Here is a 57671-nt window from a genome sequence, read left to right as displayed (position 1 = left end):
TAGATTCCTTCAGGCCCTGCCAGAACATCAACAGCAACGCACGCGGAGACCAGTCGTTGGCACCCCAGGTGTCCTTCAAAGTCGGCCAGAAAGCGACCTGAGTAAAATCTGCACTGTTTGGGTTTTCGGGCAGTGTTCCGCGATCGACCAGTCGGTCAAAAATCCAGCCACTCACCCAGGCAATCACCATGGATGCTGCGATAAAGAGCAAGGTCCATTGCAAGCCGATCAGGCCCACCAGAATGAGTGTCAGTGTCAGTGAATTCCAGGGGCTTGCGATCAGAAATGCCATCACCTGACCGATACTTGCGCCCCGTTCGTACAGTTTCATGCCAACCATCAGAATGCCGTGATTACACAGGTCCAGCATCAGGCCAGCGACGGTTGCCCGGAAGACCCCCCGCTTACTTCCGCCCTTACCCAGCACAGACATGACCAGCTCGCGGGGAATCCTGCCAAGAATACCGACGAAAAACGCAGCCGAGAGAATGCCCCACCACATGGCGTTGACCATCTCGTAACTGGTGTGAAACATGGTGCCCAACCAATCCGGAACCGTACCGTCATGACCGACCAGCAGATAGCCGGCGTAACCAAGAATCACGGCTGGCAGACAGCTCCACATGATCCAGTCGCGTGATTGCTTACCCTCTGGGGCGCAGCAGCCTCCAGCATCTTCCTGCGTTGCAGCAGAGCCACAACAACTGCCTGCTGCCGAGGGTTGAGTGGTCGCACAGTGAGAGGATTCAACCGGCTCAGTGCTGCAGCAACTGCTCTTCGTCACTGGCTTCTCTGCACAACAGCCTGTGGTTTCCTGCGTTGTACTGCTTTTATCCTTTGTACCGCTTTCGCTCCCACCGCCGCAGCAGGAGGGTTTCTGATCATGACTCATGTTGTGCTCCTTCAATCAGGTGGCAGATATGTTCGCCGCAGGGCTCACAGTCCGGCATGCCCTCCCAGGCACGGGTGGCGTCTTCCATGCGCCGCACCAGAGATTCAAGCGACGCAAGCTTCTGCCGGGCCTGTGACAGCCGCAGTTCAATTAACTCACGGGCGTGTGGGCACGGAGATTCTCCCCGTCCGGCGTCATCGAGAAGCTGTCGGATGTCATCAAGCGTGAAACCCAACTCCCGGGCGTTCAGAATAAATCCCAGTACTTTCAGATCTTCGTCATTAAATCTGTGATACCCCGAATCATCTTTACCTGGCTGAACCAGGCCGATCCGCACATAGTGACGGACAGTATCGGCATTGACCGAAAAGCGGGTCGCAACCTGCTGTACACGCAAACTTGCAGACATAATACTTACCCTATCCCGTTGATCTGTGAGCCAGAATAAACCTTTGAGTTACTCGCAGGTCAAGAGGCCTGTTAAATATAAGTGTTTCAGCCATCAGGTCTGCTCACCCCGTCTACACTGAAAGAGAACGTTTTACAGGCATTTTCATGAAAGGATTTCTACTTTTCCTGCTGGTTCTGGCCATGCCCGCACTTTCCAGCGTCATTGAAGTCCCTGCTCAGGTGCATTCGTTGCGCCTGGCAGAAGGGCTCCAGTACCTGCATGTCAGGCGCGACAGCCATACTCTGCCTGACGCCAGCGAGTCATGGGAAGTGTCCGGAGGCACGCTCGCCTTTGGTTTCGATAAGACACCTCTCTGGGTTCGTTTCGAACTGAAAAACACCGCACCGCAGGCCCGTCACCTGGTACTCGAAATTGCCAATCCTCTGCTGGATCAGGTGGACGTCTGGACGGGCACCGCAGAACACAGCAGCCTGCTGGCATCTGCAGGTGATCAACGCCCACTGAACGGCCAGACGCTGCTGGCACCCAACATTGCGATTCCCCTGGATCTGGCCGCAGGAGAAACGCTTCCTGTTCTGCTTCGGGTAGAAACCTCCGGTAGCCTCAATGTGCCTCTGGCAATCATGGATGTCTCCCACTACACCGGCCAGACCACGGCACTGATTGCCTTTCAGGTGCTGCTGTTGGGCGCGTTACTCGGCATAGGTATTTATCAGTTCATGGTGTTTCTGCAGCTGCGGGAACGGGGCTTCCTGCTTTATTCGCTGTTTATTCTGTTCTCGACACTGACGCTCGCGGGACTACAGGGACTGCCCCATACCTACTTCGGGTCGACCTACCGCCTGTACGCCGACACTATGATTCTGGTCAGCTACGCACTGGCACTGATGTCTGCGTTGTCGTTTATCCTGACCGCCCTGAGCGTCAGAGCATCGCGTCCGGGATATGCCATGGCAGCTCAGGGTCTCACGTTCGCCTGTGCCACCGCACTCTGCCTGATCTCAGTACTTGATTACGGCTTTATGATTCGTCTGATGACCGTACTGTCCTCATCGACGGTAATCGTGGTGATCACCATCCAGGTACGCCGGATGCTCGATCATTATGAACCCGCCTATTACAGCGGGGGCGCTACCATCTTTGCAGGTATTGGCGTCATTCTGTATATCGCAGGCAAAAGCGGCTGGATAGAGCCCAGCCTGCTGACTCACCATGCTGCAGACATTGGTATCCTGCTCATGGCAGTCTTCTATGCGCTGGCACTGTCTCAGCGCATTGATCGGGAACAGAAGCTGCGCATTCAGGCTCAGCGGGCGACGATGAATGCGCAGAAGCAGTTACTGACCACCGAGAAGACCCTCAACAAAGAGCTGGACAATCTCGTTCAGGAGCGCACCCGGGATCTGGAAGAAGCGAACGATAAACTGCGGCACATGAGCCTGACCGACCCACTGACAGGCCTGAGTAACCGCAGACACCTTGATCAGCGACTGGAAAACAGCCTGATTCAGTCACGGAACACAGCCACGCCACTATCGTTGATGATTGCCGATATCGACCACTTCAAACAGATCAACGATACCTATGGACACCCGTTCGGAGATGCGTGTCTGGTCGAAGTAGCCAGAAGAATACAGGCAGAGATCCCGGAGACCTCCAGCACCGCAGCTCGCCTTGGCGGCGAAGAGTTTGTGATTCTGCTGGAAGACACACCACATGAAAAAGCACTGCTTACGGCGGAGGCGATTGCAACAGCTCTGAGGAATACCCCCGTCACCAGTGATGGCCACGAAACCAGACTCACCGCCAGTTTTGGTTTGATAACGACGATTCCTGAATCAGGTACGTCAGGGCTAGACCTCATCAATCGCGCGGACGCGTTGCTCTACCGCGCGAAACAGAATGGCAGAGACCGGATAGAAACCGAGCCGTCCCAGTTGGAGAACTCTCATTCTGTGAACTAATCTGAAAGCTGTAGCGATATGGCTGACTGGTGAGATTGTTCCGATGATTTTCTCTTCTCATGACCGAGATGTGTTTAACGCCCTGTGGCAGGGCAGCGCGATGGCTGAATTGACCCCTGAAGGCAGGATTATCAAGGCCAGCCCCATGTTTTCGGGCAAGTTCGGCGATACAGATCTCAACAACAAAACAGTGAATGATCTGTTTACCGCAGAATCAGACGAACCGCTTAACAAACTGATACGTCGCCAGGAAGCCTTCAGACACACAGGCCTTATCGCCATTGGCAATGACCGCGTCGAACTCGTGGCTACGCCCGTACACAAGCCAGGCCAGGGCCTCAGGCAATGGATAATACAACTACACGCCCGCAAACCCGATGCGGGTGAAACGGCTACCGGGGCGTTGAAAGCGATCAACCAAACGGCGGCAATGATCGAATTTTCACCTGACGGCACAATTATTTCAGCCAACGAGCTCTTTCAGAAAGCCATGGGCTACAGTCTTGCCGAAGTCGCTGGCAAACATCACCGGATGTTCGTCGACGAAACAGAAGCGCAACAACCCGGCTACAAAGAATTCTGGGAACAGCTGGCCAAAGGTAAAGCCAGCGATGGTGAGTTCCGCCGCTTCCGTCGCGACGGCAGCGAGATCTGGCTCAGGGCGACCTACACGCCAATCAAAGATGACCGCGGAAACGTGGTCAAAGTGATCAAGATCGCGCTCGACATCACCGCTAGCATAAAGACTCAGAAAAAAGTACAGATGATCTCTATGGTCAGTGATTGCAGCAGCAACTCCATCGTCATCACCGACTCCGAAGGGAAGATCGTCTATGCAAACAACGCCTTCCTGAATAAAACAGGCTATAGCCGCGAAGAAATCACAGGTAAATCTCCCGGCAGTTTTCTTCAGGGAAAACACACCAACCCGGAAACCGTTGCTTTTATCCGCGAAAAACTTCGCAACGAGGAAGGCTTCTACACAGAAATCCTCAACTACCACAGAGATGGCACGCCCTACTGGACCGCTCTCTCTGTCGACCCTGTCTTCGACAGCTCAGGATGGATAAAAAACTTTGTGTCCGTGCAGGTAGACATCACTGACACAAAAAGTCGTTCGCTCGAATTCACCAAACGGGTTGAGGGCATTGAGGCAACAACGGCTGTCAGTGAGTGGAGCCCCAACGGCCACCTTCAGACGCTTAACCCTCTGATGACCCAGATTCTGGGCTACGGTAAACCAGAAGAAGCCGCGGAGCGATTAGGTAAACTCAGTGCCATTATAGGTGAGCGTGAATTTGGTCGCGTGCTGCGAGGCGAACAGGTAAACGGTGAGTATTCTCTGAATGCCGCCGGTGATAAAAAATGCTGGATGAATCTGTCTGTCTGCCCAATTAAAAACAGCGTGAACGAAGTCAAACAGATCGTGATTTATGGCCTGGATGTTACCTCGAAAGTTGAAGCATCCCGGGTAACCGATCAGGAAATGAGCCAGGTACTGGCGTCCAGCGAGAAAATTTCTGAAATCATTAAAGTGATTAATGACATTTCTGCCCAGACCAACCTGCTGGCACTCAACGCTGCGATCGAAGCTGCCCGGGCAGGAGAAGCAGGTCGCGGATTCGCTGTAGTTGCAGATGAAGTACGCAACCTTGCGACCCGGACGGGAGAATCCGCAACACAGATCCAGACGCTGGTGCAGGAAACCGGAGAACGGGTCAGTGTGCTGGCCCGCTCTCTGAAAAAACTCAGTACCAGCTGACTCAGCGAATCGCCTGACGCCGGACCGCCGTTGGTGAGAAATCGCGCTCTTTCAGATTTTTACTGAAATCCAGAGTGCGATTCCGTTCATTATCCAGACCTTCTGCATAGTAGCGACCGTCCTTCAGGTCATACGTTACCTCAAGGGTCGAATACATCAGCGGAACATCATAATAATTAATCATATGCGCTTCTGAGACCTGCCAGAGCTGCCCATCTTCATCGTATTCTTCCGCGTAAATAATGGCCCAGGTATCTTCGTCGAAATAATACCGGCGCTTGTTATAGCGGTGAGAGAACCCGACCCGGAGTGTTGCTTCAACCACCCAGACACGATGAGCTTCATAACGCAGCAAAGACGGACTGATATGCTGCGCACCCAGGATACTGTCTAAAGACAGACTGCCCTGATGCAGGCGATAAGCATTGTATGGGATATACATTTCACGCTTACCGATCAACGCCCAGTCATAATAATCTGGTGCGCCATTAAACATGTCGACCTGGTCGATGGTCCGTATACCGTTGGTGTTCACATCGGTTGTGTCGTAACCCAGATCTGGTGTCCGGCGCAGGCGTCTCTGCCCTGGCAGATACACCCATGATTTACGTGGCGAGCGGATCTGGTCCAGCGTTTCATGCACCAGAGAAATAGCACCGGCTACCTGTGCAGGCGCCAGGGTTTTAAACATCAGCAGAAAAATGGTGTTATCGATATCTTTCGCGGTTGCACCGGGTTCGCTGTACTTGAAGTAATAGTTATAGTCGCGGAGGGTCTCCATCCGCTGACCATCACGATTGACCGCTGCCGCAACGGCCGAGTACTGGCTGGAATGCCCCCGGAACCTCAGTGTGTGGTTCCAAAGAACCTCAAGGCCATTCTGAGGCACAGGAAAAGGTGAAGACATAGTTGCGTTACGCACGCCCGAGCCGTACTTGATCAGCTCCGCGTTGTTGGCGTTATCTGCAATCGCCCGGTAGACATAATCAGGATACGACGCAGATCTGCGCGTCTGATACACCTCAAGGTAATAATCGGGAAAGGTTTTTAACAGCGCAACCTGGCCTTCCGTCAGACGGTCGCGATGCTGATCAATATTCGCGCCGGTTATGCGAAACAGAGGCTGATCCGCGATAAAAGGATCGGCATGGAAAGCACCGGGCTCGTGACTGTCTGATTTTGGCAGTCCACCCGTCCAGGCGGGAATATCACGACCATTGCCACCCAGCTGCGCTCCTGTGGGCGTCAGATCAGCAGAAGGAAACTGACGCCCCGTCGTATCAGCCATCACAGGCAGAGTGGTCGCCAGGAGAATTGGAAGGATCAGTCGTGTCAGCATTCTCTCGCCCCATTGCGGATTAATGGGCCGGCAGAGTACTTAGTCGTATCAGGCCAAACAAGAAGGCGTTACAAAAATGCTACAAACCGGAGCCCCGTGCAGACTCCGGTCGGCCTTCGTGCGATCAGAGCGTCACTGAGATATCAGAGATAACGGCATTGGCGATTTCACGCGCGCTTTCGATATCCGTGCTTCTGGACAGAGCAACGCCAAGACGGCGTTTGCCTTTCACTTCCGGCTTACCGAACAGGCGAAGTTGGGTATCCGGGCGTCTGAGTGCCTGAAGCAGATTGCCGTACTGCATACTACTGGAATCACCTGCCACCAGCAGAACCGACGAAGCAGACGGGCCGGTCTGAACGATGTTAGGTATGGGCAATCCGAGAATCGCGCGGGCGTGCAGAGCGAACTCAGAGAGATCCTGAGAAATCAGGGTGACCAGGCCGGTATCGTGTGGGCGGGGAGAAACCTCACTGAAGATAACCTCATCGCCTTTAACAAACAGTTCAACACCAAACAGGCCGCGACCACCCAGCTCATCAGTGACTTTGCGGGCGATGTCCTGAGCTGCGGCCAACGCATCGGCTGTCATTGCCTGAGGCTGCCACGACTCCTGGTAATCCCCATCTTCCTGGCGATGTCCTATCGGGTCGCAGAAGCTGGTCACTATGTTGCCATCGCAATCGTTGTGGCGGATCGTCAGGAGGGTAATTTCGAAATCAAAATCCACAAAGCCTTCAACAATGACCTTGCCTTTCCCTGCCCTGCCGCCTTCCTGCGCATACGACCACGCAGCCGCCACCTGATCCTGGTTACGAACAAAACTCTGGCCCTTGCCTGAAGAACTCATGATCGGTTTCACCAGGCACGGCAGGCCGATCTCTCTGACCGCCGCCAGATATTCGTCTTCGGTGGCCGCAAAGCGATAGGTCGAGGTCGGCACTTTCAGGGTTTCTGCCGCCAGACGACGGATGCCTTCCCGGTTCATCGTTAACTGGGTAGCACGCGCAGTCGGAACAACATTGAATCCCTCAGACTCAAGCGCCGCCAGCGTATCCGTCGCAATCGCTTCGATTTCAGGCACGATCAGATGCGGCTGCTCCTGTTCGATCACAGCACGCAGAGCGTCGCCATCCAGCATTGAAATCACATGACTGCGATCGGCCACCTGCATCGCGGGAGCGTTATCGTAGCGATCAACGGCAATAACTTCGCAACCCAGTCGCTGCAGTTCAATCACAACTTCTTTGCCGAGTTCACCGGATCCACACAGCAGAACGCGAGTCGCCACAGGCGAAAAAGGGGTACCAATCGTGGTCATAAAAAAATCCGTGAGAGGCCGTCAGGAACTGACGGGTATAAAATTCATGGCGGCCTGCTCGCGCTCGGCAACCTTCTTCATCACTGTCTGACGTTCGTCTTCTGACATACCGCCCCAGCGGGAAATTTCTTCGCCTGTGCGGTAACAGCCAATACAGACGTCATCACCATCAAGGGCACAGATACTGACACAGGGAGAGCGAACTGCTTGCTGGCTCATACCGACCTCAGAGCTCCACTGCTTCAAGCTGATCAAGGTAGCGCGATGCGTTGTGAACATAGTGCGCAGCGCTACCTTCCAGCATTTTTTTCTGCATATCGTTCAACTGACGTTTAATCACCGCCGGGGCACCAACAACCAGAGAACCATCGGGTATTTCCATCCCTTCGGGCACCAGTGCATTTGCTCCGATGATGCAGTGCTTGCCGATTTTCGCACCATTCAGAATCACCGCATGAATGCCAACCAGAGAGTAGTCTCCAACCTCACAGCCGTGCAGCATCGCCTGATGCCCCACCGTCACCCCCTGCCCCAGGGTCAGTTTAATGCCCGGGTCTGTGTGCAGAACCGCGCCGTCCTGGACATTCGACTGTCGGCCAATCGTGATCGTATCGTTATCGCCACGGAGGATGGCGCCAAACCAGATACTGCACTGATCTTCCAGTACAACATCGCCAATCACACGTGCATTGTCCGCCACGAAGACCGCGTCGCCTTTTTTTGGAACTCGTTGTCCGAGTCGGTAAAACATAGAATTCTCCAATTGCATCAGAACCGGTAGCTGATGTCGCAATCCCAGAAATTGTTCATCATTTCTGCAATCATCATGGCTGTCAGTCCCCAGATATGAAAATTCTCATAGTCGTAGCTGGGAATGCGGATGTTACCACGTTCGAAATAGCGACTGGGCGTCTGACGGAAATGCGACAACGGCACTTCAAACACCGCCTCAAGCTCTCCCGGGTTAGCCACATGATTAAGGCCCGGCGGAATGATTCCCAGCACAGGCGTCACCAGATAACCGAATCGTGAAACGACCTGATCGAGCTCCCCCAGAACGGTGACCTGATCAGGACGCAGACCCACCTCTTCTTCCGCCTCGCGGAGTGCCGTCATCACGATATTATGATCAGTCGCGTCGCGCTTACCGCCCGGAAACGCGACCTCTCCCTGATGAGAAGACAGATTAGATCCGCGCAGCGTCAACAGGACCCGTGGCTCTGCCTCTGCAGTGATCGCTACCAATACTCCCGCCTCCGCGAGATCGGGCTGTGGAACCCTGCGGGGAGAGTGCGTAGCCAGGCGGCTGCTCAGATACTGGTGAAGTTCATGTTCTGTCATGGGCCTATTGTAAGGTCTGTCGATAAAGTGAGCCAGCGTCAGAAAAAACGACACCGCACACCTCAAAATTGGCGATATATGACCATCAATAAGAACTTGTTATTATTAAACCTGTCATTCTGATCGCTAAATGATCTCAACTTTCCGTGAAACCTTTCTCTGAACACTTGATTAACTATCTGTTTTTAAAGGACTTTTTCAGTTAACACAAAGTTACAGTCACATTTTTTTGTTTATATTTCAGTTAGTTAGACAGGTTAAACAATCGCCAGGATGGATGTTTGGGCCAATTTATCTGGGGTAGACTAAATTCCGAACTTTGCAAATTACGCGACATTCCACTGACGTGGTCACAGAACGAGGTATTTAACGTGGAAATGCCATCTTTTGACGAAATGGTCCGCCTGGCGAAAACAGATCCGGAAGCACTTGAGCGCATCCGTCTGCAACTGATCGAAGATACCATTGCAGAAGCACCTGAAGCCTGTCACCGCCGCCTGCGGGGCCTGCAGTTTCAGATAGATATGGAGCGCCGCCGCGCAGGCAATCCAATGGGGGCCTGTGTACGCATCTCTAAGATGATGCACGACTCACTCTACACCCTGCGCCAGACCCTGAACTCAGCCATCGGTGAACCCGTGGATGCTGCGCTTGAAACCTTCGAGCCAGCAAAACCGGCGACCATCGTTGCCTTCCCTATGCAGGCGAACAGCTGATTCTTTATACTCTCCCGGGTCATTCACCCGGGGGAGCCCGATGAAATACTGCAGTTTCTGCCGCGCCGATATTGAATGGCGCATTCCTGATGGCGACAACCGCCCGCGCTACGTCTGCTCCAGCTGTGACAGTATCTTTTATGATAATCCGCGGATTGTTGCAGGCACCCTGCCCGTGTATGAGGGACGCATACTCCTCTGCAAACGCGCTATTTCTCCCCGCAAAGGCTACTGGACTCTGCCGGCCGGCTTTATGGAGAACGGTGAATCTACCGAAGAAGCCGCCATCCGGGAAACTCTGGAAGAAGCCAGCGCCCCGGTCGAACTGGGTGCCCTGTTCAGCATGATCACAGTTCCACATATCAGCCAGGTGCACATATTCTTTCTTGCGCAGATGCCACGGGAAGAGTTCAGTGCCGGAGAAGAAAGTCTGGAGGTCAGGTTATTTTCCCCGGAAGACATTCCCTGGGATGAGCTGGCTTTCCCGACGGTGGGGGAAACCCTGAAACTGTTTCTTAATCAGGCCGCAGGGCCTCACGTTTTCGACATCCGCCCCGATCAGGCAATTCATGCCGGAGACGACTGACTGCCGCTGCGGATCTTCGAGCAGTCAGATGTCCTCAAGGCGCCAGACGTCATACGCTGGCTCTTCATAAGGATGAGCCAGCTTCATCGCACTCACCGCCGAACGGATCAGCGAATCTTCGCAGACCAGCTCAATCCGGTACTCATGTACGGTTTCTAATGATCCCACTTCACCCAGATGAGGCTGAGCCCCAGCTAAAGGGCGGAACTGGCCGGTACCCAATACCTGCCAGCAACAGGAGTCGTAATCACCTATGCGCCCTGCACCCGTTGCAAACACAGCTTGCTTAACAGTCTCGGCATGGCTCTCAGGCACAAAAAATACGAACTTATACATTGGAGATCACTGCGTCAGGTTTTCGAGAAAGATCAGATTCTGCAGAGCGTCATCATCGGAATCACCGCACACTTCTGAGTCAGCCTGAAAACGCAGACAGACCTGAGGGCGCTCCGGTTGACCAAAAATCATGCAGAGATTATCGGCGCCCAACTGCACACAGCGGACACCGGCAGGCTTGCCCTGGGGCATACCGGGGATAGGTGATGTGATAGAGGGTGCGATGCAGCAGGCGCCACACCCGACTCGGCATTCCATCAGAATTCAGCACAGGTCAGTATCGGTACTTCATTCTATCCTGATACTCCTGACGCTTCAGCAACTGCAACATTTTCAGGTTGTAACGCAGCGCGTAACCCCTTGTCCGGAACAGCAGTGATGGATGCTGTTGTATGTCCACCTGCCGATGCCAGTCTCTGTTCAGCATCCGCACGGGCATATCGCGTGAACCTGCCTGATCACGGGCAGGCACTTCTTCCCCATCAGCAACAATGAATCCCACTAAGCCGATGCGACCTTCCTGATAGTCTGCCATCGCCTGATGCTGCGCTGATTTCAGGTGAGTGTCGGCCCATTTCTCAGCATCAAATGCCGCAGAAACCGGTACCAGTGCGACAGAAATCAGTGTAAAGATGGCTCTTAACATAGTTTTCACTCCCTTCAGGCCGGATTCGATGCCCAGTGAAACAGTGTAGCTCTGTTACCCCGGCTTGCCTGTCTGCCCGCACTGGGATAGCCTTGCGCGACGATTTATCCTGGAAACATCCAATGCGTGTTTTACTGTCCCTTGCGCTCTCTGCCCTGATCACATTGCCCGCCGTTGCAGAACCCACTAACTTCAGGGTCGGCCTGGGTATGCTCCGCTATGATGTTCACCCTGCTCCTGACTATATGCCGGACGGAAAACATACAGGGGTGACTCTGATGGCGGAGTTCCCTCAGGATAACTACCACGGTTCACGATTTATTCTCTACAGCCAGGACGACGGCGACGTCTCCCTCTGGGGCTATGAAACCCAGATGATGCTGGGTTACGGACTGGCGCAGCCGGGTTTCCGTATCTACACCGGCCCGGCCTGGCATCGCGAAGTCATCCGTATCGAACGCGATGGCCGCAAGAACCCCGAGATATTCAATGGTTGGGGATGGCAGTTGGGTACGGGCTGGCAGGTTGGCCCTGTAACGCTGGATATCGCCGCCACCTACCGGGATACCCGCGACTACCGTATGGAAAACAAGTTTGCCACGGGCGAGAACACTCCCCCGGCACCTGTGTTAGGCAACCTGTTTTTTAGCTACCGTTTCTGAAGACAAGGATAAAAGCATGACCAATCCGGTGACTGTGAAATATATGTCACGCTCCGAAATCGAGAGTCTGATGTACAGCATGACGGCAGAATCCGGCAACCGCCAGGCTGAACTCTTTGAAGCCCTGGTTCGCCGCCTGCTTGAACTGATGGAACAGGAAGGCCGTTGAGCCGTCAGTTCCGGGTCATCGCCCGGGGTGATGGCTGGCTCGCTGCCGAAAAACCTGCCGGGATCAGCTTTCACAGCGAAGATGGCAGTGCCGGTTTTGTCGCTCAGCTGGAAGCTCAGCTGCAGCACCCTCTCTGGCCTGTCCACCGGTTGGATAAAGTAACTTCCGGTATTCTGCTGTTTGCTACCCGGGCAGACACCGCCGCCTTTCTTTCAGAAGAATTCGCTCAGCGCCGCGCAGAAAAGTTCTATCTCGCCGTGGGCTCAGGCAAACCATCCAAAAAACAGGGTTGGATCAAAGGCGATATGGCGAAAAGCCGCAACGGCAGTTACAAGCTGCTGCGCCAGACCGACAATCCAGCCATCACCCGGTTTCTCAGTCACTTTGACGAAAGCTCAGGCAAACGCCTCTTTCTTCTCAGCCCCAAGACCGGACGCACCCATCAACTGAGAGTCGCGATGAAAAGTCTGGGCACGCCCATCCTCGGCGATCAGAGATATGGCGGCGAAAAAGCCGAACGTACGTATCTGCACGCCTGGATGCTCAGAATTACTGCACCTGATGGCCCTGTTACGCTGACATCTGCCCCCGCGGAATGCTGGCCGGAGCTACCGGCTGACTGGCAGACCCCTTTTAACCTGAACCTCTGACATCTCTGCGGGTTTGACTTGCGTATCGGATCGTCTTTAATTAGCATATTACCAAATAGTAATATTGTTATATTGACAGTCTACTCAACCCGACACGGAGGAACAGAGAATGCAGGCACGTGGTTTACTGATAGGTGCAGCCCTGGGCGTATTTTTCACACCGCAGGCAATGGCAGCCGACCTGCTGTTGGCAGACGTCGCCATTCCCTCCGTGTACGCGCTTGAAGCCAGAGTCGAGCCAGTAAACTCTGGAACGATTTCAGCGCAGACGTCCGGCGTCATCCGTGCGGTGCATGGCGATGTTAACGATCGGGTCAATCAAGGGGATCTGTTGATCGAGATTGATGATACTCAGGCCCGTGCAGAGGTTGCTCAGGCCGACGCCGCGTTGGCCCAGGCCCGGGCCCTGAACGATGATGCCCAGGCGCTGCTGAAGCGCAATACCCGACTGCAGAAACAAGGCACGCTGTCTGAGGGTGAATACGACCGGAGTGTCGCGCAGGCAGGCAGTACGGCCGCCAGTGTTGCCGCAGCCAGAGCCGCTCTGACGCAGGCGCAGGCCCAGCTTTCGTACACCCGGGTGAGTGCTCCCTACGCTGGCATCATCACCGCCCGCCACGTCGAAGTGGGCGAACTGATTAATCCCGGCCAGCCACTGATGAGCGGCTATTCCCCCACAAAACTCCGCGTCGTGACTGATCTGCCGCAACGGCTCGCGAGCCAGTTTAACGACGTTTCACAACTCAGCATCTCTGGCCCCAGCGATATCGCACCCGAGTCCGCTACACTCTTTCCCTATGCAGATCCGCAGCAGCACAGTGTGCGTCTGCGGGCGACCATTCCGGCAGACGCATCAGATCAACTGATGCCCGGACAATGGCTGAAGCTTACATTCCGCACCGGAGAACGCCAGGGTGTCGCCATCCCCGAGTCTGCGCTCCTGACCCGTGGCGAGATGACTGCGGTCTACGTGCATGATCAGGGGAAATACAGCCTGCGTCAGGTGCGCGCAGGCCAGCGCTTCCAGCAGGAGGGCGCCTCCTACATTGAGATTCTCGCGGGTCTGAGGTCCGGTGAGACTATTTCAGATGACGCACTCATGACTCTGCAAGACATCGCCACTGCCGGAGAATAAGTGATGACACAACCATTGGGCATTTCGGGCAGAACCGCAAAAGCATTCCAGAACTCCGCGATTACTCCCTTGCTGGCACTGGTTGGCCTTCTGCTCGGCTTCTTTGCCATCATGGTCACGCCCAAGGAGGAAGAGCCGCAGATTGATGTGACCTTTGCGAATGTCTTCATCGGGTTTGCGGGCGCCAGTGCACGCGAGGTCGAGCAACTCGTATCTGTGCCTGCAGAACAGGTGCTGTCTGAGATCAAAGGCGTCGATGAAATTTTTTCCATCAGTCAGCCGGGTCAGGCCATTATCACAGTGGCGTTCGAAGTCGGCATTCCGCGTGAAGAGGCCATACTGAATCTCTATAACCAGGTGCACAGCAATAACGACTGGTTTCCAGCCAATCTTGGGGTGTCAGAGCCCCTGATCAAACCCATGGGCATCGACGATGTGCCCATCATGAGCCTGACGCTGCGCAGCGTCGACACCGACGTCAGCGCCGCGGATCTGACGGCACTCGCGCATACACTTGAATCGGACCTCAAGCAGATTCCCGGAACGCGGGATATCTATACTCTGGGTGCCCGCAATGCGGTGGTTGAAGTCCGTCTCGACCCCGCCAGAATGAACGGCCACGCACTGGCGTTCAATGATGTCCGCCATGCCCTGCTCAGTGCCAATGCCGGAGGTTATCGCCAGAACCTGATTCAGAATAACGAGGTGATTCAGATCCAGGCGGGGGCATTTCTGCAGAACACCGATGAGATCGGCCAGTTGATTGTTGGCCGCTCTCAGAATGGTGTTGTCTATCTGGCTGACGTGGCTGACATCCGCCTTGGCACTGACACGCCAGAAAACTTCGTCAGATATCTTGCCCCCGGTATGGAGCAGAGCCAGCCAGCGGTCACCCTTGCCATTGCCAAACAACCCGGCATGAACGCCGTCGATATCACACGCGCGATCGAGGCACGTATCAGTGCGCAGAAAAATCGCCTGATTCCTGACAATATCCAGATCGAAATTACCCGCGATTACGGCACGACTGCGAAAGATAAGTCCGATAAGCTGATTGCTAAGCTCCTGTTTGCAACCGCCGCGGTAGTCATTCTGGTATTAGTCACCATGAGCTGGCGAGAAGCCCTGATTGTCGGCGGCGCTATTTTTATTACCCTCGCCATCACACTGTTTGCAAGCTGGGTATGGGGCTTCACGCTGAATCGTGTCTCGTTGTTCGCACTTATTTTCTCCATCGGTATTCTCGTCGATGATGCCATTGTTGTGGTCGAAAACATCCACCGCCACCTTCAGAAAGGCGCGAAGAACCTGCTGGAGGTCATTCCTGCTGCAGTCGACGAAGTGGGCGGCCCCACCATACTCGCGACCTTCACGGTGATTGCTGCACTGATGCCAATGGCGTTTGTATCAGGACTGATGGGGCCGTACATGAGCCCGATCCCGATCAATGCGTCCACCGGCATGCTTATTTCTCTGGTGGTTGCGTTTGTTGTCACGCCCTGGCTGTCGTACCGGCTTCTGCAGCGCTCAGGCCATCATCAGTCTGATATCCACAAAGAAGAAGGTGACTCGCGCCTGCAGGCTGTCTTTGAGAAGACAATGCGTCCGTTTCTGGAGGGAAAAAACGCAGGCAAAAAACGCGGCATGCTGTTCGGGGGGATCACACTTATGATTGCCCTGGCCGTCTCCTTACCTGTGTTCACTGCGGTGGTAATGAAGATGCTGCCGTTCGATAACAAATCCGAGTTCCAGATCATCGTCGATATGCCCGAAGGCACCCCCGCCGAGCAGACACTTGTCGTGCTGGAAGCATTATCCGAAGAGCTGCTCGCGGTTCCTGAAGTCAAAGACCTTCAGCTCTACGCTGCGTCAGCGGCACCTATTAATTTTAACGGCCTGGTTCGCCAGTACTACCTGCGCAGCCTGCCTCATCAGGGCGATATTCAGGTCAACCTGGTTGATAAGCATCTGCGTGGCCGGCAGTCACACGCGATCGCCCTGTCAGTACGGGAGCCACTTCAGGCGATCGGTGAGCGACTGAACGCGAACGTGAAAATCGTTGAAGTTCCTCCCGGACCACCGGTGATGGCTCCGATTGTGGCGGAAGTCTATGGCCCGGATTACGAAGGTCAGATCAGTGCAGCCCAGACACTCAGACAACTCTTTGAGAGCACCCCGGACATTGTCGATAGCGACGATATGGTAGAGCAGGATCAGAAAAAATGGCTGATCCGGATCGACCGTCAGCGGGCCTCTCAGGCGGGCGTTGCACAGGCTGAGATTGTTCAGGCAATCAATACGGCACTTGGAGGGGAAGATGTCAGTTACCTGCACACCGGGCAACACAAATACCCTACCCCGGTGCGCCTGGAAATGCACGAGGCCGGAAAAACCGACCTCAATAATCTGCTGACTCTGAAAGTGCGGGCAGCGGACGGGCAATTTGTCGCGCTGGCCGATCTCATCAATATCGAAGAAAGCCTGGTTGAAAAAACAATTTACCGGAAAAACCTGAAACCCGTGGTGTTCGTAACTGCCGACATGGCCGGCGAACTCGACAGCCCACTGTACGGTCTCTTCAGCATGGCGATGGATATGCCAGACCATGGGATGGACTGGCCCCAATGGTTTATTCAGCAACCTCCGATGGCTGACCGTACCGAAATCAAATGGGATGGCGAATGGCAGATTACCTACGAAACCTTCCGGGACATGGGAATCGCCTACGCCATCGGTATGATCCTGATATACCTGCTGGTCGTCGCTCAGTTCCGCTCCTATCTGGTGCCGCTGGTCATCATGGCCCCGATTCCACTGACAGTGATTGGCGTGATGCCGGGGCACGCACTCTTCGGTGCTCAGTTCACCGCGACCTCAATGATCGGCATGATCGCCCTCGCCGGCATTATTGTGCGTAACTCGATTCTTCTGGTGGACTTCATCAACCAGAAACTCGACGAAGGTATGCGCTTTGAAGACGCAGTCGTCACCTCGGCGGCGGTACGTTCCAAACCGATCGTACTGACCGGCGTCGCGGCAATGACCGGTGCTTTCTTTATTCTTGACGACCCGATCTTTAACGGTCTGGCGATATCTCTGATCTTCGGCATTCTGGTATCGACCGTGCTGACGCTCATTGTCATACCTCTGCTCTACTTCACAGCCTTGAAATCCCGCCTGACGGACAAGTAAAAACAGATAAGCGACAGTGTCAGGCACTGTCGCCTCCTTCCATTGCGCTGACAGAACGATCAGGTAAGATGCCTTCTGCCCCATTGGGATAACAGGGGAGCCAGTGCGCTCGTACATCAGACACAGGATAGCCCGCCTCAACAGCTGTCTAATCCGCCGGACGTTCATTTATTTCACGCTGACATCACTTATTATCGGTGGTATCGCGGCTGCTCTGCTGATCGTCTGGACTTACCAGGTCCAGAGTCACTATTTCGAACAGCGCAGCGACGAAATTCGCGAGGGTTTTACCGAGTCAGTCGCGCATGCGCTCTGGCAGTATGACCGCGAACAGCTGGAGTTTCTGCTTCAGGGCATCCTCTCACAGTCAGACATTGGCTATGCGCGCGCCAGCGACACCATATCGCTGAACGTTGAACACGGTACCCGCCCCTACCACAGCAACATTGCACGCATTCCGCTGAATTACCGCGACCAGAACATCGGAGAGCTGGAGCTGGGCTTCAATGAGCGCCAGATTCTGATTGATACCCTGACCAGCCTGATTCCATATGCAATCACCACCCTGATTCTGCTTCTGGCGCTGGCTGCGACCCTGGTGCTTGTGATGCACAGAGTCGTCGCGCGGCGAATATCGCGGATGGCCGACGAAGCCGAAGCCCGACTGAATCATGGTCTGCATGACCCTCTTGCAGTCGAAACCGGCCCATACGGCGATGAAATCGACCGGCTGATTTCGTCATTTAATGCTCTTAATGACCGGCTGCTCAGCGAGCTGATGCGCAATACCCGCTCGCAACAACAGCTGACGGTCATTAACGCTGAACTGGAAGGACGCGTCGAAGAGCGGACACAGCATCTGAGCGACACCATCTCTCGCCTGAATCAGACATTGGATGACCTGCATACGACTCAGGGCAAGCTCATCGAAGCCGAGAAACTGTCGGCACTGGGTGGGATGATTGCCGCCATTGGCCACGAAGTCGAAACGCCACTCGGGCTCTGCCTTACCATGGAATCCTGCCTGCGCAACGATGTGCGAATGCTGGAAGATACCCTCGGTGACAAGGCCGACGACCGTACGCGTCAGGATCTCGGAGCCGTCACCGAAAGCCTGGATATGCTGCGCGAAAATCTACGTCGGGCCAGTGAGCTGATGGCGAGCTTTAAGGCGGTCAGCGCCGGACAGATCGCAGATGACAGCGACTGGATAAAAATGCGCGACACCATCGAAGAGCTGTTACAGGCCCTCGCCCCGAACCTGCGCGACACTCACCATAAAATTACCGTCGACTGCCCTGCGCATCTGACGATGCAGGTATCTCCGGTTGCGATTCAGCAGATTCTTACCAATCTTATTATGAACTCGCTGACTCACGGGCTTCAGAACCGTGCTGATGGTGAAATTCATATCCGCGTGGGGGAAGACAAGGATAACGTCGTCATTCTCTACACAGATAACGGCACGGGGCTGAGTGAAGAAGCGAAGACCAAGATTTTTGAGCCGCTGTTTACCACACGTCGCGGTAAAGGCGGCACCGGTCTGGGGATGCATCTGGTATACAACATCATCCGCCAGCGCATGAAGGGGGATATCGTCCTCGAGCCTACCGAGAGAGGCGTCGCTTTCCGGATCTCAATGCCAAAACAGAAAGCGCGCCGCCGCAGTATAGCCCGGGACGCTGTTTACTGACCCGCAGCAGCCTGCTGCTGTTGTTCTTCCTCATTCTCAAATAAGCCAAGGAAGTTACTCAGCAGCAGATACAGTGCCGGGAGAACCAGCAGACAAACAAAGGTCGTGAAGAGGATTCCGAAGCCCAGTGATACCGCCATGGGGGTAATAAACTGTGCCTGACGTGAGGTCTCGAACACCATCGGCGCCAGCCCCCCGAAGGTGGTCAGAGTCGTCAGCAGAATCGGCCGGAAACGTCGCACACCCGCCCTGACGATTGCTTCGTATGGCGCCAGCTTATCTCTCCGGTTCAGGCGGTTGGCGTAATCGACCAGAATCAGGCTGTCATTCACCACTACCCCGGCCAACGCGACTACACCCATGATGCTCATAATACTCAGGCCATAGCCAAGCATTATGTGCCCCAACATCGCACCACCGGCGCCGAAGGGAATCACGGCCATGATCAGCAACGGCTGGAAATAGCTGCGGAACGGAATCGCCAGCAACACATAGATCAGCATCAGAGAGAACGCGCCGTATAACATCAGTGACGACATGCTCTCCTGCGTATCGGCCTGACGCCCCCGGAAACCAAAATCAACCGACGGATAGCGGGCTTCCAGATCCGGAAACACTTCAGTACGCAGCAGATTCATGACGGCCGGGATCTGCTCTCTCGGCTCAACTTCTGCGGTTACGTTAACGATCTGTCGTCCGTCTCGGCGCGAGATACTGGCGGGGGAATTTCCCTTCACCAACTCTGCAACTTCAGAAAGTGGTACATAGGCACCGGAAGGCGTCAGTATTTTTAACTGCTCAATATCAGCACTGCGGCTGCGCTCACTTTCCGGCAGGCGCACCAGCACTGTCACTTCACTGGTATTACGCTGCTGACGCAAGGCCCGTGATCCGTACAGTGCCGCACGCACCTGACCGGCAACGTCATCGGCCTCCAGACCCAGGCTGCGGCCTTTTTCTGTCAGTTCGATATCCCACTGAGGCTTACCACTGGTGAACCCGTTGGCAACGTCTTTGACTCCACCAAATCCAGCCAGCTGAACGGCCATATCGGCGCTCGCCTGCTCAAGAATTTCGGTGCGACTGCCGCGCAGTTCGACGGTCAGGCCGGCCCCCCCAGACGGACCACCGCCGCGCTCTGAGTCAAAGGTCAGACTGCGGATCCCCGATATCTCGCCAATTTCGGCGCGCCACAGATTGACCAGCGCTGACGCACTGACCGGACGCTCGCCCGAGTCGACTAGCTTGCCCTGCACTTCGACGGTTGTGCCGTCGATGTCCCCTTCAATACTGACCACCAGCGGGCGACCACGACTCTCAATCTCGTCGTTCACTGCCGTCAGTCGGTCTTCCAGCAACGTTCGGACGGCCAGAGCCTGCGCCATCGGCGCGTTCGAAGGCAGCTCTGCCGTGGCCACCACGAATTCACCTTCAATACGCGGAAACATACTGAAGCCCATCCGCCCGCTCATCGGCCACGCCATCACGATCAGAAGACAGAAAACGGCGACTGCCACCGTCAGTGACGGATATTTCAGGCAACGCTCAAGGACAGGCTGATAGGTGCCGGTAATAAATTGCGTCAGACGTTTATCTGCACGTCGCTGAATCCGCTCGAGCAGGTTAAGAGGAGCATCCGGGCTTTTCTTTTTCAGATGCGCCAGGTGCGTCGGTAGTATAAACAGCGCTTCGATCCAGGAAATCAGGAAGCAGCTGATCACCACAATCGGAATGGCAATAAACAGCTTGCCCATCATGCCCGGTAGCGCCAGCAGAGGTAAGAAGGCGGCAACGTTGGTGAGAATCGCAAAGGCCAGCGGCATGGCCACTTCGCGTGCGCCCTGCACGGCTGCGTCCTGAAAATTCATCCCCTGCTGCATATGTTCGAATATATTTTCACCGGCGATAATGGCGTCATCCACCACGATGCCCAGCGCAATAATAAAGGCGAACATAGAAATCATATTGATGGATACATCCATCGAAGGCAGTAACAGCAATGCGCCCAGAAAAGCCGTCGGAATTCCCATGGTGACCCAGAATGCCAGGCGGTATTCGAGGAAAATACTGAGTAGCACCAACACCAGAATCAGACCGATCGACGCATTTTTCAGCAGCAGGCCAACCCGTTCGTTGTAGGTTTTTCCATCATCGTCAGTCACAATAATTTCGACGCCCGGTGGCAGTGTCGGGATAATTTCTTCGAGCTGTCGGTACGCTGCCTGAGTCACGGTTAACGGTGTCTGATTTTCTGTACGATAGATATCCAGACCAATCGACGTTTTACCGTTATATGTCACCAGACGGTTACTGTCGCTGAAGCCCTCAGTCACAGTCGCAATGTCGCCAAGACGCAGGTGCACCCCGCTTTCGCCGCTGACGACAGGCAGGTCCCGGAATTCTTCCGCCCAGTACAGACGATTATCAAGAGTCACCAGAATATCGCCGCCGTCGGTACGCACGGTACCTGCACTCTGCTCAATCGCATTATTGCCAACGACAGAGGCAACGCTCTGCAGTGTCAGACCATAACTTTCGAGCACTGACTGAGATATTTCGATATGAACTTCTTCGTCTGGCGTGCCTTTCAGCTCAACCTTAGAAATTTCCGGCGCATCCAGAAATTTCTCACGGATCTGCTCTGCCAGTTTTTTCAGTTCGAACTTATCGAGCGGCCCAAAGAGAGCCAATTCCATCACTTCACGACTGTGACTGGCAATCCGGACCACCGGCCGCTCAATCCCGGCAGGAAAGGTAGTGATATTATTTACCGCCTGCTGGATATCCTGATAAGCCTGCTGACGGTCAGTATCGTTGTTCAGTTCGACCGTCACGACAGCCGAACTCTGGGTAGCCGTGGACGTCACTTCGGCAAAGCCATCCAGCCCGCTGAGTTCATTCTCAATCGGCAGCACCACCCCCTGTTCCATTTCTGACGGGGTCGCGCCCGGGTAGGCCACAGACACAATGACCATGTCGGCATCAGTGCTCGGGATAAACTCTTTACGGATCATAAGCGACATCACGAGGCCGCCAATGATCAGAAATGCCATCAGCAGATTAGGCGCAACACCGTGCCGGGTCATCCACGAGACAGGACCTCCACGACGACTCATTCAGACTCTCCTGCAATACGAACCGGCATACCAGGCACCGCGCCGTCCACCTGACTGAGCAGCAGCTGGTCTCCCGCTTCAAAACCTTCTTTAATCCAGACGCTGTCGCGGCCGATGTACTCAGGTGTGACTTCGCGCTTCGCCAGTCGCCCATCACTGACCACCCACACGGTATTGCCGTTATTCAGAGTACGGCGCGGGATCACGAACGTCTCTTTCAGTTGTTTTCCAACCAGGGTGACATTAACGAAATCATTCACCAGCACCAGCGGGCCGGCGCTTTCATCCAGAGGCTTGCTGAGACGCAGAACGACTTTCGCCTGGCGATCTGTGCTGTCAACATCAGGCAATACATTCAACAGATCGGCAGAGCGGACCCGAGTCCCCCAGCCTGATTGAGAAACCTGTGACGGCTGAGAGTGATCGAGCAGCAGCAGGAAGGCGCGCGGAATTTTGACTTCAATCCAGAACTCCGCCGACGCCACAACGCTGAACAGCTCGGTCGAGGCTGATGCCTGACTTCCCGGGCTCACACTCCGGGAAACAATCTGACCATCAAACGGCATGCGGATTTCTGTACGTTTCAGATCGGCTTCTGCCTGCTCGACAGCAGCCTGTGCCGTTGCAACGCTGGCTTCTGCCGCTAATAACTGAGGTTCGCGCAGCACCAGTGCACGATCATCGTCACCTAACTGAGCACCCGAAAGACGGTATTCCTCTTCTGCCAGAGCAACCTGACCTTTCTCAACCGCGAGGTCAGCTTTGGCCTGAGCCAGCGTTGCCCGCGCCTGCTTCAGCGCCAGCCGGTAATCCACATCATCAATGGCCGCCAGCAGAGTCCCCGCTTTCAGGGTCGCCCCGGGTACCGCTTCCGGAGTCACACTGTGAACACGGCCACTGACCTGCGGCATCAGAGACACCATATCCGCTGCAACAACGGTACCGCCAGCCTGCCACTGCGGCCGCACGGAACCTCGCTCCAGAGGCTGTACATCAACCAGCCGGGCAACTTCTTCCGGCGCTTTACGCTGAGGGACGGGCGCAGAATTTTTAATGGCCTGAAAACCGACAATGCCCAACATGATAATCAGGATAGCGATCGCGGCGATCAGCAGAGTCTTTTTAGACGACGGTGTCATTCGGTGTCTCCGAACTGTCCATGACTGACAGATTTATAAACTTGTATGCGTGCCTGCACGTGATTCCAGCGCGCAGCAAGGTACTGGGATTCGAGGTTCAGCAGTTCCTGCTGGGCGTTTAGTAGCTCAAGAAAGTCGAGCTGCCCCCGCGCGTAGTAGTAGTCCTGCAGTTCGAGGGTACGGCGGGCCAGATCGAGCTGCCCATAAAGGCTGGCTGCGGTGCGCGCATAACGGGATTCCTGCACCAGGGCCTCCTGAACTTCCTGCGCAGCCTCCAGCAGAGTACGGGAATACTCTGCAACGGCTTCTGTCTCCAGAGCGCGCTGTCGCTGAACTTCCGCCCGACGCTGTCCACCGTCAATCAATGGCAGTACGAGTGATCCCGCCAGATTGGCAACCCAGTTATCAAAGATCTGACTGAACTCCGGATCTTCCCCACTATATGAAGCGCTGAGCGTCAGGCGCGGGTAGCGGTTGGACTCCGCAATAGCGACGCCAGCAGAGGCAGCCTGTAACGCAAACCACGCCTGCTCAACATCCGGGCGTGCCTGAATAACAGCGACAGGCAGAGCGGTAATCTCACCCGAGATTTCGGGCAGTTTACCGAGCGCTGCGACTTTCTCCGGGGTCAGGTCTGAACGCCCCTGTCCGGTCCAGACGGCCAGTTGCTGAATATAGATATCGCGTTGAGCCTCAGCACTGAGAATATCGACCTGCAGCGACTCAAGCAGTTTCTGTTGTTGCCAGACATCACTCAGTTTGGCCTGACCGCGTTTCTTGCGGCCTTCAATCACTTCCAGTGCGGTCTGCAGACGCTGACGCTGGTCATTCAGTAACGCCAGATTTTCCGCCTGCATCCGCAGCCCCAGCCAGGCGGTGGTGACGTCGCCTGCGATGGTATTGGCTACCGTACGGTACGCAGCAGAGCTGGCCTGAAGATTCATAAACGACTGATTTGATGCCGCGCGGATGCTTCCCCAGATATCAATCTCGTAGCTGGTTGAGAGACCACCAGACCAGGCGGTTGCGGTCGTATCGTCAGCATTCCAGCTGCGTTTTTTACCCAGGGAGGCTTCCAGTGAGGGATAGTAATCACTGCGACTGCCCCGCAGGCCGGCCCGGGCCTGATCCAGTCGCGCCTGCGCTGCCTGCAGACTGAAATTACGCTCAAGCGCGAGCACCATCCACGCGTTCAGCTCGGCATCAGAAAACTGAGTCCACCAATCCACAGGCATTGCTTCGCTGGCGCTTTCCGCCTGGAACACATCATTAAATTCAAACTGGGAGGGCTGTGAAGGAATCACCGTTGTGCAGGCACTGAGCATGCCGACACACATAGCCAAAGGTAATAGAATTGCCGGCTTAGTTGCCGGCTTTTCTGACAGAAATTTCAAAGGACAGACTCCGGATGTCTTAAGTCGTCATATTAGTAACTGAGACTCAGTCGCGAAATCCGGTTTACCCTTCTTTACCGCCTACGATGCACACAGGCGACAAATCAGAAATAGAAGTTCAGAGCTGCTTCAATGCTGTCATCCTGACGGAATGCCAGCAAAGGGGCTTCTTCGTCTGACGCCGTTACGACAATGGCTGTGACATCAATCGTCGTCGAAGGATTCAGACGGGTGCTGGCCTCCAACAGAAAAAAGCGACTGTCAGCGCGCTCCAGATCCTGAGTAAACCCCGCAAGAATTTCACTCGATGACATGTCGTTAAAGGCATAACGCACGCCGGTAAAAAGATCATTCTGCGCGATAGCGACGTCTTTGCCGCGGCTATCACTCTGGTATTCCATCAACACACCAAGATCAGCGGCCGAATCAAATGGCCCGACAAAAGTGTACTCAAACCCGGTGACAGCTGCCGTCTGATCCTTCAGCGCTTCGCCGTTCAGGGTGTCTTTCAGAATGTCCCGGTACAGCACCTCGGCTTTCAGCAGCCAACCTTCCAGTGCATATTGCAGTGTTGCACCAACCTGATTCTGCAGCGGATAGTAAGGCGTCAGCCCTGATACGACAGGACCGGCCTCCGTGACTGTCACTTGTGGCTCGAACAATGGCTCGCGGCTGGTGCCGTGGAACAGCGACGCAGAAACATCCAGTGGATACCCATTAAGTTCCAGCGAGTTGCTCCAGCGCAGAGCCAGGTCGGTGTGCCACTCTTCTTCCTCTGCCTGATATCTGGCCTCGTCAGATACCTCCAGAGGGAAACGGAAACGTCCGGACTCACCGGCAAAGGTCCGCTCACGGAACCCCGGCAGAATAAAGGCCTCCCAGGTGCCTGCTTCCGACAACCAGATGCCCTGAACCATTGGCTGGCCCAGCTTTTCTTCACCATCGAGAGCCTCGACGAGATCTGTCTGGTTAATCACATCCACCAGATGCAGTGACTCAGTGACACCCCAGAACACCTTCCCGATACCTGCCCGCAACTCCCAACTGCCACCCCAGGTCATGTACATGGCTTCGCGCAGGTCCGCGTGGGTGCGCTCATCGTCGGCAAAGTCATGACGGTAAAACGGTGTCAGCGTGAAGCGTCCGTTAGAATCTTCACTGTCCCACACCAGTTCGGGTTGCAGGCGAACAGACCACTGGTCATCCACCTGCCCGGGATACGCTCCCTCGTTAAAGAAGCGCCGCCCTTCGACACCGGCCTCCAGAGACCAGTCCATTGCCCACGCCGGCGCACTGATCAGCGCTGGAATAAGTAAGAACTTTTTCATAGCCCCTCCGGATTAACGTGCGCGCTTCAACGCTGCCTGGCTGAAATCAGCATCCGTCAGCTCTGTATCGAACGTAATATTGTGAGACAACAGAGTGGTGCTTTTACCGTTCTGGTGATTTTTCATTTCCAGACGGTCTGCGCGCCAGTATTGCTCTTTGTATACTTTCCACTCACTCATCGTCAGAGTTTTCAGCAGCGTATTCTTACGGTCGTAGTATTCGGTTTTCACCGGACGCAGGTGCTCAGTATCAAGCCAGGTAATCTGGCGGGTGTAGCCTGAGAACTTGTCTGTCGGATCACTTTCAATCACGTGGCAGGTCATGCTTTCTGCACAGGGCTCATCACGCAGATAGGTGAACTCGTATTTTTCTGGTTCGAATGAGCCCATATCTTCGTAGGCAAACTCACTGCCCATAAATGGGCCGGATTTATTACGCGAAGAAATACGTTTCACACGTTTCAGTGCAGGCAGATAAAGCCACTGATCGTCGGGCTTATCAATGTGCGAAAAGCTGAGGAATGCCGTACCACTGACATCTTTTGGTTCGTCAAATATCGTCAGGCCTTTATCACCATCATCCAGCACTTCCAGATTTTTCAGGCGCATTTTCCGCTGTGATTCCTCGCCCTGGGAGTTGCGAAGAATCATGGTCATTTCTGCTTCCGAGGTTCCCCAGCCAGTATCGCGCGCTTTCCGGTCTTTCGCGATTTCCAGCCCACGGCCGCCATCGTCCGCCATCGCGACCGGTGCAACAAATATCAGAGCGCTGAACAGGGTTGTTATCAGTTTCATGCGTGTTCTCCTTTCAGGGATGAGCCTTCGGCGGTATCTGCCGCGGGTTTATCTTTATCCAGCCACAACAGCATGGGTGGCAGGATAAGAAAATCAATAATCAGGGCGATCAGGATGATCATGGACGTTGCAATCCCCATGTCTGAGTTCAGACGGAACGCTGAGAACGACAACATAGAGAAGCCCAGTACCAGAACAAGTGTCGTGATCAGAAGCGCGCGGCCCACATTCACAAATGAGTAGCGTACGGCGGCTTCTGTCGTCATGCCTTCAGAGCGGGCGCGCTGATACTTGCTCAGGAAGTGCACCGTATCATCGACAATAATCCCGAGTGTCATAGAGCTGACGATCGACAGCCCCAGGTTGATTTCACCAGAAATAAAGGTCCAGAATCCAAAGCCCACCAGCGCCGGAGTAATATTCGGAAACAGGCTGATCACCCCCAGGCGCAATGAGCGCAGAGCAAAGATCAGAATGCCCGAGATAATAAACAGTGCCATGATCATGCTCAGAATCATGCTCTTCATATTGGTCTCACCAATATGCGAGAACATCACTGCAGGGCTGGCCGCAGTCAGGCGGATGTCCGGAGCATTTTCTTCAAACCATGCTTTGGCACGATTTTCGAGTGATACGATTTCAACACTGCCCAGATTTTTCAGGACCGAGGTCATACGGGCTGCGGACTTATCAACATTAATCTGGTTATTCAGATCGAGACCGTAAGGCAACGACATTTCGTAGAGCAACAGATACTGCGCTGCCAGCTCACGATCATCCGGGATGCGGTACCAGGTTGCATCATCACCATGCATATTCTTATTCAGACGCATAAAAGTGTCAGACAGGCCACTGATATGATCAATCTCCGGCTGCTGCTCGAGCCATTCAGTAAACTCATGCATGACGGCAATAAACTCGGGATTACTGATACCGCCCTCTTCGCTTGAGTACATCGCCCAGTCGATCGACTGCGACCCGGACAGGGTCTCGGCCTGCTTATCAACCGACTGACGATACGCCGTCGACTCTGCAAAATATTCGGTGGCGACATCATTAATTTCGTTACGCATCGCCAGCGCACTCAGCACAGCGACGACCAGTACCCCACCCCAGAGCAGGCCCGTCTGATGACGGATCACAAAATCACCGAAATGAGCCATGGCCGGTGCCTTGTCATCACTGCGTCCACCCGCACTCACCGGCATCACAGAAAGCAGTGCAGGGAAAAGGGTTACCGACATAGCGTATGCCAGCATCACGCCCATCGCACACAGGAAACCGAAGTCAGCAAATACCGGAGACTCTGACATCATCAGGGTCATAAAACCGACGGCCGTCGTCGCACTGGTAATAAAAATAGGCATCCAGTTCAGTTCAAGACTGTAACGCACGGCCTCACGACGGGTTTTGCCCTGCTTCATGCCGTACTGCATGGTCGCGACGACGTGCACGCAGTCGGCGACCGCAATGGTCAGAACAACAATAGGAACGTTAATCGTGCCCGTCGAAAGGAAGAAGCCCATCCAACCGGCAAGCCCCATCGTCGCCATGATGGTCAGGACGAGGACGATCACCGTTGCCAGCATCGCCGACACGCTACGCAGCAGAACCGCCAGTAGAACAACAATCAGCAGCAGCATGGCAGGTACCAGCGTTGACATGTCTTTCTGACCTTCCGTCGCGAAGCTGTAATTCATTGGGATAATGCCAGTATGGTAGAACGCAATATCCGGATAGCGCTCTGCAAACTGGGCGCTCAGATCACGTACAAAATCCATCACGCTGGCAACGTTCGCGGTGTTGTCAGTGATATCGGGCAACTGCAGTGTGATGTTAATAAGACTTACGCGGCTGTCAGGCGAGATAATCCGACCGTTCAGAGACGGTTCTGCCATGGCAGTCGCGCGGATGCGGTCGAGATCTTCCTGTGTCAGTTCGTCAGGATAGAGCACCATATCTTCAACGATCATGTCGTCGCCTTCTGCCCAGGTATTCTGGTAATTCGTCAACGAATCCACCCGGCTTGAGAAAGGCGTCTGCCAGGCTTCTTCTGTATATTCCTGAATCAGGGTGAGCACTTCCGCATCCACCACATCGCCGGATTCAGGGACGATCAGAACGGCAATACTGTCGCTTTTGTTAAATACCTTCTGCATTTCTTCAAAGTCACTCAGGGGGCCGTACCCCTCTTCGAAAAAGACTTTGTAATCGCCACGGAAATACAGATTTTGGGCACCAGCGGCGGCAACCAGGCTGGCGATAATGATCAGAGCGATCACCAGCCACGGTTTTTCTGTCGCCAATCGTTCAGTTAAACGACGCATGCTTCAGGCTCCTGCGTTTATGGACTATGTGGGGAAAGCTCTGACTCAGAAACTTCCCTGTTGTAATTGTTGTACTTCTTCCGGGAAGATTTCGTTACCGATCCGCTCCCAGGTCGCGCTGTAGTCCCATTCGGTCGACAGCGGTTTCATCCCCAGACCATCCATCAGCACATTGGCACCGATCAGGGCAATATTCTTATCGCCAAGGTGATCACTGATGGAATGCTCAAATCCTGTATCTGCCAGCATATTGATGCCGTACGAGACCGCCCAGTTAAGAAAGGCCATCACCACACGGTCCATATTTTCAGCAAGCTTCAGGTCGCCCTCAGCCACAGCCCGATCAATCACGCTGTAGGCCAGGGTAAACAGTTCAGTATCCATGCGGTGCAATAAGGCCGCCCGCTCCGGCGATGTTTTTTCTGAAAACCCGGCGGTGCGCACTGTAATGAGCGACATTGAGAACGTGGGATTCATGCGGAGGTGGAGGCTGTAGGCATAGTGGATAGCGAGGGCCACTTCCCGCGGGGTACCTTTGAAGGTCAGAGCCCGACGGAACATTCCGGCAGTCTCTTCCATGCACCTGACGCACAGACCCGACAGACAATCTTCTTTGCCCGAGAAATGGTTGTATATCGTGCCCTTCGATACACCACTGGCTTTTACCAGCCGATCCATATTGAAGAAGGCAAAACCATGTTCCTCGATCAGTTCCTGCGTGATATCAAGCAGTTTCTGTTCGCGCGCCTGCCATTTTTCTTCCTGTCGGGGGCTGCGCCCACCTGAAGACGGCGACGTATCTTCCATATACATCAGAGTCGCTTCCGGGCATCCGGCTAACTGCCAGTGACGGGAAGGACACGCCTTGGGAAGCGAGCCCCAGGCGGATTGAATAATTCTGTTTATTGTCCGGATAAATACCATTTTTGACGATCCGTCATTTTTGACGAATCGTCATACTAACTGGTAAGGGGATTTCTGCAAGTAGAAAAAAACCGGGAGTTCCCGGTTTTCACTGTTCCATTTTCAAGCAGTATCTAAGACTGCCTTCCGTAGCTTGTTGCATATCGCAACTTCGATAAAGAAAGGTCCGGCTTTAGTATTAAAAGGAATCACCAACACAGGCCCATTCACTGAGTGCTGTACGTCGGCCTCCCCTTCAACCATCTCTGGCTTGGCCATTTCAAAGTTGTAGCCCTTTTCCCACAAGAGCTTACGCGCGCCACCCGACAGCATGTTGGTCAGCTCACCGGTCAGGTCTTTGCAGGTATCGTCAAGTTCAGCAACATCTTCGCCCAGCATGCTGCTACTGATCTTACAGATCGCTCCTTCCGAGAAACTGATCGCTAAAGATCCGTGAACAGCATCCCCTTCCATAGGAATCAGTCCGGTAACTACACCCAATGGCGCAATACCGTCCTTCAGATAGGGCTTTCCATGCTCGCACGTCATCGACGCCATGGTTGCCAGGATATTATCGATCGTCTCGATGAAGGGATTGATGAAATCAACATTCATAGAATCGGCCACCTCTGATAGAAAAGTGTAGCTGACAGAAGCGGCCCCTGCGGAATAATTGCTCAGACGAAAAAAGGGGGCTGAGCCCCCTTTTTATAACCCACGGTTATTTGAAACACTCCCGCGGAAACCCAGTGCGATCGCACTGTGGCGCCTTAGTCTCTCACAAACCACTGGGTACCAGAAAAACTACGGATACCATTTTCATACCACAGGTTGCCCTCTTCAAAGTGAAGGTCACCGTGAGGGCCTGCGCAGCCGTTGTCTTCATCCCAACCCGACAGTACGGTTCCACTGTTCAGCGAACCAACATAGGTTAATGCTGACGAAGCGTCAGGGATTGGCAGTACGTCCATAAAATCGACGCCTTTGGTTTCCGGGTTATACATAAGTAGCTCGCGACCCGAATATTCGGTGCGCCCCGCCGCGATCATATGATAATCAGAAACGATAAAATCATCGCCGAACGCAGCGTTATCTTCACCAAAGTGATAATCGGTACTGATCAGGTTAAAGGACGAATCAGGGCCATCTGCTACATAGAAATAGCTGACGGCTTCGCCATCGACGTAAGACTGAAGATGGAAAGCGGTTACACCATCCAGTGCCGCAGCGTCATACTGATACATGGCAAAAAACGGGAATCGCTGGGTTTCGGCCAGCTCATTTCCTTCCAGTCGGATCGCGATCATTTCATTCTGATAGGAAGAGCTAGGATATTCGTTGCGATAGAGAATACGGTTGCCGTCATCAAAATACTCCGGTACCCCGACCTCATGCGGCTCTGGCGAGAGGGCCTTAGCCGTACCCATCACAGTGTCGACCAGATAGAGTTCTTCCTGATTCGGATTATCCCTGTTTTGTGTACTGAAGAAATACTGAGACATGTTGTCGCGGCGCTGTTGAAAACGAACATAATCTGGAAAGCTCTCTGCATAGGTCAGAGCAAAATCATTCTCAGCACTGAGATGAGAAAAAGTAATCGACGCATCGCGGTCGGACTGCCGATAGAGAGCCCGCACCAGGTCTACCCCGCTGTCGGTGGGATAGATTTGCCCGTATACCCCCTCTGGGATACTGGTCACTTCCTCAAATTCGCCGCTGGCAAAATTGTAATCCCACAACCAGGTCGCGCCTGTGACTTTCTCTTCCAGCAACAACGCGCGATCACCCCGACGGAAATGACTCAAGAAATCTCCGGCAATAAGATCATCAGGAATCGCAACCTCCGCAGTGACTCCAGACACAAAATCATAGGTCCAGATCTGACTGTCTTCTCCCTCGCTGCTTTTCAGCATCAGGAGGTCACCGAAGCGATTCACGGTGACAAATACGTACGGAAACAAGCGGGTCAATGAAACCTCATCGGAGTCATCATAGATACGCGCAGCAGAGATAAAGCTGTCGCTGGTTTCAGTGTCAGCCTCCTGAGCAATCAGGAGCAGACCACCAGCTATCTTTTCAACGGCATATAACGACCCAACCAGCCCCGGAGCATCCAGTGTCGTCTCGTTACCGGTATAAATATCGCGCCTGACGAGTGTGCCTTCATTGTATATGTACAGGTATTCATCACTCAGTATCTCGCGATACGAAAATCCGGGGTTTTCTGGTTGCTCAGGCACCACAACGCCCGTATCCACCAGCTCACCCTCTGGTGTTAGTACAAAGTACTTTGGCTCCAGTCCCGGCAAGCGATGCCCGGTGCCGTTTTCTAAACAGGAGCCAAGCTTGTACCCATCACTCTCAAGGTACATACGATAAGGGGATTTACTGTACAACTCACCGGTGTCCACACGAAGGCGGTAAGTCGCACCCGCATAGTCTTCAGCGACGTAGAAATCATCTTTGAGGTTGTTCCAGAGGCCCGCGATGTCGCTGTCATCGTCTTTCCGGAAGGTGCCGACAACTAACTGATCATCCGTGCAGTAGGCGTACTGATCAGACGACTTGAGTTCCATCGACTCAACATTGGGATAACTGCGGTTAAAGTCATTCTTAGCGCCATTCGCTGACCAGATAGAATGTCCGAATGAGCGGGAAGCAGGCAGGTTCATAGTCACCACACCGGTTTCGTCATCAGCCGTCCAGGTGCCCTGTGTATGAAAGTAGCCTTCGACATAGAATGGCCCGAGAATCTGCAGGAGCATGATGATGTCGAGTGAAATACCCGGAAGTACTTCCATATCGTAATCGGTATTCTCGATACCGTTGAGATACTCGTAAGTCGAGATATTGTCGACGTGGCTGCGCTGAATAAACGTGCCGTCTTCCAGAAATTCATAGGTCAGCTCTACATTGGCGCCGCTCGCCGGGGCACTGGCTCGTGTCCAGGTATCCTGCAGACAGCCGGTAAATGTAGACATATCGACATCGCCAGGTGGCTCTTCGTCCACGCCTCCGCAAGCGATCAGTGAAGAAATCAGGGGTATCAGGAATATCGAACGAAAGTTCATATCCGCGCCTCATCCATAAGTTGTGGGAAAGGCGCAGACTAGGCGCAGGTGACCATATGCAACAGGACACCCAGTGCCAACCGGATGTTATTCAGCCAGTTGGCTCAGAAAGGTAACTTACAGACCTTTCACTGCGTAGATACCTGGCGCATTACGCCAGAATCCGCGGTAATCCATGCCGTAGCCAAAGACGTAACGGTCTTCGACTTCCAGCCCTGCAAAATCCACCGTCATACCCGGCGCTTTACGGTCATGCTGTTTATCGACCAGAACCGCAGTCAGTACCTCGGTGGCTCCCTGGGCTTTGCAGGCCTCAACCACGGCCTGCAGGGTGTAACCCTCATCGAAGATATCGTCGACAATCAGAACGGTACGCCCTTCCATCGGAACCGTCGGCATCGCCTGCCACTGCAGATCAGCCTGAGCAGTGACCTCGCCCCGGTAACGGGTCGCGTGCATATAGCCCTGCTCCAGCGGAAAATTGAGACGAGTAAGCAGCTGACCGGCAACCACCAGTCCACCATTCATAATGCTGAACACAACCGGCATGCTGTCGGCGAGTTTCTCAGTGATGGCCGCTGCCATGGAGTCCAGAGCTGCTTCAACTTCGTCACGGGATTTCAGCAGGTCTGCTTCCTGCAGGACAACTTTCAGCTGCTCAGGGGTCAGGCTTGGGGTCATAAATAATAATTCCAGTTAAACCAATACGTTATCTGTGATGTCACTTTCTGCATGGTATGACCGCACCGGCCACATCGCAACCCGCCCAGCGTGTTTCAGCCAGTGCCTGTGATATGATTCACGCTCTGTTTCAAACCGTTAATTACAGGATTCACCATGACCCCGACGCTGCAACTGGCCGCCGACCTCATTGCCCGCCCTTCCGTAACGCCTGAAGATGAAGGCTGCCAGGCACTGATGATGGAACGCCTCGCGGCCATTGGCTTTAAAAACGAGCCCTTGCGTTTTGGTGACACCGATAACTTCTGGTCCCGTAAAGGCGACAGTAAGCCTGTGGTCTGCTTTGCCGGTCACACCGACGTCGTTCCAACCGGCCCAGAAGCCAACTGGGATAACCCTCCGTTTGAGCCGAAGATCATCGACGGTATGCTGCACGGCCGTGGCGCCGCCGATATGAAAGGTTCACTGGCTGCATTTCTGGTAGCAACAGAGCGCTTCGTTGAAAAGCACCCGAATCACAAAGGCTCCATTGCGTATCTGATTACCTCCGATGAAGAAGGCCCGGCCCATAACGGTACGGTAAAGGTTATCGAAACGCTGGAAGCCCGGAACGAGAAAATCGACATGTGCGTTGTCGGTGAGCCTTCCTCCACTACACTCGTGGGTGACGTTATCAAGAACGGCCGTCGTGGTTCTCTCGGTTGTGTGCTCACTGTTAAGGGCAAACAAGGTCACGTGGCCTACCCTCATCTTGCCAAAAACCCGGTGCATATCGCAGCCCCGGCACTGGCGGAACTGGCCGCTGAAAAATGGGACGACGGCAATGACTTCTTCCCGGCCACCAGCTTCCAGATTTCCAACATCAACGCCGGCACTGGTGCAACGAACGTGATTCCGGGTACCTGTGAGGTGGTATTTAACTTCCGCTTTTCGACCGAGCTGACAGCCGAGATCCTGAAAGAGCGCACCGAGGCCATCCTGAAGAAGCATGGCCTTGAGTACGACATTGACTGGAAACTCAGTGGGCAGCCATTCCTGACCGACAAGGGTGCTCTGGTCGAGGCGGCGGTCAAAGCCATTAAAGATGTGACGGGCCGGGACACCGAGTTGTCGACCTCCGGCGGTACGTCCGATGGCCGCTTTATCGCACCAACCGGTGCACAGGTTGTGGAGCTGGGTCCGATCAATGCGACCATCCACCAGGTGAACGAACACGTGAGTGCCGACGACCTGAACACCCTGACCGACATCTACGAAGCGATGCTGGTTGAGTTGCTGGCCTGATGATTGAGGCGGTAACCGGGCTGATCTGCCCTAAGTGTGAAGCTCCACTCAGCACCAGTGACAAGCAGTGGCGCTGTCAGGAAAACCACACCTATGATCAGGCAAAGCAGGGCTATCTGAACCTGCTGCTGGTCAACCACAAAAAATCTAAGAATCCGGGCGATGACGCGGACATGGTCCGCGCCCGCACTGAGTTTCTGGATGCCGGGCATTATCAGCCGATATCTGATGCACTGAACAGTATGGTGAGCCCTGGCCGGATTCTCGATATTGGTTGTGGTGAAGGGTATTACACCGAGCGTCTGCGTGAATCCCTGGGTGTCTCCGCAGACATAACGGGCCTTGATATCTCACGCGAGGCCGTCCGTGCCGCATGTCGACGCAGCAGGCTGATTCGCTGGCTGGTAGCGAGTGGCGCACGGCCTCCGGTAGAGAAACACAGCATTAACACTGTGGTATCGCTCTTTACTCCGCTGATGCCCCAGGGTCTTGATCACGCCTTAGTTACAGACGGTGACATTATTACTGCGCATACCGGCCCATATCATCTGTACGAGTTGCGTCAGCAGATTTATGATGACGTTCGTCTGGATGCATTTTCGCCGGTTGAGTCGATGAATCAGGCAGGTTTCAGCTGCGTAGAGGAAGTCCCGGTAGCGTTCCGGTTCCAACTCAACGACAGCACTATGATCAACAACCTGCTGCTGATGACACCGCACCGCTGGAAGGTTACTCCGGACAAAGCCAGTGCGTTGCAACAGTTACATCATCTGGACGTACGTGCCGATGTGATCCTGCAGCGCTTCCGCCGGACGGACAGTATCTGATATGACGCAGGCCGATTTTTACATTCTTGGCGGACAGACCCAGCACGAGCAGTGGTTTTTTGCCTGTCGTCTGGTCGAACAGGTAAGACAGAAAGACCGCAGTGTTCTTCTGCAGGTCGCTAACGAACAGGACGCCCGGGCACTGGATGACATGCTCTGGCAGTTCAGAGAAGATGCCTTTGTACCGCATGCTCTTCTGAACGCAGAAGACGCACCGGCAGATTGCCCGGTGAGTATCGGCTGGCATCCGGAATCAGGACATCATCACGATGTCATTATTAATCTGAGTCCGGAGTTACCGGCTTTTTTCAGCCGTTTTGAACGTCTGGTAGAAGTAGTAGTGCAGAATGATGACGTACTGGATTACACTCGTCAGCACTTCCGCTTCCTCAAAGATCGCGGCTATCCTATTGAACACAAAGATATGAGAATGCGCTGATGAGCAACAGGGACGAACCCAAAGATCTGCTGGCAGAGCTAGAGATGCTGCAACGGGTCCTCGACAACGAATCTTCCGACTCACCGGAGCACGCTGCTATTCCGGTGCTGGATGATCTGTTTGAAGAAAAAGCATCTGCTCCCGCCACGCCGCTGCGTGCTGTGCCTGTTCTGAAGCCAACCGCGCCAGCTCAGGTCGCACCAGTACCCGAGCGGGTATCAAGTGTCAGCTCACTCAGTCAGGTCCTTGACCATATCAGCAAGCGCACCGCTGCAAATGTTGACGAACCGACCCCTCGCCCTTCGGTCAATTCACCACTTAACCCAGCAATGCAGAAGCGTGCCGAAATCGACCAGACCATGAGCGAAACCAGCGCATCACTGGTAAATCTGCTGAAGCGTGAGCGCATGGTAGATGAGCTGGTTGAAGAAATGATGCCCCTGCTGAAAGGCCGCCTGCGCTCGCGTATCCGCGATCTGCTCGAGAAAGGCGAATAAGCCTCACGCATCAGACCACCTCCTCCTGAAGCGCCCGGCAATTGCCGGGCGCTTTGTTTCAGTCTCTGCGACTGCCCACCGGCTCCCGAATCCGGTATACTCCTGCACGTTTTTTTCACGTCCAAAACGAGTAGCAGCCAGCAATGGATAAGACATACCAACCCAGCGCAATCGAACAAACCTGGTACAAAGAGTGGGAAGAGAAAGGCTACTTCAAGCCTTACCAAGACGGACTGACCGGCGAAGGTTATTCCATCATGATCCCGCCGCCGAACGTCACCGGTTCACTGCACATGGGTCATGCCTTCCAGCACACCATCCAGGACGCCCTCACCCGCTATAAGCGTATGCAGGGTAAAAAAGCCCTGTGGCAGGTTGGTACCGACCACGCCGGTATTGCGACCCAGATGGTTGTTGAGCGCAAACTCGCCGCTGAAAACCAGCCAGACCGCCACGAGCTTGGCCGTGAAAAGTTCCTCGAGAAAGTCTGGGAATGGAAAGAACACTCCGGTGGCACCATCACCAAACAGATGCGTCGACTCGGTAACTCTGTGGACTGGGACACCGAACGCTTCACCATGGACGATGGCTTTTATAAAGCCGTTCAGGAAGTCTTTATCCGCCTGTACAAAGACGGCCTGATTTACCGCGGTAAGCGCCTGGTAAACTGGGACCCGAAACTGCACACCGCTATCTCTGACCTCGAAGTCGAAAACAAAGACAAGAAAGGTCACATGTGGCACCTGCGCTACCCGCTGGCCGACGGTCTGAAAACCTCTGAAGGCAAAGACTACATCGTTGTTGCGACCACCCGTCCGGAAACCATGCTGGGCGACACCGGTGTAGCCGTTAACCCGGAAGATCCGCGCTACAAAGATCTGATCGGTAAAGACATCGTGCTGCCGTTAGTCGACCGTCGTATTCCGATTGTGGGCGACGAACACGCCGACATGGACAAAGGCACCGGTGCCGTTAAGGTCACCCCAGCGCACGACTTCAATGACTATGAAGTCGGCAAACGCTGCAGCCTGCCAATGATCAACATCTTCACTTTCAACGCCGACGTGCGTGACGTGCCACAAGTGTTCAACACCGACGGCAGCGTAAACGAAGATGTAAAAGCCAGCATTCCAGAAAAGTACCGTGGCATGGAGCGCTTCGCCGCGCGTAAAGCCATCGTCGCTGATTTTGAAGCCGCTGGCCTGCTCGACGAAATCAAAGACCACGACCTCACTGTGCCATACGGCGACCGTGGCGGCGTTGTCATCGAGCCAATGCTCACCGACCAATGGTACGTTGACGCCAAGACACTGGCGAAGCCTGCGATTGAAGCGGTAGAGAACGGCGACATTCAGTTCGTACCAAAGAACTACGAAAACATGTACTTCAGCTGGATGCGCGACATTCAGGACTGGTGTATCTCCCGTCAGCTGTGGTGGGGTCACCGTATCCCGGCCTGGTACGACGAAGAAGGTAACGTCTACGTTGGCCACGACGAAGCCGAAGTACGCGCAGCCAACAACCTGGCTGACGACGTGAAGCTCTCACAGGACGAAGACGTACTGGATACCTGGTTCTCCTCTGCTCTGTGGACCTTCGGTACGCTGGGCTGGCCAAACCTGGACGATCCGGAAGTCGCCAAGCGTATGCTCGACTTCCACCCGACCGACGTACTGGTTACCGGTTTCGACATCATCTTCTTCTGGGTTGCGCGCATGATCATGATGACCATGCACTTCTGCAAAGATGACGATGGCAAACCACAGGTACCGTTTAAAACCGTGTACGTGACCGGCCTGATCCGTGACGAAGTCGGCCAGAAGATGTCCAAATCGAAAGGTAACGTCCTCGATCCGCTGGATATGATCGACGGTATCTCACTGAACGACCTGCTCGAGAAGCGCACCGGCAACATGATGCAGCCACAACTGGCTGAGAAAATCGGCAAGCGCACTCAGAAAGAATTCCCGGAAGGCATCGCGCCACACGGCACCGACGCCCTGCGCTTCACCCTCGCTGCCATGGCCTCGACCGGCCGTGACATCAACTGGGACATGAAGCGCCTCGAAGGCTACCGTAACTTCTGCAACAAGCTGTGGAACGCCTCACGCTACGTGATGTTGTCTGTGGCCGGCGAAGAGGCCGTTGAGAATGCAGATGGCGGCTTGATCGAAATCACCGACGCCATGAAAGCCGCCTGTGGTGTGAACGGAGAAGACGCTGCCCTGTCACTGGCAGACCGCTGGATCATCTCCCGCCTGCAACGCGCTGAAAGCGAAGTACGCCGCCATATGGATCAGTACCGCTTCGACATGGCCGCACAGACGCTGTACGAATTCATCTGGAACGAATACTGCGACTGGTACCTCGAGCTGTCTAAGCCAGTTCTGTGGGACGAAAACGCCACCGAAGAAGAGAAGCGCGGCACTCGCGGTACGCTGGTACGCGTACTCGAAGCTATTCTGCGACTGGCACACCCGATCATCCCGTTCATCACCGAGTCTATCTGGCATCAGGTGAAAGACCTCGCGGGTAAATCCGGCGATACCATCATGCTCGCCGCTTACCCAGAAGCTCAGGACGCCCTGATCGACGCCGAAGCCGAAGCCGACATCGAATGGCTGCAGAACGTGATTACCGCCGTACGTAACGTCCGCGCCGAGAAGAACATCGCCCCAGGCTTCGAACTGGAACTGCTGTTCAAAAACGGCGGTGACGAAGACTTCCGCCGTGCCGAAGAAAACCAGGCCTTCCTGATGAAACTCGCCAAGCTCAACAAACTGACCTGGCTGAACGAAGGCGACGAAGAACCTATGTCTGTTACCCAACTGGTGGGCGACATGGAAGTACTCGTACCCATGGCTGGCTTCATCGACAAAGACGCAGAAGTAGCGCGTCTGAGCAAGTCGATTGAAAAACTCGGCAAAGAACTGGAGCGAGTACAGAACAAACTGGGTAACCCAGGGTTCGTCGACAAAGCACCAGAAGCCGTGATCGAAAAAGAGAAAGAAAAAGCCGCCGGCTTCGAGCGTGACATCGCCAAACTCAACGACCAGATCGAAAAGATCAAAGCGTTGTAATCAGCGACATTGCTCGGAAAACAAAAACGCCAGCTCTGCAAAGACCTGGCGTTTTTTTATATCTCGCTTATTTCAGGCTGCTGCCATTCCATGTAGGAGCCAAACGCGAAGCTTTGGCGATCCGGGTTGGAACAACCCGCCTACGGCCTACCCTATCTAAAGCCCTATTTTGCGAACACCGGCCTCTCGGTTAAACTGATCAAAACACGCACACCGGCCAAATATATGAACCGCGAACAGGCACTCGACATATTGTCCCGCTGCAAGCCCGTCCTTCAGGAACGGTACGGCCTGACCACGCTCGCGCTTTTTGGCTCAACAGCGCGTGACGACGCCCGCGAAGACAGCGATATCGACATCCTCGTTGGCTTCGATGGCAAAGCCACCTCCAAGCAATTCTTCGGCGTACAGTTCTACCTAGAAGAAGCCCTGGGCAGCCCCGTAGACCTGGTTACAGAGAAAGCAGTCCGCGAAGAGCTAAAGCCATACATCACACAGGACCGTGTTGATGTCGCCTAAGACTAAACGTGAGTGGCGGTTCTACATCAAAGATATGCTGGAGTGCTGTGAGAAAGTCCTTTCCTACACCAATGGCATGACCCAAGAAGCCTTTGAAGCCAGTAATCTGACATACGATGCGACGTTGCGAAATATCGAACTGATTGGGGAAGCTGCAACCCACATCCCGACAGATATCCGTGAAGAGCACTCCGATATTCCATGGCGAATGATCATCGCCACCAGAAATCAGCTGATACACGGATATCTGGGCATTGATAACGACGTTGTCTGGAGCATCATCCAGACTGAAATCCCGGTATTAATAAACCGGCTGCACCGCGTTCAATAATCGCCCGTAGGAGCCGTTCAGCGCATTTTGCTCACGGCGGTATCCCTGAAACCACCCTCACAACAACCGATAATAATCATCCAGCCCCTGCAAAATCAGCGAACGAGCCCGCGGTCTGAACGCCTCACCCGCAAGCTTCACCTTCTGCATCCGATCAATCCGGAACACCCGTGGCGCGTCACGCAAATGATCCCAACCCAGCAGATACCAGACCGGCCAGTTAAAGAACAAATACTGAGGTTCGATCCGGCGCTCAGTCACCGCGCCAGTGCCCGCAACATACTCAATATCCAGCATCTCCAACTCAAAGAACCCCGTCGTTACCTGCCTGGTAATGGCTGCGCTGGGCTGGCTGTAGGTCTGCGTGACCTGCCCTGACGCCGGATCACCCACCAGAATACGCTTACGTAACTGATTAACCACCTGACGCTGATGCTCAGGTAAACCCAACGTCATCTTCTGGCGAACACTGCGTACAGGCTCTGCCAATAAGGGGCTTTGCAGCGTCTCTGTAATCGCCAGCGACACCAGCATACTGATCACCTCTTCGTGGTTGAGCCGCAGCTTATCGACACCCCAGCGACGACTCAGGCTGACACCACCACCAGGACCGCGCTCAGCTTCGATAGGAACGCCCTGCTCACGCAGTTCATTGATATCACGCAGCAGCGTACGGTCACTCACCTCAAGCTGATCCGCGAGGCGCTTCATCGTCCAGACCTCATCCTGCCGTAATAACCCGACAAGACGATCCAGACGATTCTGCTTATTCAATAAGCTACCTTTTGCCACGCGTATCTTTCTCCTGAAACAGCCTGCTTTCGTTAGATTTTCACAGCCTAACAAAATAACCGACATTTAATGTCGGTTATAAGATTACTCTGAATCTGTGCCAAGACAAAGGCGCACACACAACTCGGGAACAACCCCAGACAATTGACTTGAATTGAATAGAACAGACCGGAGAAACGGATATGCAAACTTCAGCTCTTAACCCAGCAATCAACACAACTTCTATCCCACCCCTTCATGCCACTGCTGCCAACCTGAACAACAGCTTCGAAATCATCGCCCTGCAGTTCCGGGGAGACGTAGACTTTGCCGATCAGGAAACCGCCATGGCCAACCTCAACGCCGTAGTACTGACAGCAGAAGGCTTCAAATCACGGGATTACTACTACAGCGAAGAGAACGGTCACTGGATTGAGTTTATCGTCTGGGAAGATGACGCCTCAGCCAAAGCAGCATCGGCGGCCATGATGCAGAATGAAGACGCGCTGGCCGTGTTTGGCCTGGTCGATCAAACCACCATGCTCTTCTCACACTACCAGCACAAAGGCGGCATAGCTGCCTGATTGGCCACCACTGAACTGTAGGAGCCGTTCAGCGTATTTTGCTAACGACGACCGGGTTCTCCCCCGCAGAAACAAAGAAACCGCCAACAGGCGGTTTCTTTGTTGTCATTCCCGCGAAGGCGGGAACCCAGCGCCATGCTCAGAGACTCACTTATAAAACGCCTCAACCTCGCCCTTCAGCTTAATCAGCAGCGGGCGACCAAAGCGATCTTTGGTCGTCGGCGACGAAATCTTCACCCAACCTTCACTGATGTTGTATTCCTCGATGTCCGCACGCTCTTTGCCCTTGAAGCGGATGCCGATGTCGTGCTCAAAGCACTCTTCAACGAAGTGCGGGCTGCGCGGGTTGATGGACAGGTGATTTGGGAGTTCTGGTTTGTTATTGGACATGGTACGAACCTGAGATATGTTAACGGAGTGCTATTGTAGTTAGTGTGATCAAGGCACTCAACTACCCCCAGGCAGGTTCAATATTCACCTCGGGATTCTCGTAAGTACTTCTTCCTTTTTCGTTCCTTGTCTCTTTCGCTTTTCTCTTTTTCCAGCTTCTCCTGTCTCGCCTTTTCTAGTTCTTCCCTTATCGACCACATATCCCTACCTGCAGAGTTACGAGCTCGCCCTGCATCACACCGCTTCATTGCTTGACAAAAACCTGCACTGAAATCCTCATATTCTTTAGAGCCCGGCTCGTACGGACAAGAACGAAGATCGTCACCGGAATTTCTGTAATGCTCCATTCCCTCTTTGTATGCTTCCGAAATAGCCACAGAGTCACCGTCTAAACTCATAAAATTCTTTCACAACAAGGCCGTCTTAATGAATACCCTGTCTGTGTCGTCTAGTATTTCAAGATCTTGATAAAATCGCCGTAGATACCTAGTTACCGCATCTAAAGTAGAATTTTTAAATCGCTCGGACTCCAACTTTTCCAAAGTCTCAATAGGCACTCCAGATTCCTCTAAAGCAGAAAATACCGAGACGAGATGAGAATTTTCAAAAACATGTAGTATATGCCCCAAGTCAACCTTATCCTCAACGCCATATTCAGTTAAACGGTGATTAAGTAATTCTTCGTACAGAATCAGTGCACTTGGAACATTATATCGAAATATATTCCTTACAATTTTCAACTCTCTATCGGTCTCCTCCGATCTACTTTTCTCAGAAGAGTAATAACCGTATATATATTTCAATCTATCTTTCAGATATTCAGAGTGTGAATTTGAAAACAAATACCATGAGAACCTATTTTTAAAATCATTATTGTCATCAAAATGCAGTGACATCCGTTGTAAAGACCTAAACTCCACCTTCTTCATAAAACGAACAAAAAGGTCTATTCTAACTGAATCAAACTTTCCAAAATTAACAAATAATCGTAATTCTTCGATGCTGTATCTTTTAATTATTTCATAACCTTCATCTATATCCGTCACTAAATATCTTGAATTAGTTTGATAAATTCCTAGGGGAAGACCAGCACGTTGAACAAACCTTGATAACTCCTCTTTCCCCTGGGCAGTCAAATGCTCACTCTGGATCGACGCAATCAAGCCTAAACTCTCATCTCCTTCTTGCTGAGTAACGCCTAATTCAACAACATTTGAGGGAGTTTCATTCTTTGTATCCCCCTCCAGACTAAAAACATTACCAATAAGGTGTTGACTCATACGCCCAGCTCTACCTGAAATATTCTTCTGAGTAAATGAATCAATAGATACCGTTGCTTTTCTGTTGTCATATATCACAACATTTTCCGCTGCAGTATTTACACCTTCGATAAGTGTAGAAGTACAGATCAAAAATCGTATTTTCTTATTATTAAAAAGCTCAATAACTTTCTGCTGCAGGGCACGTGGAAGTGAACCATGGTGTATTCCTACACCTTTTTTTAACGCTTTACTGAAAACCCAATCAGAACCATAGTTGCAAATTAACCACTTTCTAAAATCGAAATCAAAATCCTCATTTAAAAATTCTTCAATACCTCCAAAAACCTTAGAGATTTCTGATTGAGACTTACAATATATGATGGTCTGACCTTCGTATTCTTTAATAATATCTAAAAGAACTCGTATTTTCTCTCCAGTATCATTAGGAGAAATATTATATTTAAAATTATTTGTCGCAACCGTTCTGAAATCTGTAGGTATGAATCTATAATCCCGCCCAAAACACTCCATACCGCGTACTAAATCAATATTTGGTCCGATCATGAAAAATTGTTTTGAAACGGACATCAATCTACTAAGGGCGATATTCAAAGCCACTACACGACTTCTATCTTCATTAGAAAAAGCAAGTTTATAGAACTCATCGATAACAAATAGATCTACACTATCAAGATCATCTCTTTCATTAACTCTTTCTTGAGTTAAAATATACACGGCTCTTTTTCGTGTTCTAACTTGGGAGCCGTGATAGATTATTTGATATTCATGCTCAAAGCGTCTAGCAATACGTTTCCTAGTTTCATCTATAAGAGCAATAGTCGGTACTACTATTACAACACAACTGTACATCTTTGAGTTGATCAAGGCATCCACAACTGCGCTCTTACCCATACTAGTAGGAGCACCTAAAATTACATTCTCACCAGAGACTATAGAATTAAAAACTTTTGCTTGCATCGAATGAAATATGAACCCATTCAAACCAGAATCGTATAGTTCTAATACGAATTTTGTTTCATCGCCTTGACCATCCGAAAAATACTTATCGAGATACGGATATAATCCTGACTTCCGAACTAAAATTTTAAACGTCTTACTGTTACTCTCGAATAAATTAATTTTATCTAGAGCCCTTATAATATATTCTCTGCCAACGTTTATCGTCTCTGGCGAAGCAAGATAATCATTCGCAATCTTCAAATAGCTGAATGGTGAAATCTCACCATCCAGAAGTTTTTTCATATCTTTACAGGCCACAGAATCCATTCACACATTCTCAATTTCACGTTTAAGACTACTAAATAGCTTTTCAAGCTCAGGCAAGGGGTAGAAAACGACGACCGCATCAATCTTCTGATAGAAGCCTCGAATAGCGATCAACGACTCTATCATTAACTTGAATTTATGAGTTACATCATCAATGATAATTTTCTTCGCCACTTCAGCTTCAAGCCCCTTGTTAGCCTCTAGAATTGGCGTTTCGTACCCGATAAAGAATACAAATGTAAATCGATCTAAATTATCGTTCAGGGATAGTCCAGACTGAAGAATCTCATTAATATCATGCTTCAACAGGTAACCATCTTCTTTTATTTCAAGCAACTTATCACCAGTATTTTCGAATTCCGGTGATGAAAGAACATTATCAAAGTCACCAATAATTTTAGCAATTTCAGAATTTAAATTATCTGCCTTAATAAAATAGCTAAAGCCCATGTAGATCTTATCTGGCAGATCATCAAAATTAACTATGTGTATATTATCAAAACCTGAACTATCGTAATCATCAAATAATATCTGAGCCGATATAGGTTGAGATGCAAAGTTCGTTCGAATGAAAGAATGCAATAAAATTCTTGAAGCCAAAATATCGAGTTCCTGGAGAGAGCCCAAGCCTTTTTTCCTAAACTCAGAATATTTCTCTATCAGGCCAGACGAGCCAACTTCAGCTAATTCACTAGCGCGAAGAAGTACCTCCGGCATCCATTTAATCATAGATCTTGAAATATTTTCATACTGATACTCATCTAGGTGATATTTACGCTCAACAGCACGGCACTCTTTTTTACCGGAGAATTCGAAATAATTAGTTTCTCTAAGAAACTCCGTAAGAATAGGTTTCATTCTGGTTACATTATTCGAGTAGACCTTAGTAAAGCTACCCGTAGATGAACCACATAAAAGTAGCTCTTCTCTATACCACGCTACAAAATCTTTTCTAAAATATGACTTCCCATCAGCGGATACCATAACCCTTGATGCTGAGCTTTTTTTCTGAATGTGCAGCATAATACCGGATAAAATACGAAGTGGATCGACTTTGGGATCTAAAATACAGCCAAATATTTCTGATGACGACTTTATAATTTCACTGAAAATAATAGCTTCTATACCATCTTCATCAGGTATAACTCGCCAGTGCGTATTATCAAGCCAGTATTCAATATTCTGCCCTCCCGGAGATTTGTATCCCTTTATTTTTCTCGAAAGAGAATTCAACAGCTTAGTTCGGGAGTCAGGATTCTCTCTATCACTGGGTAATATTCGTAAATATGCTAGATTCTCTGAAACTGACCTTGGTGTTACTATTTTAAATTTTGATTTCCCATCCTTATCGTTAGCCAGTGATTTATGTAGAATCGAGTCCGTGTTGTCCTCATATTTAATCCCATTCCTCGGACCAACGACTTTTTTTTTGGATGTTTCAGTTAGCTCTTTGATACTCCAACTCTTATCAGAAGAAGTTGTTTTTACTTGTACATACTCAATATGGTCACCGTAAACAATATCAAAGTCATCAGCGACTTCCATTCTAATACATTTAATACTTTTATCGCGAAGCATTGACAACAAATAAATTGCGGTAACTAGATCCTGATATAAGAATCCTTTTTTTGCCCCTACGCCTCCAGAATCACTCTTCTCCATGTATCTAACCGTTAACCCAATAGCTGAACTTAAAATTGCACTTTTTCTAATCCTTAAGAGAAAAGTATCTTAAGGTCGTTTCTATAGCAAACACTTAAATTCGATCGCCAATCACGCAATGGAAAATAACGACATCCTTTATCGTCAGTTTCTTCCTTTAGATATGAAAGAAGCTGATTTTCTGTGCATTCTCGCCAGCTCACATATAGGCGTAAATAGTCTAATTTATATTCATTACCATCATTCGTTATGGATACAACTAAATTTTTTTCCCAGAAACTGAATTCAATTCTTCATGAGGCATGCTGCCTCCCCCCTCACAACCAAAACAGCCGCCCAACGGCGGCTGTTTCATTACTCTAAAGGCCCTTCTTCCCTTACCGTCACTCCTCCAACCGATCAAAGTAGAAGCGCGCAGTAAAGTCGATGTCGTTATAGGTGCCGTTGTTGTGTGAGCAGGTCGCGGTGTAGTGCGCGCCTTCGACCTTGCCGTAATCCAACGGGATGCTGAGGTAGCAGTAGTTGTTATTGCCGCCGTTGGTTTGGATATAGGCCTCAACAGCCGGGAAGCCTAAGCCCGGCTGCAGGACGTTATTGCTGTCTACGGTGTATTCGCCGTAGTAGCACGGGATTGGTGTACCTGCTGGCAGTGTTGCATCGTATGTGAAGGTACCTACTGATATGCGGAAGTCGCATTCGGTAAGTGTCCGCCCTGCGTTGACATCCAGCCAGGTCGCGGCGTTGACGCGCAGGTCAAAACCGTCCAGCCAGATCTTGTATTTGATATCGCCCTGGCGTGGATTCGTGCCTGAGGTGGTTTTCTCAAAGAAATCTGAATTACCGTCTCCGTCTGAATCGCCCGCGTTCGGGTTGGTGTAGTCGAGATATTCAGTTTGATCGTTCAGGCCGTCGTTATCGGTATCGCTGATGCGCGGATTTGATACAAAGATGCCTATATCACTGCCGTTAATGGTTATCCGGCGTGGCGGCGTCGCGCCCTGTGGCAGGCCAAGTTCTTCACGGTCGTAGAGTGTGTCGGTGTCACTATCAACAGAGCTTGGGTTAGTACCAAACTGGCTTTCGGCCGCGAGTGTCGATTCGATCTGGGCGACGTTACAGGCCGGTGCGAGATTACAGGCGCGTACGAAGGCGGCGTAGTCGTTCTCCGGTACCTGATTAAAGGTAATGCATGGATTGCCGCGGACAACACAGACGTCACCGCCGTTGCGGTATTCATCGCCGTCGTTAATGCCGTCGCCGTCGGTGTCGGTGCTGCGTGGGTCGGTCTTGAGATAGAACTCAAGCAGGTCCGGCAGGCCATCTTCGTCGGTGTCGGTTTTGGTTGGGTCTGATGTCACTGTGCGGCTTGCGCCCCAGAAGGCTTCGGTCACGACCCAGCCATTGGTTTCGGCGGAGTTCACCAGGCCGTCGCCGTCGTCATCGAGGAAGTCTGCTCCGTCGACCCGGTCGTTCGGGTGGAGGCCCAGTGACAGTTCGGCGAGGTCATTAACGAAGTCGCCGTCGGTGTCTGGGTTCAGCGGATCGGTGGCGTAGCCGCCGGTGAGTTTGTCTTCGAGCATCTGCTGGCATTCTGCTGTGACCTGATGCTCTGCCCAGATTGCGCCGGTGGCCCGGTCTGCCGGAATCGGATCAGGCTCTGCGCCTAAATACGGTGTAATGGTCATGGACGGCACGCTGGAGTCATCGACGTCGATGCTAACCATAGGCGTGACGATGTTGCCATCAACGCGCTGACCGGTGACTTCTTCATAGTCGGTCAGGCCGTCGAGGTCAGTATCGCGCTGGCGCGGATCAAGCCCACAGGCCCGTTCGAGGTCGTCGGTTAAACCGTCACGATCTGAGTCGGCCTGCCCCGGATTGGAGAAGACACGGTAGCTCTGATTAGACCCTCGCAGTTGTACTATCCAGCCTTCTTTGATTTCGGTGTAGTCGGAGAGCGTATCGCACACCTCAAGAGCATTTCCCTGATCGCAGCCGTCGGTATTGATGCTCTCATCTGAACTGCCATGGAGATATTCTTCACGCGCCCAGACGCGGTCAAGGTCTTTGTCCTGCACGTAGGTGAAGTTGTATTGCTGGCCAGAGCGCAGACGCAGGTTATCGAAATCGACGTTCTCGATGTTCAGGTTGTTGGTAAACAGTACCCAGAATCGGGCTTCACCGGCGATGGCTTCCACATCGCGGAAGCGCGTCAGTACGTAATGCTCTTGCCCTGCTTCAACCAGTACGTCGTCGCCGGTCGGGATGGAATCAATCATGCCGTCGTCGCCTGCGCGTATGACCACCTGGCCGGGTTCAATCTCGGCGTTCAGGCTGCTGACTAAGTTATCGTCACCGGAGACATCAGTTTCGGCGATGCCGTTACCGCCATCAATAATCACCGCAGAGGTCGCGAACACTTCCATCGCGTAATCAGGCTCTACCAGAATATCGTCACCACCCGGTACGGTAGCGATGCCGTTGTCGTCACCAGCGGTAATAATGATGCTGCGCGGCTCGACGCTGCTACCCGCCGTTTCGAGTTGTTCGTCGTCGGAGGTTGGCGCGGCGACGGTTTCGACCACACCGTTGCCGCCGTCGCGGATAATCTGCGTGCCACGGATACCGGCAATCTCTAACGCACGTTTCATGCTAATGCCGTTGGGCGCACCAGTGGATGGGTGGTGATCGCTGGCGGTGGCAATGCGGTAGCTTTCAACCACACCGTTACCCATATCAAACGTAATCTCGGCGGTACGGTCCTGAATCTGCTGAGACGTAAAGGCGTAGTTGTTGCCGTTTTCGTCAGTGATGTCGTAGTTCGCTAACTGCACAACTAAGCCACGCGGGTTTTTCATCAGGTCTTCAATTTCTTGCGGGAAGACGTTCTCGGTACGGAAAATAAACGGCCCGCGAGCGGTTTCACCAATGGCACCGATATTCACAGAATCGAGATTCTCGTTTTCCGGTACAAGCGAGCCGATAGGAATAATGCGGCGGCGGTTATTCGGGTCTTGTGCTTGTGCAGTCAGCTCAAGGTTGCTGATTGAGAATGGAATATTGCCGGCGTTGGCCACGGTTACGTCGACACGCATCGACGCACCCAAGACTTCACGGGTAATACTCTCGCGGGTATCGCGGGCGTTTTCGGTGGTCAGTGAGTCGTGGTAGGCCTCTTCGGCGCTTTGGTTACTCTCTTCGCCAAATGAGACGGTGCTGCCCCATTCATTGGTATTGGATGAGGACGTTGTCCGGCTCGCGCTGAATTTTGTGCTGCCTTTGCCACCGCCATCGGTCACGCCGTATTTAATTTCTTTCTCTGCGCTGAGTGTGAGTGAAACGGAGTTTTCAACCGTCTCTTTGGTTGAGTTCTCATTTGCCGAGGAGTACGTCTGGTTATTACCCTGCGTCAGCGTGGCTTCACTGGTGTTGGATTCAGTAACGACCTGCCCGCTTTCATCGGTGTAGGTTAAACGGGTATCCAGCTGCAGATTCACCAGGCCCACGTCGATATCCGGGATCGGCATATCGGCCATCAGCGGATTGCGATTGCCTGACGCCACTTCGCTCGGGTCGTCCATCTGGTCGCCATCGGTGTCGGCCAGAATCGGTGAGGTTTTGAAGAAGACGTATTCAAAGCCATCCTGAATGCCGTCACCGTCGGTGTCTTGCTTGGTGCCGTCAGAATAAATGCGGTTCCATTCGGCGTCGTCATCGAGGGTGTCGCCATCGGTGTCGATACTCAGTGGATTTAAACCGCCGTGGCGTTCGTCGTTATCGGGTACGCCGTCATTGTCTGTGTCGGGGTCGAGTGGATCGGAGCTGACGTGGAATGTTTCTGTGGTGCCGTCGGTACGGGTGACGATCACCGGCCAGCCTTCGAGTTCGATGTAATCAGCGAGGCCGTCTTCGTCGCTATCGATCAGGTCATCGCCATCCGGGCGGGTACCGATGAAAGTGGCCGAATTAGGATTTACCTCGACTTCTTCTGCCGGTGGTGCAATGGCATTACCAGCAATGTCATAGGCATTAACCACAATGATGCTGTATTCAGTGTTGATCTGAGAGCCAGTTTCTAACAGCACGGCCTGCTGGCGGCTATCAACAAAGCTTGCAGCCAGTACCGGGAGGATCTGTTGGGTGTCGGTGCGGGTAATATTGAAGTTAACGACGGAGTCGACGAGATCAGCAGACATGGGCTCGTTAAACTGAACGATGACCCGGCCATTGCCGGCAGAGACGGCGCCGGATACCCGGGGCGGCTCTTCGTCTGTTTCATTAGAGGGAGCCTGCTGAGCGTCCGAGAACACCACATTGACCGTGCAGTCTGCCGAGACGTTGGCTATATAAAAAAGATTACTGGCGGCTGCCCCTCCGCAACCCGTGGCGGACACGAGATTGGCCCCTTCACCCGGTTGTAGCACCATCTGGACGCTGCTGCCCTCAACGACATCGACAGAGTCTGGAGTCACGCTTCCTGCACCGGACACCTGAGCATTTACCCGGAAGCTGTCCGGTCCTTTCAGGTTAGTGCCGTCACCACCACACGAGGCGAGCGCGAATGCCGAAAATACGGCAGCGAGTCTGAGTTGAGCCATGGTTTTTTTATCCTGTCTGGCATTCCACATTGTCAGCACATGGTGTCCATGCGTCAGTTCCGGGCCAAAAACTGGGAGTGGCCTGAACGGTGTACCCTACCAAATTCTGAGTATTTTTTGGACAGCGACTGGCAAGTCACGAAAAAGTCAGCCGGAAATGTCCTGCCTCAACAAAAATAAACAAAAACAATAATTACTTTCATTCATGACAAATTCCTTCATAATGCAAACGATTATCAAATGAGAATGAAAGGAGAACACAATGCGGAGTATCTCAGCAGCCACGCTGATCGTACTTGCGGGTACCACCACCGCGGAAGAAGTCGAGCTGGACAGTCTTATCGTCTCTGGCAGCCGAGCGGTAGAGCGTGTCGCCAGCATTCCTGCGTCGGTCAACCTCCTGGAACAGGAAGCAATTGAGGAAGGATTAAAAGTATCACCGGAGATTCAACAGCTTCTGTCTATTCAGGTACCCGGTTTTTCTCCAGCAAAAGCCAGTACGAGTAACTCCGGATTTAAACTTCGCGGTCGGAATGCGCTGATTCTGATTGACGGTGTTCCGCAGTCTACTCCGCTGCGTGACGGCTCTCTGGGCTTGCGGACCATTGATGCTGCTGCGCTGCAGCGCATTGAAGTGATCAAAGGTTCTTCTTCGCTTTATGGTCACGGTGCTTCGGGTGGCCTGGTTAACTACATCACTAAGCAGCCCGACCCGGATTCTGAATTCAGTGGTGATATTGGTGTCAGCACCCGTTTTTCAGCGGTCGAATTTGAAGACAGTCTGAGCAAACGCATCGACTCAACCGTCAGCGGGACTATTGGTCAGTTTTCTTACCTGGTCAGCGGTGCTTATGACAGCTACGGCGAACAGAAAGACTCCGACGGTGACACTATGGGCCTAGTATATGGTCTGTCAGACCTTACAACACAGAACCTGCTGACTAAACTGGGCTGGGCTTTTGACGACCAGCAACGTATACAGCTGACCTATAACTACTTTGATTCTCAACAGGATACCAACCTGATTGATGAGCGAGGCAGTTACAGTGAAGGCCAGAAAACAATTGCTGTCGACAACGACACAGGCGAAGACCGTCCGGGTGAACCTCAAGGCCCTAAAGACAACTACAACCTGATGGTTAAATACAGCCACGATCAGGTATTCCGGAACACTTCGCTTTCGGTTGATGCGTATAAGCAACGTATCGAGAACGTTTTCTTTTTCAGTACTGCCCTGGCGAACCCAGACGAAGGTTATGACGGCGGTCAATCTGTCATTCTGTCTGAGAAACAGGGTCTGCGGACCGACCTTTCAAGCGTGTTCAGCTTTTCTGATTTCGAAAACCGCGTAACTTACGGTATCGACTATCTTCAGGATGTCAGCTCTCAGCCACTGGTTGATGGTCGTATCTGGGTGCCAGAAATGGATATGAACAATACGGCTGCGTACGTTCAGAATAATCTCAACTGGAACGACAACTGGATGTTCAAAGCGGGGATCCGTTACCAGGAAACCGAAATCGATGTTAATGACTACGACACACTGAAGCTGTGCCGCAACGAAACCACCTGCTCGGTTCCCTTCGCTGTAGAAGGCGGAACGCTGAACTATGACCTGACCACCTATAACCTGGGTGTCCGCTACACGGCGATGCCAGAATTCAGCCCGTTCATTAACTACTCAGAAGGCTACGATATTTCAGATCTCGGACGCCTGCTGCGCAGCGCAACGGTAACCAGCCTGTCTCAGGTCCAGACAGAAGCATCAAAAGTTGAGCATCTCGAAATCGGTGCCAGCAGCGATATCAATAATCTGCATGTCGAAGTTGCGATCTATAAGAGTACGTCGACTCTGGGAACTTCAACGGTTGAAGATCCTAACACTGGCGTATATCTGCCGGTTCGTGAACCTCAGGATATTTACGGCGCAGAAATTCTTGCTGACTACCGTTTTTACTCTGGTGTACTGCTCGGTATGACATACAGCCATATTCAGGGTGAAAACCCGGACACTGATGATCCACTGAGTAACCGTTTTATCAGCCCGGATAAACTGACTGCGTACGTCGACTGGCCGGTCAACCACGCTATTAAAGTTAACGCCGACATTACTCATATCGGAGATCGCGATGAATTCGATGCAGATGAAGACGGCAACTACTCGAACTACGAGGGTCCGATCGAGGGTTATCAGCTGGTCAACGCGCGAATCACCTACCAGCCGGGCGACTGGCAGGTATACGCAGGGGTCGAAAACCTGCTGAATGAAGACTACTTCCCAGTAGCATCACAAAGCCTGACGACCAATGCCAGCTACTATACCGAGGGGCCGGGCCGGACCATAGTGCTGGGTAGCCGCGTGCAGTTCTGATATAACAGCACTGCAGATTAACAGGGTCCGCTCGCGGGCCCTTTTTCATTGAAGAGCTTATGTTTTTCCAAGCCAGACACAAACAGACATTCGTCATTCTGCATCGTTACCTGGGTCTTACTACGGCGATGTTTCTTTTTCTGGCGGGGCTTACCGGCAGCTTTCTTGCCTATTACCATGAAATTGATGAGTGGCTGAATCCGCACCTCTTCACTACCCCTGAAACCGGAACAGACTATCTGCCCGAAGCTCAGTTATTCGCGATTGCGTCTGAATACAGCCAGCAGTCTGGTGGCGACATCAACATGATGCCTCTAGAGTTCAGCCCTGGACGAACACTACGTTTCTACGTCAACGGATCAGACCAGTTCAATCGCCTGTTTCTGAACCCTTATACCGGTGACATTGCGGGCACCCGTGTGTGGGGTGACCTGACAGAAGATGTACGTAATTTTGCAGGCTTCATTTATAAGCTCCACTACACCCTGTGGCTGCCCGGTGTGTGGGGAATCTGGATTCTCGGGATAATCGCGCTGATCTGGACGATTGATTGCTTTATCGCACTGGCAACAACTCTGCCCGTGGTTAAAGTATTTAATCTGAAGTTATTTTTTAAACGCTGGAAGCAAAGTTATAAAATGCGCTGGAGGAGCAAAGGCTACACCTTTCATTTCCTGTTACACCGCGCTGCTGGATTATGGGTGTGGGCATTACTCCTGATATTCGCCTGGTCTTCCGTGGCCTTTAATCTTCGGGATGTGTATCAACCCGTGACCTATAGCCTTCTGGGTACTCCACCGACTGCACCTCGTACGGGCCATGAACTTCCGCCGATGGATCCTGACTCGGCTCTGCAGGCTGCGAGAACAGAAGTCCTCAGTGTCGGTCAAACTCACGGGGTCGACATTGGTTGGGAACGCTCACTAAGGTACATTGAGGCTTCAAACACTTACCAATACCGCTTTCATTCTTCACGCGATGTCGATGCGGATATCGCACGGTCTGTGATCTATATTGATGCCCACCACGGTACTCTGCTGGCGACATTCTGGCCGACGGGACAGTATGCCTCCACAACCGTGACTCAGTGGCTGTATGCCCTGCATATGGGCGAGGTGTTCTCGTGGCCCTATCAGCTTCTGGTATGCCTGCTTGGTCTGCTTGTTGCGTACTTCAGTTACAGCGGCGTGCTCATCTGGTGGAAGAAACGCAGCAAAAGAAGGTAACGCCTTCTTGTTTTCTGGCACAGACTACGCAATCCAACGTATTGCCCTGAAAATCTGCCTGAGGTTTACTGAAATCATCAACCTGATGACTGGCAGCACTTCTCATGCACAGAAAGATCGTAGGCGGCGGATTTAAGAAAGTTCTCTATACGCTGAATACTGTCCGCCGTATTGGCGTGAAAGACGCGGCAAAAGCCCTCGCTGCACATAATGCCTGTAAGGCCTGCGGACTGGGTATGGGCGGCCAGCGCGGTGGCATGATCAATGAGCTGGATGAATTTCCGTCGGTATGCAACAAAAGCGTTCAGGCACAGTCGACGGATATCCAGGGGCCAATCCCGCTGCCGGTGTTTGACCACACCATTACTGACTTCAAAGAGCTGTCGTCTTACGAAATGGAGCATCTCGGTCGGCTGGGCACACCACTGCATAAAGCCGCTGATGCGAACACTTTCAAACCGATGGCCTGGGATGACGCCATTGCACTGGTTCAGGAACGTTTTAAGGCGTCTGCGCCGGAGCGAAGCTTCTTTTATACCTCGGGTCGTTCATCAAACGAAGCCGCATTCGTGTTGCAGTTAATGGCGCGCTTATACGGCAGCAGCAATATCAATAACTGCTCATATTTTTGTCATCAGGCGTCTGGTAATGGACTGGCCACCACAATCGGTACTGGAACCTCGACAGTTGAACTCGCGGACCTGGGTCAGGCAGATCTGATATTTGTGCTCGGCGCCAATCCATCGTCCAATCACCCCCGTTTTATACATCAGCTGAAAAACTGCCGTGAACGTGGTGGGCAGGTCGTTGTGGTTAACCCAGCGAAAGAACCTGGGCTGGTGAAGTTCGCCGTGCCGAAAAGCCCGAAATCATTACTGATGGGCGGAAATGAAATCGCCTCAGCATATCTGCAGCCGAATATCGGAACAGATCTGGCGGTATTTAAAGGCATTGCCAAAAGCATCATCGACAACCACCAACACGATCAGGCCTTTATTGAGCAGTACACCCGTAACTTCGACGCCTACCTGCAGGATATTAACAAGACCTCATGGGATGAAATCGAAGCGATTACCGGGCTATCACAGGATGAAATCGCCGACGTTGCTGCATTATATGCACGTGCGGAGCGCGCAGTATTCGCCTGGGGCATGGGCATGACCCACCACCTGCACGGCGTAGAAAATGTTGAGGCGATTGCGAATCTGGCCATGCTGCGTGGCATGTTGGGTAAACCCGGCGCTGGCCTGCTGCCATTGCGTGGGCACTCTAACATTCAGGGCGTCGGCACCATGGGGGTGAAACCGGTGCTGGCCGAACAGGTTTTCAGCGCCATTGAAAGCGAGCTGAATGTGTCGTTATCGCGCCATAAAGGCATGGATACTATGGCCTGTCTGCAAGCCGCAGAACGCGGTGAAATCGACAATGCCTTAATGTTGGGTGGCAATCTATATGCTGCTGCACCGGACAGTCTGTGGGCAGAAAAGGCACTGGACCGTATTCCGTTTAAAGTCTTTCTGACAACTACGTTAAATCAGGGCCATGTGCATGGCTGTGACACCAGCGAAAGCATTATATTCCCCGTGCTCGCCCGTGACGAAGAACACGATCCGACCAGTCAGGAGTCAATGTTCAACTACGTGCGCCTGAGTGACGGCGGCATTGATCGCCTCGAAAACCTTCGCTCCGAAGTCGATATACTGGCGGATATAGGCACTGGAGTGATTGAATCCAGCCGTTTTGATTTCTCGACATTTAAGAAACACGCCACCATCCGCCAGGCCATCGCCAAATCCATTCCGGGCATGCAGGATCTTGCTGACATTGATATTGCTAAGAAAGAGTTCTTCATTCGCAACCGCATTAAGCACAGCCCTGAATTTAATATGCCGGATAACCGGGCGGTGTTTATTGTGAACAGCCACAAGCCAGAACGCACTGAACTGCCACAGCACGCCTTTACGCTGATGAGTATCCGCAGCGAAGGCCAGTTCAATAGCATCATTTATGAAGAAAGCGACAGCTATCGCGATACGAAGCATCGCCACTGTGTGCTGATGAACGAAGATGATATCGCAGAACTGGGTTTGCAGGAGAAAGACAAAGTCACCCTGCGTTCTGATACCGGTGTAATGCGTAACTTAGACGTTGTGGCCTTTGATCTGCCGCGTGGAAATATCGCCGCTTATTATCCTGAAGCGAATGTGCTGGTCGGCCAGACTGTCGACCAGCGGAGCCGGACACCTGCGTTTAAGTCAGTACCGGTGTCGGTGGAAAAGCATGCGTTGATTGATAGTGCCGGATAAACATTCCGGCACTCACTGTCCTATCTGAAATGAAGATATGTCGCTAAAGTCGATGTTCCAATAATACTTTCAGAAGGATTTGATTATGCTCAAGCGAGTAGCGTTCGCCATACCTGTTGCCTCCCTATTACTCACCGCATGCGGCGGTCAGGAACAAGTGACATTTGACACCCGCGCCACGGACATTCAGAGCTGCATTATCGGCCGCTGGCAGGAACTGTCGATCAATGACATGGATGACGTATCCGCTGGTGAGTTTGTATTTTCAGCTGATGGAAACCTTTACCAGGAAGATGTCACTGAACTTTCTTTCTTTGAAATGCTTCTTGCAAGCTTTAATGATCCGGAAGAGTTAGGAGCCACAGCAGTTCTTACTCCAAGAAAATGGATTTCCGTTGACGATCTGATATTAATCGGGGATATACCTGGTGCGTCAGTGACTGTCCGAGGGAATACAGGCGAAAGCGCTCTGGCTGACGCCTACGCGACGCTTGAACCTCAGACCTGGGATCTTTCTGCTGTCGAATATACCGGCTACAACGTCCACTGTGACAACGGCTATATGACAGAAGTTGTCGTGGATGAGATCGATAACTACAACAAAAACTTTATGCTGAATGATGACATCTCAGTATTGACGTTTGATACCGATATCCGTACCTATCAG

General features: G+C 52.6%; 48 protein-coding genes (2 of these 48 cut by a window edge). 22 read left to right on the top strand and 26 right to left on the bottom strand.

The features are described 5' to 3' along the window. Positions 1–892, bottom strand: the 5' portion of a protein-coding gene (locus Q1L85_RS08085; RefSeq protein ID WP_300428098.1) for a permease. 368 nt of this gene lie to the left of the window's left edge; 892 of the gene's 1260 nt are visible here — the first part of the coding sequence; it begins with the start codon at positions 890–892; the stop codon falls past the left edge of the window. Beyond that, positions 882–1301: a MerR family transcriptional regulator gene (locus tag Q1L85_RS08080; protein WP_300428099.1), complete on the bottom strand. Its 420-nt coding sequence runs from the start codon at positions 1299–1301 to the stop codon at positions 882–884. The genes Q1L85_RS08085 and Q1L85_RS08080 overlap by 11 nt, the downstream gene beginning before the upstream one ends. A 146-nt stretch (positions 1302–1447) precedes the next feature. On the opposite strand from Q1L85_RS08080, the gene Q1L85_RS08075 reads away from it, so the two are divergent. Together Q1L85_RS08075 and Q1L85_RS08070 are read left to right on the top strand one after the other, a co-directional pair. Beyond that, a complete protein-coding gene (locus tag Q1L85_RS08075; RefSeq protein WP_300428100.1) occupies positions 1448–3268 on the top strand; it encodes a diguanylate cyclase in 1821 nt (606 codons plus the stop codon). Positions 3269–3368: 100 nt separating this feature from the next. Further along, positions 3369–5030: a PAS domain-containing protein gene (locus Q1L85_RS08070; protein WP_300428101.1), complete on the top strand. Its 1662-nt coding sequence runs from the start codon at positions 3369–3371 to the stop codon at positions 5028–5030. Between the two features lies 1 nt (position 5031). Here the strand turns inward: Q1L85_RS08070 and Q1L85_RS08065 are convergent, their stop codons facing one another. From Q1L85_RS08065 to Q1L85_RS08045, 5 genes are all read right to left on the bottom strand, one after another. Next, a complete protein-coding gene (locus tag Q1L85_RS08065; protein ID WP_300432818.1) occupies positions 5032–6369 on the bottom strand; it encodes a DUF1329 domain-containing protein in 1338 nt (445 codons plus the stop codon). A gap of 124 nt (positions 6370–6493) precedes the next feature. Next, positions 6494–7690, bottom strand: coding sequence for a formate-dependent phosphoribosylglycinamide formyltransferase (gene purT, locus Q1L85_RS08060; RefSeq protein WP_300428103.1), 1197 nt, complete (start codon positions 7688–7690; stop codon positions 6494–6496). Positions 7691–7711: 21 nt separating this feature from the next. Beyond that, complete coding sequence (locus Q1L85_RS08055) at positions 7712–7909, bottom strand: DUF1289 domain-containing protein (protein WP_300428104.1); 198 nt, start codon at positions 7907–7909, stop codon at positions 7712–7714. A gap of 7 nt (positions 7910–7916) precedes the next feature. After that, entirely contained in the window at positions 7917–8441 is a 525-nt protein-coding gene (locus tag Q1L85_RS08050) for a gamma carbonic anhydrase family protein (protein WP_300428106.1), read from the bottom strand. 17 nt (positions 8442–8458) lie between these two features. Next, positions 8459–9085, bottom strand: coding sequence for a CoA pyrophosphatase (locus Q1L85_RS08045; RefSeq protein WP_300432815.1), 627 nt, complete (start codon positions 9083–9085; stop codon positions 8459–8461). 323 nt (positions 9086–9408) lie between these two features. Here Q1L85_RS08045 and Q1L85_RS08040 point away from each other — a divergent pair, with 323 nt between their 5' ends. Together Q1L85_RS08040 and Q1L85_RS08035 are read left to right on the top strand one after the other, a co-directional pair. Next, entirely contained in the window at positions 9409–9747 is a 339-nt protein-coding gene (locus Q1L85_RS08040) for a DUF3135 domain-containing protein (RefSeq protein ID WP_300428378.1), read from the top strand. A 40-nt stretch (positions 9748–9787) separates the two neighbouring features. Continuing rightward, complete coding sequence (locus tag Q1L85_RS08035; RefSeq protein WP_300428376.1) at positions 9788–10333, top strand: NUDIX hydrolase; 546 nt, start codon at positions 9788–9790, stop codon at positions 10331–10333. 24 nt (positions 10334–10357) lie between these two features. Here the strand turns inward: Q1L85_RS08035 and Q1L85_RS08030 are convergent, their stop codons facing one another. From Q1L85_RS08030 to Q1L85_RS08020, 3 genes are read right to left on the bottom strand one after another with little or no spacing between them, the layout of a single operon-like run. Continuing rightward, a complete protein-coding gene (locus Q1L85_RS08030; RefSeq protein ID WP_300428375.1) occupies positions 10358–10669 on the bottom strand; it encodes a YqfO family protein in 312 nt (103 codons plus the stop codon). Positions 10670–10675: 6 nt separating this feature from the next. After that, on the bottom strand, positions 10676–10927 hold the full coding sequence (locus tag Q1L85_RS08025; protein ID WP_300428374.1) for a YkgJ family cysteine cluster protein: 252 nt from the start codon (positions 10925–10927) through the stop codon (positions 10676–10678). Positions 10928–10943: 16 nt separating this feature from the next. Beyond that, positions 10944–11315, bottom strand: coding sequence for a hypothetical protein (locus Q1L85_RS08020; RefSeq protein WP_300428373.1), 372 nt, complete (start codon positions 11313–11315; stop codon positions 10944–10946). Positions 11316–11437: 122 nt separating this feature from the next. On the opposite strand from Q1L85_RS08020, the gene Q1L85_RS08015 reads away from it, so the two are divergent. From Q1L85_RS08015 to Q1L85_RS07990, 6 genes are all read left to right on the top strand, one after another. Further along, the gene (locus tag Q1L85_RS08015; RefSeq protein WP_300428372.1) at positions 11438–11977 is read left to right on the top strand and encodes an outer membrane beta-barrel protein; all 540 of its coding nucleotides are present in this window, start codon (positions 11438–11440) and stop codon (positions 11975–11977) included. Positions 11978–11993: 16 nt separating this feature from the next. Continuing rightward, positions 11994–12146 carry a cell developmental protein SirA gene (locus Q1L85_RS08010; RefSeq protein ID WP_300428371.1) on the top strand — a complete coding sequence of 51 codons (153 nt, stop codon included), beginning with the start codon at positions 11994–11996 and terminating at the stop codon, positions 12144–12146. Beyond that, complete coding sequence (locus Q1L85_RS08005; RefSeq protein WP_300428370.1) at positions 12143–12796, top strand: TIGR01621 family pseudouridine synthase; 654 nt, start codon at positions 12143–12145, stop codon at positions 12794–12796. The genes Q1L85_RS08010 and Q1L85_RS08005 overlap by 4 nt, the downstream gene beginning before the upstream one ends. A 109-nt stretch (positions 12797–12905) precedes the next feature. Further along, positions 12906–13931, top strand: coding sequence for an efflux RND transporter periplasmic adaptor subunit (locus Q1L85_RS08000; protein ID WP_300432811.1), 1026 nt, complete (start codon positions 12906–12908; stop codon positions 13929–13931). Positions 13932–13934: 3 nt separating this feature from the next. Continuing rightward, positions 13935–17123: an efflux RND transporter permease subunit gene (locus Q1L85_RS07995; protein ID WP_300432809.1), complete on the top strand. Its 3189-nt coding sequence runs from the start codon at positions 13935–13937 to the stop codon at positions 17121–17123. A gap of 103 nt (positions 17124–17226) precedes the next feature. After that, the gene (locus tag Q1L85_RS07990; protein WP_300426964.1) at positions 17227–18816 is read left to right on the top strand and encodes an ATP-binding protein; all 1590 of its coding nucleotides are present in this window, start codon (positions 17227–17229) and stop codon (positions 18814–18816) included. On the opposite strand, the gene Q1L85_RS07985 is transcribed toward Q1L85_RS07990, so the two are convergent. From Q1L85_RS07985 to Q1L85_RS07940, 10 genes are all read right to left on the bottom strand, one after another. Further along, on the bottom strand, positions 18810–21932 hold the full coding sequence (locus tag Q1L85_RS07985) for an efflux RND transporter permease subunit (protein WP_300426963.1): 3123 nt from the start codon (positions 21930–21932) through the stop codon (positions 18810–18812). The genes Q1L85_RS07990 and Q1L85_RS07985 overlap by 7 nt on opposite strands. After that, positions 21929–23071 (bottom strand): efflux RND transporter periplasmic adaptor subunit, encoded by a 1143-nt coding sequence (locus tag Q1L85_RS07980; RefSeq protein WP_300426962.1) that lies wholly within the window; start codon positions 23069–23071, stop codon positions 21929–21931. The genes Q1L85_RS07985 and Q1L85_RS07980 overlap by 4 nt, the downstream gene beginning before the upstream one ends. Next, a complete protein-coding gene (locus Q1L85_RS07975; RefSeq protein ID WP_300426961.1) occupies positions 23068–24465 on the bottom strand; it encodes a TolC family protein in 1398 nt (465 codons plus the stop codon). Before Q1L85_RS07975 ends, Q1L85_RS07980 begins: the two co-directional genes overlap by 4 nt. A 104-nt stretch (positions 24466–24569) precedes the next feature. After that, a complete protein-coding gene (locus Q1L85_RS07970) occupies positions 24570–25793 on the bottom strand; it encodes a hypothetical protein (RefSeq protein ID WP_300426960.1) in 1224 nt (407 codons plus the stop codon). 12 nt (positions 25794–25805) lie between these two features. Further along, positions 25806–26588, bottom strand: a complete 783-nt coding sequence (locus tag Q1L85_RS07965) for an outer membrane lipoprotein-sorting protein (RefSeq protein WP_300426959.1) — start codon at positions 26586–26588, stop codon at positions 25806–25808. Continuing rightward, positions 26585–28915, bottom strand: a complete 2331-nt coding sequence (locus tag Q1L85_RS07960) for an RND family transporter (protein ID WP_300426958.1) — start codon at positions 28913–28915, stop codon at positions 26585–26587. The genes Q1L85_RS07965 and Q1L85_RS07960 overlap by 4 nt, the downstream gene beginning before the upstream one ends. A gap of 45 nt (positions 28916–28960) precedes the next feature. Next, on the bottom strand, positions 28961–29728 hold the full coding sequence (locus Q1L85_RS07955; RefSeq protein ID WP_300432805.1) for a TetR/AcrR family transcriptional regulator: 768 nt from the start codon (positions 29726–29728) through the stop codon (positions 28961–28963). Between the two features lie 213 nt (positions 29729–29941). After that, positions 29942–30433, bottom strand: a complete 492-nt coding sequence (locus Q1L85_RS07950) for a chemotaxis protein CheX (protein WP_300426954.1) — start codon at positions 30431–30433, stop codon at positions 29942–29944. Between the two features lie 155 nt (positions 30434–30588). Continuing rightward, complete coding sequence (locus Q1L85_RS07945) at positions 30589–32889, bottom strand: hypothetical protein (protein ID WP_300426952.1); 2301 nt, start codon at positions 32887–32889, stop codon at positions 30589–30591. A gap of 117 nt (positions 32890–33006) precedes the next feature. Then, positions 33007–33570 carry a hypoxanthine-guanine phosphoribosyltransferase gene (locus Q1L85_RS07940; RefSeq protein WP_300426950.1) on the bottom strand — a complete coding sequence of 188 codons (564 nt, stop codon included), beginning with the start codon at positions 33568–33570 and terminating at the stop codon, positions 33007–33009. Between the two features lie 156 nt (positions 33571–33726). Here Q1L85_RS07940 and dapE point away from each other — a divergent pair, with 156 nt between their 5' ends. The 7 genes from dapE to Q1L85_RS07905 all read left to right on the top strand — a co-directional run bounded on the left by dapE (position 33727) and on the right by Q1L85_RS07905 (position 40547). After that, positions 33727–34854, top strand: a complete 1128-nt coding sequence (dapE, locus tag Q1L85_RS07935) for a succinyl-diaminopimelate desuccinylase (protein ID WP_300426948.1) — start codon at positions 33727–33729, stop codon at positions 34852–34854. After that, the gene (locus Q1L85_RS07930) at positions 34854–35681 is read left to right on the top strand and encodes a putative RNA methyltransferase (protein WP_300426947.1); all 828 of its coding nucleotides are present in this window, start codon (positions 34854–34856) and stop codon (positions 35679–35681) included. The genes dapE and Q1L85_RS07930 overlap by 1 nt, the downstream gene beginning before the upstream one ends. A gap of 1 nt (position 35682) precedes the next feature. Next, complete coding sequence (locus Q1L85_RS07925) at positions 35683–36120, top strand: DNA polymerase III subunit chi (RefSeq protein WP_300426945.1); 438 nt, start codon at positions 35683–35685, stop codon at positions 36118–36120. Continuing rightward, entirely contained in the window at positions 36120–36617 is a 498-nt protein-coding gene (locus Q1L85_RS07920; RefSeq protein ID WP_300426944.1) for a hypothetical protein, read from the top strand. Before Q1L85_RS07925 ends, Q1L85_RS07920 begins: the two co-directional genes overlap by 1 nt. Before the next feature lie 143 nt (positions 36618–36760). Continuing rightward, positions 36761–39697, top strand: coding sequence for a valine--tRNA ligase (locus Q1L85_RS07915; protein WP_300432801.1), 2937 nt, complete (start codon positions 36761–36763; stop codon positions 39695–39697). A 252-nt stretch (positions 39698–39949) separates the two neighbouring features. After that, positions 39950–40216 carry a nucleotidyltransferase family protein gene (locus Q1L85_RS07910; protein ID WP_300432799.1) on the top strand — a complete coding sequence of 89 codons (267 nt, stop codon included), beginning with the start codon at positions 39950–39952 and terminating at the stop codon, positions 40214–40216. Next, positions 40206–40547, top strand: coding sequence for a DUF86 domain-containing protein (locus tag Q1L85_RS07905; RefSeq protein ID WP_300432797.1), 342 nt, complete (start codon positions 40206–40208; stop codon positions 40545–40547). The genes Q1L85_RS07910 and Q1L85_RS07905 overlap by 11 nt, the downstream gene beginning before the upstream one ends. Positions 40548–40604: 57 nt before the next feature. On the opposite strand, the gene Q1L85_RS07900 is transcribed toward Q1L85_RS07905, so the two are convergent. Further along, positions 40605–41321, bottom strand: coding sequence for a YafY family protein (locus Q1L85_RS07900; protein WP_300432795.1), 717 nt, complete (start codon positions 41319–41321; stop codon positions 40605–40607). A 200-nt stretch (positions 41322–41521) separates the two neighbouring features. Here Q1L85_RS07900 and Q1L85_RS07895 point away from each other — a divergent pair, with 200 nt between their 5' ends. Then, on the top strand, positions 41522–41902 hold the full coding sequence (locus Q1L85_RS07895) for a hypothetical protein (RefSeq protein WP_300424822.1): 381 nt from the start codon (positions 41522–41524) through the stop codon (positions 41900–41902). A gap of 147 nt (positions 41903–42049) precedes the next feature. Here Q1L85_RS07895 and Q1L85_RS07890 read toward each other — a convergent pair whose 3' ends face one another. The 5 genes from Q1L85_RS07890 to Q1L85_RS07870 form a co-directional block, all read right to left on the bottom strand. Beyond that, positions 42050–42292, bottom strand: coding sequence for a DUF3297 family protein (locus tag Q1L85_RS07890; protein ID WP_300424820.1), 243 nt, complete (start codon positions 42290–42292; stop codon positions 42050–42052). Positions 42293–42369: 77 nt separating this feature from the next. After that, the gene (locus Q1L85_RS07885) at positions 42370–42690 is read right to left on the bottom strand and encodes a hypothetical protein (RefSeq protein WP_300424818.1); all 321 of its coding nucleotides are present in this window, start codon (positions 42688–42690) and stop codon (positions 42370–42372) included. A 9-nt stretch (positions 42691–42699) separates the two neighbouring features. Then, positions 42700–44841 carry a helicase-related protein gene (locus Q1L85_RS07880; protein WP_300424817.1) on the bottom strand — a complete coding sequence of 714 codons (2142 nt, stop codon included), beginning with the start codon at positions 44839–44841 and terminating at the stop codon, positions 42700–42702. Continuing rightward, on the bottom strand, positions 44842–46503 hold the full coding sequence (locus tag Q1L85_RS07875) for a dsDNA nuclease domain-containing protein (RefSeq protein WP_300424816.1): 1662 nt from the start codon (positions 46501–46503) through the stop codon (positions 44842–44844). 383 nt (positions 46504–46886) lie between these two features. Beyond that, positions 46887–51101: a hypothetical protein gene (locus Q1L85_RS07870; RefSeq protein WP_300432791.1), complete on the bottom strand. Its 4215-nt coding sequence runs from the start codon at positions 51099–51101 to the stop codon at positions 46887–46889. 262 nt (positions 51102–51363) lie between these two features. Between Q1L85_RS07870 and Q1L85_RS07865 the strand changes: the two genes are divergently transcribed. From Q1L85_RS07865 to Q1L85_RS07850, 4 genes are all read left to right on the top strand, one after another. Then, on the top strand, positions 51364–53472 hold the full coding sequence (locus Q1L85_RS07865; RefSeq protein ID WP_300424814.1) for a TonB-dependent receptor: 2109 nt from the start codon (positions 51364–51366) through the stop codon (positions 53470–53472). Between the two features lie 59 nt (positions 53473–53531). Continuing rightward, positions 53532–54698 carry a PepSY-associated TM helix domain-containing protein gene (locus tag Q1L85_RS07860; protein WP_300424813.1) on the top strand — a complete coding sequence of 389 codons (1167 nt, stop codon included), beginning with the start codon at positions 53532–53534 and terminating at the stop codon, positions 54696–54698. Positions 54699–54802: 104 nt separating this feature from the next. Then, entirely contained in the window at positions 54803–57004 is a 2202-nt protein-coding gene (locus Q1L85_RS07855; RefSeq protein ID WP_300424812.1) for an FdhF/YdeP family oxidoreductase, read from the top strand. Positions 57005–57089: 85 nt separating this feature from the next. Continuing rightward, on the top strand, positions 57090–57671 hold the 5' portion of the coding sequence (locus Q1L85_RS07850; RefSeq protein ID WP_300424810.1) for a hypothetical protein. 258 nt of this gene lie beyond the right edge of the window; the window shows 582 of its 840 coding nt (coding positions 1–582); the start codon lies at positions 57090–57092; its stop codon lies off the right edge, out of view.

Source organism: uncultured Thalassolituus sp. (genome assembly GCF_950066645.1).
Lineage (GTDB): Bacteria > Pseudomonadota > Gammaproteobacteria > Pseudomonadales > Oceanobacteraceae > Thalassolituus.
The sequence above is the reverse complement of the archived record's forward strand: the minus strand, read 5'-3'. Positions and strand labels throughout refer to the sequence as shown.

What these genes read in the sequence shown, in the direction of transcription:
- Q1L85_RS08080 (WP_300428099.1), bottom strand. Translation starts at nt 1,301, where the DNA reads ATGTCTGCAAGTTTGCGTGTACAGCAGGTTGCGACCCGCTTTTCGGTC.
- Q1L85_RS08075 (WP_300428100.1), top strand. Translation starts at nt 1,448, where the DNA reads ATGAAAGGATTTCTACTTTTCCTGCTGGTTCTGGCCATGCCCGCACTT.
- Q1L85_RS08070 (WP_300428101.1), top strand. Translation starts at nt 3,369, where the DNA reads ATGGCTGAATTGACCCCTGAAGGCAGGATTATCAAGGCCAGCCCCATG.
- Q1L85_RS08065 (WP_300432818.1), bottom strand. Translation starts at nt 6,369, where the DNA reads ATGCTGACACGACTGATCCTTCCAATTCTCCTGGCGACCACTCTGCCT.
- purT (WP_300428103.1), bottom strand. Translation starts at nt 7,690, where the DNA reads ATGACCACGATTGGTACCCCTTTTTCGCCTGTGGCGACTCGCGTTCTG.
- Q1L85_RS08055 (WP_300428104.1), bottom strand. Translation starts at nt 7,909, where the DNA reads ATGAGCCAGCAAGCAGTTCGCTCTCCCTGTGTCAGTATCTGTGCCCTT.
- Q1L85_RS08050 (WP_300428106.1), bottom strand. Translation starts at nt 8,441, where the DNA reads ATGTTTTACCGACTCGGACAACGAGTTCCAAAAAAAGGCGACGCGGTC.
- Q1L85_RS08040 (WP_300428378.1), top strand. Translation starts at nt 9,409, where the DNA reads ATGCCATCTTTTGACGAAATGGTCCGCCTGGCGAAAACAGATCCGGAA.
- Q1L85_RS08035 (WP_300428376.1), top strand. Translation starts at nt 9,788, where the DNA reads ATGAAATACTGCAGTTTCTGCCGCGCCGATATTGAATGGCGCATTCCT.
- Q1L85_RS08030 (WP_300428375.1), bottom strand. Translation starts at nt 10,669, where the DNA reads ATGTATAAGTTCGTATTTTTTGTGCCTGAGAGCCATGCCGAGACTGTT.
- Q1L85_RS08025 (WP_300428374.1), bottom strand. Translation starts at nt 10,927, where the DNA reads ATGGAATGCCGAGTCGGGTGTGGCGCCTGCTGCATCGCACCCTCTATC.
- Q1L85_RS08020 (WP_300428373.1), bottom strand. Translation starts at nt 11,315, where the DNA reads ATGTTAAGAGCCATCTTTACACTGATTTCTGTCGCACTGGTACCGGTT.
- Q1L85_RS08015 (WP_300428372.1), top strand. Translation starts at nt 11,438, where the DNA reads ATGCGTGTTTTACTGTCCCTTGCGCTCTCTGCCCTGATCACATTGCCC.
- Q1L85_RS08010 (WP_300428371.1), top strand. Translation starts at nt 11,994, where the DNA reads ATGACCAATCCGGTGACTGTGAAATATATGTCACGCTCCGAAATCGAG.
- Q1L85_RS08000 (WP_300432811.1), top strand. Translation starts at nt 12,906, where the DNA reads ATGCAGGCACGTGGTTTACTGATAGGTGCAGCCCTGGGCGTATTTTTC.
- Q1L85_RS07995 (WP_300432809.1), top strand. Translation starts at nt 13,935, where the DNA reads ATGACACAACCATTGGGCATTTCGGGCAGAACCGCAAAAGCATTCCAG.
- Q1L85_RS07985 (WP_300426963.1), bottom strand. Translation starts at nt 21,932, where the DNA reads ATGAGTCGTCGTGGAGGTCCTGTCTCGTGGATGACCCGGCACGGTGTT.
- Q1L85_RS07980 (WP_300426962.1), bottom strand. Translation starts at nt 23,071, where the DNA reads ATGACACCGTCGTCTAAAAAGACTCTGCTGATCGCCGCGATCGCTATC.
- Q1L85_RS07970 (WP_300426960.1), bottom strand. Translation starts at nt 25,793, where the DNA reads ATGAAAAAGTTCTTACTTATTCCAGCGCTGATCAGTGCGCCGGCGTGG.
- Q1L85_RS07965 (WP_300426959.1), bottom strand. Translation starts at nt 26,588, where the DNA reads ATGAAACTGATAACAACCCTGTTCAGCGCTCTGATATTTGTTGCACCG.
- Q1L85_RS07960 (WP_300426958.1), bottom strand. Translation starts at nt 28,915, where the DNA reads ATGCGTCGTTTAACTGAACGATTGGCGACAGAAAAACCGTGGCTGGTG.
- Q1L85_RS07955 (WP_300432805.1), bottom strand. Translation starts at nt 29,728, where the DNA reads ATGTATATGGAAGATACGTCGCCGTCTTCAGGTGGGCGCAGCCCCCGA.
- Q1L85_RS07950 (WP_300426954.1), bottom strand. Translation starts at nt 30,433, where the DNA reads ATGAATGTTGATTTCATCAATCCCTTCATCGAGACGATCGATAATATC.
- Q1L85_RS07945 (WP_300426952.1), bottom strand. Translation starts at nt 32,889, where the DNA reads ATGAACTTTCGTTCGATATTCCTGATACCCCTGATTTCTTCACTGATC.
- Q1L85_RS07940 (WP_300426950.1), bottom strand. Translation starts at nt 33,570, where the DNA reads ATGACCCCAAGCCTGACCCCTGAGCAGCTGAAAGTTGTCCTGCAGGAA.
- dapE (WP_300426948.1), top strand. Translation starts at nt 33,727, where the DNA reads ATGACCCCGACGCTGCAACTGGCCGCCGACCTCATTGCCCGCCCTTCC.
- Q1L85_RS07930 (WP_300426947.1), top strand. Translation starts at nt 34,854, where the DNA reads ATGATTGAGGCGGTAACCGGGCTGATCTGCCCTAAGTGTGAAGCTCCA.
- Q1L85_RS07925 (WP_300426945.1), top strand. Translation starts at nt 35,683, where the DNA reads ATGACGCAGGCCGATTTTTACATTCTTGGCGGACAGACCCAGCACGAG.
- Q1L85_RS07920 (WP_300426944.1), top strand. Translation starts at nt 36,120, where the DNA reads ATGAGCAACAGGGACGAACCCAAAGATCTGCTGGCAGAGCTAGAGATG.
- Q1L85_RS07915 (WP_300432801.1), top strand. Translation starts at nt 36,761, where the DNA reads ATGGATAAGACATACCAACCCAGCGCAATCGAACAAACCTGGTACAAA.
- Q1L85_RS07905 (WP_300432797.1), top strand. Translation starts at nt 40,206, where the DNA reads ATGTCGCCTAAGACTAAACGTGAGTGGCGGTTCTACATCAAAGATATG.
- Q1L85_RS07895 (WP_300424822.1), top strand. Translation starts at nt 41,522, where the DNA reads ATGCAAACTTCAGCTCTTAACCCAGCAATCAACACAACTTCTATCCCA.
- Q1L85_RS07890 (WP_300424820.1), bottom strand. Translation starts at nt 42,292, where the DNA reads ATGTCCAATAACAAACCAGAACTCCCAAATCACCTGTCCATCAACCCG.
- Q1L85_RS07885 (WP_300424818.1), bottom strand. Translation starts at nt 42,690, where the DNA reads ATGAGTTTAGACGGTGACTCTGTGGCTATTTCGGAAGCATACAAAGAG.
- Q1L85_RS07880 (WP_300424817.1), bottom strand. Translation starts at nt 44,841, where the DNA reads ATGGATTCTGTGGCCTGTAAAGATATGAAAAAACTTCTGGATGGTGAG.
- Q1L85_RS07875 (WP_300424816.1), bottom strand. Translation starts at nt 46,503, where the DNA reads ATGGAGAAGAGTGATTCTGGAGGCGTAGGGGCAAAAAAAGGATTCTTA.
- Q1L85_RS07870 (WP_300432791.1), bottom strand. Translation starts at nt 51,101, where the DNA reads ATGGCTCAACTCAGACTCGCTGCCGTATTTTCGGCATTCGCGCTCGCC.
- Q1L85_RS07865 (WP_300424814.1), top strand. Translation starts at nt 51,364, where the DNA reads ATGCGGAGTATCTCAGCAGCCACGCTGATCGTACTTGCGGGTACCACC.
- Q1L85_RS07860 (WP_300424813.1), top strand. Translation starts at nt 53,532, where the DNA reads ATGTTTTTCCAAGCCAGACACAAACAGACATTCGTCATTCTGCATCGT.
- Q1L85_RS07855 (WP_300424812.1), top strand. Translation starts at nt 54,803, where the DNA reads ATGCACAGAAAGATCGTAGGCGGCGGATTTAAGAAAGTTCTCTATACG.